The following is a 57,671-nucleotide window of genomic DNA, read 5'->3' on the forward strand; positions in this document are numbered from 1 at the left end:
ACCAGAGCCAACCATAGCCATGATGTAGCCGGTCTCAGACTCCGTATGATGTCTACCCCAACTAGTCGGATTCCACCAGCGTGAGTCGGATACAGGGTAGCGTACGGTCTTCATCTCCGGTAATCCGCTCAAGATCTCTTCTAGCTGCCCGACTACACGGTCTGTCGCTGCGAGAGATGTACCGGCAGGAGTCCGTGCCGTTATCTTTAGTTGTCCATCATCGTTCTGAGGAAAGAACTCGAAGCCGAAAGGCAAGTAGACTGTCATCGCTATAACGATCATCGAGACACCGAAGATTAGAGCTACGCCTTTGCTTCGTCTGTTAACAACCATGGCAGCGGCTGTGAGTACCAGAGTTACAAACGATATGAGAAGCCTTGCATTCAACGGCGGCATCCCCCCTGACCCCGGAGCGCCTCCTGGTGCGGTTCCTCCTCCCTTTGGTGTTGCCATTGCCACGACAACAAGTAGAGAGACGATACCGATCATAACAGTAAGAAATCGGTTTCCCAGCGCCCATTCCAGAACACCCTTGTACCGTCTTTCAAGACCACGCAGGAAAGCCTCCAGTACGCCAAACACTTTGCCGGCAATTATGTCCAGCTTGTCCTTGAATGTCAGAGTACCCAATTTGGCTCGTTGTTTGGTGCTCTCTTCGTCGTGTTCTTTATCTATTTCGCTCTTCATCCACCTGGAGGCGAGCATCGGGGTAAGAGTGAACGACATGAGAAGGGAGAATGCTGTGGCAACGGCTACCGTGATCCCAAATTGCCTGAAGAACTGACCGAGCATACCACCCATGAAGGCGATTGGCAGAAACACGACGATATCAACCATCGTAATAGCAATAGCGGCTAAACCGATCTCTGACCGACCATTAATCGCTGCTTCTTCAGGTTGTTCTTTAAGACGCAGGTGCCGCTCAATGTTCTCCAACACTACGATGGAGTCGTCCACGAGGATGCCCACCACGAGTGAAAGTGCAAGCAATACCATCGTGTTCTGCGTGAACCCAAGCGCACCAATTGGTATATATGTTGCCATCAAAGAAGTTGGGATAGCTAGAGCCACGATGAACGTAGCCCTCGCAGTGTGCAAGAAAAGGAATACTATCAGAACAACGAGGAGTATACCCTCAAGCAGACTGCTGTTAACGGCTTCTAGTGATCGTTCAACTGATATTGAGTCATCTGTTGCAATCACTGGATGAACACTGGCAGGAAGCAGTGGTTGTAGATCGGCCAGTTCCTTCTTGATCCCTTGGGCAATAGCCACGGTGTTCGCGCCTGACTGCTTTTGGATGGTGAATATTACACTGGGCTTCCCATTGAGCCGAACGATCTTGGTCGGCTCCTTTACCCCATCAACAATGCGAGCCACATCGCCGACACGGATAACATCCTTCGCCGCATCTACTGTGCCGGGAAGAGATATAGGGGCATTCGAGATTCCTGCGGTATCCGCGAACTCACCGACCGTCCTGATGGTGTATTCTCTGGCGTCTTCTTTGATAGATCCGGCCGGATTGTTTCTGTTAGCTGTTTGAAGTGCGTCAACCACGCTGCCGATACCTATCCCGTAGGCATCCAGACGGTGCTTATCAACTGAGACGGAAATCTCCCGTTCCTCGCCTCCGCTGACATTTACTGAGGCTACGCCGCCCACCTTGGCCAACTTGTCGGAGACTACGTTATCGGCAAGCAATCGCATAGCTTTGGGAGTCAGATCCCCTGCAAGGCCGATAGTCATCACAGGTATTGATGATGTGTCGAGTTTGACGACCTTCGGCTCGTAGGCATCTTTCGGGAGGCTTGCCTTGACGGCCGCGACCTTGTCTCTGACGTCTGCGGCTGCGGCTTCTATGTCGGTGCCGAATTGAAACTCCAGCGTTACCATCGAGTTGCCTTCCTGGGATGTCGAACTCACATCATTCAGGTTGCCAATCGACGTAACCGCTTTCTCGATAGGCTCCGTCACCAGTGTTTCAATCTCGCTGGGACCAGCCCCCGGATATGCTGTTATGACAGTTACAATGGGTACATCTGTGTTTGGGATGTTCTCCTTCGCCATCTTTGACCGAGATTGAAACCCCATCACTATGAGCGCTATAACGAACATTGCGATAAATATGGGCCGCCGTATGGATGTGCTAGTTAGCCACATTGCTTGCCCCCACTCCGCTCAGCTCGATCTTGGAGCCATCTTTGACATTCTTGCGCCCCTGGGTAACGACGGCATCACCGACGTTAATGGCTGCAGGTACGCCTATCTGCGCATAGTTGCGGTCTGTTCTGATGACTGAGACAATGCGACGCTTCACAGTCTTGTCGTTGTTGACCACAAACACTGACTGTGTGCCTTCCTGATCATCGACTGCGTCTTTGGGCACAAGCAGTGCATTACGCACTTTACCGGTGAGGATCTCTCCACTTGCAGACATGCCTGGTTTCACTTTTGTGCTTGCCCCAGCGATAGATATGCGTACAGAGAAGTTCCTGTTCGATGTCGAACCAGATGGATAGATCTCTGATACCGAGCCATGGAAGACGAGATCCGGAATGGCGTCGATCCGAACAGTAACAGTCTGTCCCCGGGTGATCTGGGACAAGCTTTTTTCTGATATCTCCGCCTTGAAGTATACGCTGCCAGGATCAACGATTGTTGCCAGCGTATACCCCGGAGAGACAACCTGTCCTGGATCTGCGGTACGGGAGGAGACTATCCCTGATATCGAAGACCTGATGTATGTATTCTCAAGTTGACGTCTTGCCGTATCGACAGCAGCCTGTGCCTGAAGGACGCCCGCTCTGGCTACCAGTATTTCTTTCTGTTTAACCGTATTCTGGGATGTGTTTGCATTGGCATCTAAGATTTGTCCTTTGGCGACGTCCACCTGTGCCTGTGCACTGGAGATATCCTCTTGTCTTCCTCCTTCCTCAATAAGGGATAGCTGTTCAACAGCAGTCTTGTAGTCGGACTGCACTACAAGGTATTGCGTCTTCACCACGTCGAATGAGGACTCACTGATAGCTCCCCGTTTCAGAAGCCGGTCGTTCCGCTTGTAGTCGGCTTCAGCCTTGTCGAGATTGGCTTTCGCTGAGTTTACTCTATTCTCAGCCACCATCCGTTCCTGAGAACGGGAAGGTTTCTTAGCCACCTCCAGCTTTGCCTGAGTCGACCTGAGCGTAGCCTGAGCCTGTTCTATTGCAGTGTGGGTCTGCGTCTTTGTCACCTCGGCATTAGCGATGGCTTGTGCAAGCCTTGCCTTTGCAGATTCCAGGCTGGCTTGTGCACTCTCAAGGCCACTCAGAGCATCGCCTTGATCGAGAACGGCAACCACCTGCCCCTTTGAAACACGATCACCTTCATGGATGCTTATCGACATAAGTCGCCCCGAAATCTTCGGCGACGCAACAGCGCTGTTCAGCGCACTTAAGTCTCCGGTTATCTGAACAAACTCGTACATATCGCCGCGAGTAACGACAGATGTTTCAACCGGCACACCGGACTCCTTCCAGATTTGCTGTGTTGTAGCTGCCGGTGGTTTTGGTTTCCTTACCGTTGATACAGCCATCAATGCACCGATGATGACTATGAACACGAGCGCCAGAATACCATTCCTCTTCATGATCGACCCTCCCCATTATTTTGCTTTGTGACACCCTGGTCTGCCAGAAGCTGCAACTGGTTGAGTTCCGGTTGGCTGGCAGTTGCTCTTTGGAGTTGGGCCAAGGCAACAGCATAGTCATATTTAGCGTTTACATAGTTGAATCGCGCTTGGGTCAGCTGCGATTGTGCGTTTGTAACCTCTACCTGTACAGCGATACCTGCATCAAAGCGATCCAAGGCGATGCCGAGTGCATCTTCCGCGAGTGATACCGCCTGGTCCGCTGTTCGGGTGCGAAGAGCTGCATCCTGCAGATCTAAAGCTGCTTGGCGTACTTCTGTTGCCACGACAATCTTCGTCTTCTCCAGAGATGCGGCGGAGTTTTGAACGCCTGCTCTAGCTTGGCGAACCCTGGATTTGGCAGTTCCGCCGTCCCATAGTGGTATTTTGATGACAGCGCTGGCCTGCCAGGAGTAGTTGGTCGGATTGAGTCCGTTTGGATTAAAATCGTAGGCAGGACCTCCAGTAAGATTAAGCAAGGGTAGCAGTCCTGACTTCTCCAAGTTCACATTTGACTTGGACAGGGTAACTGCAGTTTGGGCCGCCTTCAGTTCTGCTCTCCTGGCGTATGCCTCGTCTATACTCTTGGGTATGTCGACTGTGTCGATGGTGACAGGCACATCATCTGAAATGACCTGGGTGGGATTGTTTACATCTACTCCCAGAACTGCATTCAGCGAAGACTGAACGATGCGTACATGATTCTCCGCGGCTATCAGTTGCTGGTTGAGGTTTCCGAACTCGACTTCGGCGCTTGTTAGATCGAATTCTGGGACTGTTCCCTCCTCGCGCTTGGCTCGTATGTTCTCAAGCCTCGACTTCGCGCTATCGACGGCTGCCTGGGCGACGTCTTGCTGTCCGCAGGCACGAAGCAGATCATAGTAGGCACTCTTCACATCTACAATTAACTGTTGTGACACAGATACCATAGAAAGGTATTGTATCTGGAAGCTGTAGTGCGCAATATCCGATGAATATCTGATCTGGTGAGATATATCGAGAGGGAGTTGGACTGCAAGGCTGGCGGTGGTGCTGGAAGGCAAAACAGTCTCGATTGTACCTCCGCCGGTAGACTCAGTTGCAGTAGTCGGTCCCTGCCGCATATAAGATGTCTGTATGTTGAAGGTTGGGTTGAAGCGTGCTCGAGCTTCATCCACAGAGTCTCTAGATGCCTCGACCTGGCTAAGAGCTGCCTGGATACTTGGACTGTTCTGGAATGCTACTTGCAGCACTTGCTCCAAGGTAACGGGTTTCTTCATAACATCCGGCACAGACAAGGTTGTTATAGCAGGTACAAAAGTCCGTTCCTGCCGCTCCGGAGATGACGGACACGGCGTGATAACCGTATCATGGTTGCTCGGAACGGCGATACTCGGTTTATTCGCAGGAATGAGTATTGCTTCCGACTTCGATGGTAATCTCGTTGTCGAAGCATAGTATCCCGGCTGAGCCGGACAAACTCTTGGGAATATTGATTGTGAGCCGGATGGTGCGTCGGGCGTACCTGAGCTTCCCCAAGCAATGGATGTGGTGAAACAAATGACGGCGATTCCTATTGAAACGCCCCTGAATTTAGTCATTACTTCCTCCTGTATGGTATGTTCTTAACTGAACGGTCAGTCAACTTATTTGAGCAACAAAAATGCCTGATGCAATCTCTGCGCAGGCAACTACGATTATGCGACTAACAAATAAACTGGTCTATTTACAGGTAGCTATCCCCTTAGCCAGAATGCTCATCGCGAATTCGATGTCTTCATTTGGGCACTGGCTTGACACTCCTTGAATACACATCACATTCAGGGAGTGAATTATGCCCATAATGATATGAACGGTCTTCTCCGGCTCAATACTACGGAGTTCCCCTCGCTCGATTCCCTCTTCGATTATCCGTTGGAGCATGGAAGACATCTGCTGAAAACCTTCCGGAGCTTGGGTAGCGGATACCAGGCTGCCCTCAAACTCGGCTCGCATCCCAACTCGCATGATATTCGGTCGGTCGATGTGGAGTTGATGGAATTCAACAATAAAATTACGAAGCCTTTCCAATACTGTCCCTTTGAAGGCATACGCGCGCTCACTGATCATGAACATGCGTTCAGCTCCGTCCTGCAGCACGGCCTCGTATAGACTACGCTTATTCTTAAAGTAGTAGTATAGAAGACCGCGACCTACGCCTGAAGCTTCCGTAATATCGCTGATGGATGTCGCATCAAACCCCTTGTCAGCAAAGAGTTGTCCCGCTGCTTCCAGAATTCGCTGGGTTACATCAGTTTGATTATGTGACTGTGGTATAGACTTTTTCCGCATTTAATTAGTCCTTTTCAATTATTGACTGACCGTTCGTTCAAATTATCTCATCAAATCATCTTTCTGTCAAGAGATTTTTGAAAAATATTAGAAAGACTGCTGCATAATTCTTTCTGATCACACGGCTACTTCTCCAATGCCAGGACGATCCCTTTCCACATCCCGGACCACGCTTTGATTGGTACATCCCTGAGTACCGGTTTCTTTGCCTTCACCATGTTCGAGTCCCAGATCGTCACCTCGTTCATCGAGGCTTTCTCTACGATGACATAGTGACCTGGCGCGACGAGGGCGATCAGCGGGAACTGCTGCTTGATGAGTCCCTTCTGTGTGAGTTCTAGTCCCTTTGGCGTGAATCCGTGCTTCTTTGCGATGTCTGAAAGCGCCTTGAGGGTTGTGCCCATCTCATCGCTCTTCATCTCTTTTGCCAGGGTTAAAACATCAACATTTGTGCCTTTGCGTTTCAGAAGCTCAGCGAGGCATTCCGGACCGCAGCGGGAGGCTTCTTTCATCCGGGTCATCTGCCGGTCCTTGGAGACCTTCATCGCCTGGGCGAATGCTTTGTCCAGTTCCTTTGTGATTTTGCCGTCATGAAGCATACGTATACGCTGAGAAGCGCCATACACCAATGGACTCTCAGGATAGTCGCTCATGAACTTGAAGTATTCCGCCTCTGCCGCTTTCTTGTCTCCCAGAGCTGATGTGCATACGGCGTGTTGATATGCGGCATCTTCTGTGAGGGTTGGCTCCATCTTACCGATCTCTGCTACCTGCTTGCCCTTGTCCGGGAGTTTGGATGCTTCTGTTTTCATCACCGCGAATCGATCTCGTGCGAGTTTCAGGTCTTTCCTGCGGGCTGCGGAGAATGCGAGAACCTTGCGCGCTCTGACAGATGTGTTTCTCTGTGCAGGGTCTTTTGATTGAGACATGGTGTCTACGATTTGCTGAGCGTATATCTCCGCTTTCTTATAGTTGCCGGAGTTGTATGCATCGAATGCCGGTTGCAGAGGGTCTTTCTGCTTGGCGGAATCGGTGTTCTTGCTATTGGATGACGTGTATCCGCCATACCCTTGTTTGTTGAAGGTTGGCTTGTTTGATGCTGTCCTCCAGATTGTGTAGCTGATAATCAATATAATCAGTGCTACGATAAGTATGATTCTGTATTTGTGGTTTGACAATGGTTGACTCCTGTCTGCAAATATATTAGCAGCCACCCCTAAGTGTTTCAGATGGCTGCTAACGCTTTCCATTTTGTAATCGATAGCGGGATATCTCCAATTACATTTCAAACGAGATATCACATTCGCTGTCCTATAAGATGATCTAGCCTACTACTAGATCTTTTCTGATGATACTCTATAGTCTGAATTCCAATTCTCTAATACCCCATTTATATCTACTCACTATATTCATACATCCACAATTCATATCTAGCATTTATTAGAGCACCTAGATACCCAACTTTAGATGCTATATCATAGCCTTGCTCCATTGTTTCATATGCTGATTTTAATTCCAAGAGCGCTTCAACCAAGAATGAAGCTTGCGGCCCCCCCCATTTCAGCTATCATAGAGAGTGCTCCATCTCTTGCTTCGCCTCTTAATGCATCAATCATAGTTGTTATTGCTTCATCCCAAGCCCAATCGCCAATTCCCGAGATCTCGCCTGCCAATAATTCGTCGTAAGCTAACATAAGATCGTCGGCGGTCTTCCCATTTATATCTACCAGATTAATCGGATTGCTGTTGCAGTAATTATACCAATTTAATCCATTGTATGCTGGGTCTTCACTCATGAACTTCCCAAGCACCGGATCCATATACCGAGTACGCATGTAGATCAAACCTGTCTCATCTTCTGATAAATGCCCAAGCTTACCAACAAACTTGTGCTTCGATATTCCAGCCTGCCCCGAACGCACAAGACCATAGACATCATACTTACGCCCGGCAGTCACGTTTCCTGATGGATCAACCTCTGCGAGAACGGAGCCTAGTCCATCATAAATGTACCATCTCAGTGTACCATTCGTATCATCACGCTTATACATTCCGTTGAAGTAGGTGGCGATTGATTCGAGAATACCATCACTGTTGATATCGCGCATCTCGCGGACAACGTTTTGACCATCAAGTATAAAGTCGGTCCGTATGTTATTGGTTTCAGATGCACGTCTAGACCCATCTGATCCATATGTGTATAGATTCGTATTGCCATTATATGTACAACTACGTAATCTGTTCTGTGAATCCCATATGTTGGCTCTGCCGCCACCGGACAAAGTGTTTCCATTGGTATCATATGTGTAAGGTTGCCCATTACGCATTGTCATCATATTCGCCGCATTAGAGACATAGGTTTCATTCTGGTTGTCGTTTTTCGTAAGCCGGTTCCCCACCGCATCGAATGTGTATGACTGATTCTGACCATCGCCGTAGTTTACGCTTGTCAGACGGTAAAGCGCATCGTAACCGTAAGCTTCGATTCTACCAGTATCCCAGCTAGTGGTGACTTCATTTGTCATCCGGTTGCCTACATTATCGAATGTGTAAATGTTACTTGATATAAGCCGACTCTGCATGGTACCATTTTCCAGCCAGTGCCAAGTGTTCTTTATTCTATTCATCAAATGTCTAGAAGTCCCCGTTGCTGGCCCGTAAACGCCGTTAGAGTCTACTGGTATGCCGTCTAATATATATTCAGTCATACAATAGCTTACTAATACATCATTCTGATCGAATGTCTGGTTGAATTTTACTGTTCTCAAATATCCGGTAGCATCTAGATCAAACTCAACAAGCCTGCCATCATCGTCTGTGATTGAAACAAGCTTTTCTGTTATGCTGTTAGGATCATCTTTTGACATGCAAGAAGTGTTTGTTGAATATGTATAATCCCATCTATCTCCGCCAGGAAGTATTTTAAATGCCACTGACCCCATCAGTGTATAAGAATATAAAATAGTTCCAGTCACTGGATCTTCTACGCTTGCTACACGGTCACATCCTGATACATATCCAATAGTCGTAGTACCTCTGTTGTCTGTCACCGTTAGAAGACGTCCATTGGTATCATAACCGTAAGTTATTGTTTCTGCAGGTGTATTGTTAGTCGCCGGGAAGTATGCTTCTGTTGGTTGACCAAGCACATTGTAACTTACCGTACTAACGCGTCCATTAGGATCTGTCTTCTCAATAACGCGTCCAGACTCATCATATACCATTTCTGTGGTACGGTTCAAATGCCCGGTTCCGGGATCCTGCACCACTTTTGTGAGATTACCCCAAGCATCGCCATATGTATACTCTGTAACTACATTATTAGGATTAGTCTCACTTGTTTTTTGACCATATTGATTATATGTGTATGTATATTGCCCATTTAAAGAATTACATGCCGACAGCATATTCCCTCTGTTCCCAAGGTTGGTATCTGTCTCAGTTCCATAATTGAATGTAGACGTGCGACCTTCCATATCTGTAACACTTAATTTCTGGAAATATTTGTTTTCGTCGGAATACACATAACTGTCTGAATGACCAGAAATCCCTGCGGTTGTATGCGAAAGCACATGTCCATGTGGTCCATATGTATAATTATCCTGACGATTTACCGCTGCTACACCGACTGATAGACCACCTTGATACATTGAATAATGTTTTGTATATCTGGTATGCACATTATTTGCCGGATCATAATATGTAATAGTAGTATTATTATAGTCGTTATAATATGTACTCCCGCTTACAGGACTGCAATCCTGAAGGAAATATGTAAGTTGCCTTCGATATAAATCAGAGATGGCAAAGATGTCGACAATCGGAGTTTGAGTTGGACCTTGGATTCTACAAACGATAACATCTGTTGAATACATGATAAAGGTTCCAGATTCTCCAATAAACGGAGTAAGGGTCCATGTGCAACCATTACCTCCTGTTGGTTCCTGTATCTGGGTTACCCATATATAGCCAATCCTCGTATCTTGAGGAATCGTATATGCATATCTGACAGAAGCATTTGTTACTGGATCTTTTATACTATATAAGAGACCATTCTCCGTTCCATTAAGACCTGTACAGCTTGTATAATCATACTCTGTGATTCGATTTAAACCTGTTGGATCAAGTTGTACACTAGACAGATTATATTCTTTATTAACATTTCCTGTACCAATATAATAGTTATATGTAACGCCGTATGATGGACCTTCAACATGTATAATGCGCCATGCATATGTTGAAGGCCCAGGATCTATATCATTCCACGTAAATGTCAAGGTGCGACCGCTTGGATCTGTTACCTCTGTAAGTAAATTCTTAGTTGTACCATCTGACATGGTTGCCGTTAAGCCATATTCAAGCGTTGTCCTGTTGCCATGCCGATCTTCAATATAGTCGCATACTCTATCTGCGCCGTCTTTGATGTAATGCTTAACTGTACCATCGAGTCCAACTAACTTATCAGATGTAGCAATTGGACCATAATCATCAAGAGTCGCGGAATATTCACTGCTCATTACAGAATGTGAATATAATGGCGGCGTATACAGTCCATCGGCATCTCGTGTATATTTATGCTTAGCGCCAAAGAAGTCAGTATTATTAACGATATTGTTTCCAACATCTTCCATGCGTGTATCGTAAGCATGAGTCCAGCCAACGCCAAACGGACCGACTCGATCATCATTACTGTTGTATGTGCGTTGAAGCACAAGTCCGGCTCCTCTTGCCGGCGCCACCTGGATATCTGTGAATGACTTGAATAAGTTTCCATTACTTGTGTTTACATCATGGAAGCTGCGCTGCCACGGCATAACGCCATTGAAATAGGCATTTCGATACTGGCCGCTTCCTCTGATGCCTTTCATCTCTGATGTGCTAAGGGTGCGAACATCAGCTTTAGGCTTTTCATTCAAGGGGTTGGCTTGAACTTGTTTTAACTGCTTCTTGGTAAGCTTCTGTGTAAGTCCGGGTTTGCACTGCGGGTCCTGCACCTTGACAGGTTTCATCGCGAATACATCAACCGGCGTAAATGTGACAAGTGATGAAAGAACCAACACCCACGCGGTGTATCGCGCGAATCTATGTTTCAATGTTTTATACATTGTTAATCTCCTTAAGAATTATATTGATCTCCGTCTACATTTGCCTAATATACATATCTTTATCTTTGAAATACATCGGCATCGTTGAAGAACGAGCATTCTCACCTGCGCGTATCGTGGCAGTAACAGAAAAAGTATTTGGATAAGTAGTGTTGATTGTAAATGTGGCACTTGTACTCCCCGTTGGAATTGTTACACTTGAAGGAAAAGAAAGTGGTGCAGGATAGGAGCTGCATGCCTGTAGTTTTAGTTCAACAATAAATCCAGTTCCAGTGGCTGGCCAGTTTATCGTAACCGTACCAGTCGCAGTATTTCCATTCCCACCAACGACTGATCCTGGAGTTATAGTAAGATCAGTCACCATGAGCGGTTCTTTGGTGGCATATAGAAGAACAGCTCGCTTTGGTTCGCTGTATTCCCATTTAGCGAAATATGCCCATCCCGGCGAGTTTTCATTTGTACTGGCTAATGCTACTGCGAATTTATTCGGAACAACTGACCGTAAGGCGTTTGTGATCTCATGATCCATTGGCCACCGAATCCACCCGGGTTGAGTATTCGATGGAATCGATACCCCATTGGTTGCCTGACTTGGATTCACCGAGGGTGCAGTACTCCAAACTATTGTTTGCTGAGTCCATACATCTGAAACAGGTATACAAGCAACTGTGGTAGTATTAGATGTGGCACAACCTGTATACCATATATTGAATGAACCTGCCCACAAATGCTCATTACTTGGTAATGAGATAGGCATTTGATGCTTTATGAAGCTGCGGCCAACACGAGAACCATCAGCTGCATAACCAACGAAAAGTCCGCCTTTGTATATACGGCTCCCGAATTGGAAATCCAGGAAGTGGTTGTCAGCCCGCCTCAGATCATACCTGCTGTCAACTGATTGGTTGTGATTTGGATAGATCTTTATGGGAGTTACATCTATTGTTGCTGTTGTTTCAGCCCACCAGTAGTGCATTATGCTTTCATGCGACGTCGCGTCACAGTTTTGAATACCACAATATTCGTCATTATGTGGTGGTGGAGCGCCTCCAGCTATAACTTTTACCTGGTATTGATATGGCGTATTACTCGTAAATCCATTTGAATCTACGGCGGTAAAGTGGTAAGCGCCTTGCTGGTAAGTAGCTTGTGAGGAATTAATATCTCCTGATGAATACCCTCCACCCACACGATTGAGCTGACATACTATATCATAGTCTTGCCCGCTTAATGATTTAACAGAGGCGTTCCATTCAAACTTCATTACATTAGGCGCATACATTTCGGATAGTTGAAACCAGTTAATATTCGGATATATTTCCTGATACTTATTCAAATAATGTATCCATGCGTGAGCTCTGATCGGCATGAAGCCCAAGACGATCATCCACATTAAAACTAAAAACAACGAGGATCTGCAAAACACATTTCTTGAGTTAGGTTTACTCGGCATATCAATTTCCCTTTCAAAGTAGATTTGTAATACATAAAACTCGAACAATCGCGATGAAATATATGTTGGTACTATCTGGAACGGAAATTAATCAAGCAACATCCCCCTTTAACAAGTGATACAATCTGATACGAAAAAGATCTCATCAAATACTTTGGTGCCATTAAAGAATACTTGTTTCTGCATAACTAGATTGCGTATATTGCATATGAAAGCGTCTAGTTGAACTGTTTTCTAATTGCTCCCATTAATATAGACAAGGAGAATGTATATTTCTTTACGCGACACATAAATTATTTTCGATTAATTTTTTAAATTAGTCTGAGGTTTGTTTTAGATACTAGTTACGCTGTTCGAGTCTTAAGTTACAATTAGCGGGTCAGTAGCGTAGGCAATTAGTGTATAGGGTAATTGGAGTATTTCTGATAATATCAAATCTCTGAATTTCACATATGACCAGTTCAATGTCATTATCGATTGTCTAGCCATTCATACAATTGAAAACGTCTTTCTGCATTTTGACCTTGTCCGCCGCGGTGGATGGGGTTTTTACGTTTCTACGAATGGGAATTGATGTAAATTTCGATGTGTAATTTATTATCGCCGCCAGATGTTAATGATCAGATTTGTGTTTCAATATCAATATTTCGATTAGATTTAAAGTTGCCAGGGGAAAATGCAAGAAGGAATATCATCGATTTTATAGAAGTATTTTACAACAGGTGTAGAATGTATTTATGGCATTCCCTATTGAAAATTCAGCGTGGGAAGGTTAAGATATATCATTCGTTGCCTATCAATGTTACCATTAAAGGAGAATTTAATATGTCACATAACCTGATTGACGGATTTTACTGGAATGATATTGAAGAGCAAAAGGACGAGAAACTGAGCGATGAAGAAAAATATCAAAGAATTGTTAGCTGGGCAGGCAAAGCAAGAGGGCAAAATCCGAATGCTTTTGATGCGTTGACTGAATGGGTGCTGGATGATTCCCAATGGAGTGACGAAACACTCGCCGAAAATGAACGAATTTTGATGCTGGGTGTGTTTGCGCGGTTCAAAGAACAAAACACTCAACTTCGGACGTATTTATTAGAATTAGAGCCATCTGGTGTGGTGAATCCAGCTGTGTTTGGGGCACTAGATCGATTTGATGAAGAGCTATCGGGGCATTCTAATGACAAACACTTGCAGGATGTGGTTGCCCGGGTGTTTGCTGATTTTTCTGCCATGCGGGATCGAAGCGTACGAGAACAGATTGCAGGAAATAAAACAGGACCTACCGGTACGAATTGTGTAGATTTGTTCGGATATATCAATCACCTGAAGGACTGCGATGCGGCGGTACAGTGGGCGCTGTTTATGCCGGATATGGTTGTGAAACAACAAAGTGGCTTCAAAGTGGACAGCTTTGAATACAAAACTATGCCAGCCATGCGTTTTATCGGGTGGGAAGGTGACGAATTCGCCGATATTGAAACCCGCAAGGAGCTTTTCGCCATTCTGGACACCATAAGCGAGTATAAATCCGACCTTGATTATGATGTTTTGTTTATGCACCATTACGGGTTATGCGTCGATGTTGGTCCGTGGCATGGTGTATGGGGACGGTTTATGCGTGCAGATACTCCTGTGCCAGATGGATTTCTCTATTTCGATTTCGTGGCACAAAACGATGGCAATGCGGGTCCGCCTTACATTTCTCAGTTTGCGTATGCGACCTTCTCCGGCGACATGGACGCCATGCACAAACGTGAAGGTTATGACGGTGACGCCATGTACGATATCACCAGAAACACTATGCTTGGTGAGGGTGCAGGTATTCCTTACCCGGATAAATATTGGACTGCGGAAGTATTTCTTGATGGATGCGACAAATACAGTACTGCATACATGTTTAGCGCAGAGCAGTAAGAAATGAAGGTCAAGACAGTTTTGCTATTTAGTTTACTCTAAAGACGTAGGAGATAGAGACATACGATCCGCAATAGACTATATGCCTCTCCCTTGCATCTGATCTCTGAAAGAAAAGGATATACAATGCGTGTCGTAAGTATCGATGATCTCACCCTCGACGAAAAGATCGGGCAGATGATCGTCGTGTCGAACTGGGAGTCGGTCGAATACTGTATCACCGAACTCAAATGCGGGGGTGTCTGGCCTGCAGGAACTCCGAAGGACAATGCGGAAGTGTTTCGCGCCGATATCGCCAGAATGCAGGCGCTCGCTGACATCCCGTTGTTCATAAGTACCGATTTTGAAAATGGAGCCGGTCAATGTATCACAGATGGGTCCTGCACTGAGTTTCCGTCGATGATGGCTTACGGCGCCATTTCGGATATAGATGAAGCTGTCAGGCTTGCATATGAATCAGGCAGAATCACGGCAATGGAAGCCGATTACATAGGTGTCAATATCACGCCCAGTCCGGTATTCGATGTCAATACAGTCCCTGAGAATCCGATTTCAAACACCCGAAGCATAAGTGATGATCCCGAAAAGGTGTGGCGAATAGCCGGAGCTTATTCCCGCGGGATGATGACCGGACGATTACTGCCTCAGGCGAAACACTTCCCCGGTGAAGGCATGCACAGGTTTGATCCGCATCTCAGGCTTGAGCGGATGCAGGTGACAGAGCAGGAAATGGAAGATATCCATCTGCTGCCGTTCCGAAAAGCCGTTGAAATGGGGATCCCTATGATGATGACAAATCATGCAATATATACCTGCTTCGATGAAGTTTACCCGTGTACCCTATCAAAGAAGTTGATTACCGGCATCTTAAGGAACAAAATGGACTTTGAAGGGTTGCTTATAACCGATGCAATGGAGATGCATGGAATCACATCCGGGTTCGGCGCTGAGGAAGCTCTTATCCTTGCAGTAGATGCCGGCAATGATCTCATTCTTGAACCATCAAACAAGAAATTCGCAATTGAATGGGTCCATAAAGCCATAGAATCTGGACGAATCCAGATGGAAGTTATCGATAGAGCTGTGACTCGGATTCTCAAATACAAAGAGCAGCTTGGTCTCTACAAGTCACCGAATCCGTCTGATACCAAACCCCAGATGCTGTTAGATGAGCGTCATAAAGTAGCTCTGGAAGTTGCCGGAAAGTCTATTACGCTGATTCGAGACACTCAGTCGCTGATTCCGATAACACCGTGCGATGATATGCGCGTATTGCTTCTGGAACCGGCTAATCCGAATCATCCCGGGTTTGACTGGGGACTTAAATATAACATGACAAGCATTTGTGACTCACTGAAGGAAGTGTTCGTAAATGCTGAGATTAAACACTTTTCGAGTTCTAGTAACAGTTTGGAAACCGATGAAATACTCAGCCTCGCGAAGAACGCTGATATTGTGTTCATAAGCACATCATTCAAGAGTCTGGCTGGTCAGGTTGGATTGCTGAATGCTGATCAGGTATCACTCATTCAGGCAGTTGTTGCGGCAAATGAACGGACGGTATTTGTGGTCAGCAATCCATATGTTACCGCTGAACTGCCTTTTGCAAAGACGATTATCGCGAATTATGGTCCATTCAAGGTGAGCGTAGAGGCCACAAGAGATGTCATACTTGGCCGAATGCAGCCGATCGGTGTATTACCCGTTTGTCTGCCGGATTCGATAGACCCGAACAATGTAGAGACAATAGCTCACGATTGATCAATTACCTTAAAGCGTTCGGTTTTGATGTGTGTGATAATTTCGATTGGTTATTCCCCCCTGTCATGAGAGGATTTAGTATATGCGTTTATTATACATGCTGTTGATCTGCGGATTGATGATGGTCTTTCTGGTTGAAGGATGTTCATCGCCAGGCGATAAGCAAGCGCATGCAAATGCTAGAATATTTTCAGAAGAGATGAATGATATTATTGGTATAGACATCATTGCTGACTCCGGGCAAGATGAAATCAGAACTCAGCTGGAACTACCTGTAGAAGCAAAGAAAGCGATTGTCATAGATTCGCTGGATCTCGGTAAAGATGAACCAGATTTCTCAGAAGCAGTTTCAGAATTGCGCAGTATGATTAGGAAATCCTCGAATAAATACCTGTGCCTTATACCCAAGATATGGTTGCGTATTCGATTTCAAGGTGATAATTATGCTCGCTATTGCATGTATGTCCCAAATGATGATTATTTGCGTTTTGAGTTTATTGGACCGGTAGATATGAAATCCGAGAAACGTGATGAATGGAAACAAGAGGGATTCAGCATTAAGCCAAACAAAAAGTTTAGTGAAATCATTAATCGATACATACCTGAGGATAGGAAGTAACTTCATATGTAGTCGTTTTGGGTAGTAATTTCATATAGCAGATCCGGTATTTCAAAAGGTCTTCTATGATTCGTTTCATAAATGACCTTTTTTTATGTGTAATCGTCTACATTAAAAAGATTATTTTTTCTTGCAGTAACATTTCAGGTGAATTGTGTGTCATATATAGTAGAGGTAATACTTTTAGCTTATTATGTTCATTAGAAATGGATTGCATAAGTTGAATTTGCAATAGTTTTTCCTTCCTCAGCAGAAGACTATCGAAACAATATAAAACAGAGGCGGAATGGCACGGCGACCGTTCCCTACATATAAAGGACACCGCCTTGGCATGAAACGTAGGGAATGCCCGCCGTGGCATTCCGCGCATGAGCACAAGACTTCGGCTGCAGGCAACCGAAGCAACACACAATCTATGCTGTAAATTGTTTCTATTTTCCAAGGAGGAGATTTTATGAAATAAGTATCAATATTATTTATTGTTATGAGAACACAATGTGAAAAAATCTTCACATTGATGTGTAACTGGATTGATGAGATTAAATTACACTGAATTGACTATTATCTAAATTAGTGATATATTGTTTAACAATCGATATGATATTAATAAAAGTGGAGTAGTTATGAAAAAGAAACAAGTTTTTGTAAGTTTTGATTTTGAGAATGACGGCATTCATCGCAATCTGTTGACTGCATTTAATAATAATAGAAACTTTGATGTTATGTACCATGAACACTCAATCAATGAAATGCAAAACTGTGATGTTGAGCGTATAAAGGCCGTTGTTGCAAGAAAGATACAGGAGGCTACTCATGTGCTTGTGATTGTAGGAGAACACGCAAACAAATGCCATCCTGAACAAGATGCCATCGGTGAGACAAACTGGCAGTGCTGGGAGATATATAAAGCCATTAATGAAGGCAAGAAAATCATAGCGATTAAGATAAAATCAACAAACCCGGCGCCGATTCCTTTGCAGAACATTAACACCAGATGGATAATGAGCTTCGATATGAAAACGATTACTGATACGATAAACAGTTTCTAATGTGTGAGTCTTGGATATAAAATGAATACTTGAAATTCAACTGTGTTTCTTTTGGAGAATCTTTTTGAGTAAATAGATATCCTATTATCTGAAAAAAAAGTGCTGCAAATCTGGTATTTCGCAAGAAAGAGGTACGCCTATGATTATCTAGATAATAGAGTATAATATAACTACTTGCAGTATACATTAATGGAGGAATTAACGTTTATGATTCGAAAATGTTTAGTTAAATCTGCGATTATACTAGCAGTAATGGTTATTGTGTGTACCCATGCATTCGCCACAAGTACTGTAAACATCCATCGGTTACCGAATGTAAATCTCAGAATAGAAAAAGCTGCACTAGCTAATGACAAGAAGATCGCTTTAAATAAACCTAATGCATCTAAAATATTGAAGGAATTAAATGCCTGCAAAAGAATAGAGATTTTGAATTTCTCTGATAGGTACCGTGTGATTCTTATCAATAAAAACGACAAGAATGCTTCTACCATCATTAATACTGTCAGCAACTTAATCAAGAATCGAAATGCAGTCACAGAAGATGGGGTAGCTGCAATTGTTACAAAGTATTATTTCCGGTTTTATGTATCACCTGATACAGCCTATGTTGCGAAATTGGATGTCAAGGCGAAGTATTTTGAGATGGTAGAGAAGATACGGATACGTAAGCAGAAAGGTAAGGAAGTAACAGAAAAGATTCAACTGCTATCTATCCCGTTTGGTAAAGCGCCATCTGACTTCTTCCGCAAGATGGAAGTAGCTCTACACAATGTGGAACGTGACTACCCTCGGGTGAAGCCGTGGACATTCTGATGACTAGCTGATGGTAAGAAATGTTATGTTTATAATTTTAGACTAGTTCGAATTTGTTAATGAGTTCTATAATAGCATGATATGAAAGTGCTTAATATAGAAACTAATCGATATTATATATAGAATATGGGGTAATGAATCTGATTCATTGCCCCACTTTTTTAATCAGTATTTGAGAGTAATAGTATCGCACATAAGAAATAATAAGGGCACTAACTTAAACATCGATACGTAAAACAAATACAAATAGTAGATCCTGTCTGAGATCGGTCTAGCTTGCACAGATCTTAAGCATTCTCTATATCAAAGGAACGGGTATATGTCTAAAAAATACATTTCAGTCATAATCATATCTATAATACTTCTCATCACCGCAGCATATTTATTTCATATCCATAGATCTGCGGGAAACGAAACCTCAGAGTTGAAGCCGGTTTGGAAGCATGGCATTCGAGGCGGGATATCTGGGATATGTGTATCTGTCGATGGAAAGGTTATTACCAGCAGCAGCGGAATGATTCCCGGAGAGAGATACAGTTTTGATGAAGGTGAAGTAAAAGTCTGGAATAAGAACACAGGCGCTTTGATTCAGACCGTATACGAAGGTAAAGATCCGGCATGGGCGATCGCATTATCGAAAGATGGAAAAACGTTAGCTTGCAGTATTGGGAGCAAGATTGGACAGTGGAGGTTGCAGGATGGCGTTTTCAAGAAGGAACGGCAGTTTTCAATATCTGCCAGTGCGCTTGCATACTCTCCGGACGGCAGTTTGCTGGCATGTAAATCAGGAAACGATGTTTTGGTGTGGAATGCAAAAACCGGAAAACTCAACTGGCATAAAAAGAAACGGAATATTGGCGCGTATGTCAGCAGTGGTAAAACACGTAGACCACAACATATCGTTTATAACATTGATCGATGCCGCTGGTTGTATTTCTCACCTGATGGCAAATATCTGGCAGCACCGGTAGTCTACTGGATCGGTGAAAACTATTACTCGAAGTTGACATTATTAAATTCGAAGACCGGTAAAGTGCAATGCGCTGTTGATCCAAACGTTGGGATGGACGCGGTATGTTTTTCGAACGATAGCTCTCTTCTTGCGATAGGAGGATTTGGTAGAATATCTCTATTGCGGGTGAAAGATTTACAACTGGTGAAGAATATCACCTGGGGTCGTATGGTCCTCAGCGAAAAAGAAAAACATGAAATTGGAGATTATGGGTTGGCGCCTTTTCCTATTCCGGAGAGTCTTGTATTTTCTCCTGATGACAGGATGCTTGCAATTGGTGCCAGTTGGTTTGTAAATGGATTAATCCAATTCCGAAATGTATCTTCAGGAGCGCCGATAAGAGATGTTATTGTAAATAACCGCAAGAGGAATTTTTACACAAATGGTATGACTGCAGTGGTGTTTTCAACTAGTAAGAATGAATTCGCTGTGGCAGCTAAAGGATATGTTGCATTGTATCGTTTCCCTGATAGTCCATAGAATGGGAATTGAGGATGATTTCTCATAGGCAGTCCGAAATTGTGTGTCGGTCATCATTAACATTCCTGATCAAAGTAGATTACTGATGAAACACATCACTCTTTTTATGAATTGATTCAACGCCAATGTCATTCCGGGCGGCGACCCGGAATCTATACAAGGTAACTCTTGATATAATTATGTAAATAGAAGACTTTTCTTCTAATATTTCAGATGCTAAATTTGATTACTCGTGTATCATTTCATTTCTCATACTTCTTTTTTATGGATTCCGGGTCGCGCCCGGAATGACATTATGTGTGAGATTGCAATTATAGGTTGAAAGATAAGTGTTGTTAGATGATTTTGCAATATCTACACCAAGCTGGAATTAATAAAATCAATATGGGTATTTTGAAAATAATATTGCATCGAATAACATAAAGCCAATATAAGCTGTTTTTTGGAATCAATGGGATGCTAGTGCCATGCATCAGGAATGCTGCCAGACTTCCTGTTCCAGCCAGCCATTCTCGATGACGTATGACAACTCCTCACTAAATGGGAAATCAGGATGGTCTGCCAGGAATGCCGCCGCTCTTGATCTCTTTGATGAAGTGAGAGGCAAGAGTTGCTGTCTATGGCTCTGAATATCTCGCAGACTACAGCGCCACAATTGAAGCGGATGGATTCGATGAAGCATATCGGCGATACGCAGGCCATCAAGATCAGTGTCACCCCAATGTTTGAATGCCGTCATTAAATCCGGCAGCAGTCTGTAAACCTTCTTTACAGCCGAATTAGGGTACCCAGCAGTGTAAACAATGACTCCTTCAACGCCTTCGCGAATCAGACTTGTAAAAGGTGTTTCATTTTCGCAGGTTATCACTTCCATATTGGCTGGCAGCTCGAAAGATTCGATGCCATGCAGGTTATCCCATGAAAGAGTGGCGGTTTCGCCAAGTTCATGTAATCGCGCAATCCAATCGAACCGCTCTCCATTCTTCCAATAGACAATTGGGCCAAACAGCGTTACTTTTATCGCTGTGGCGTTCTCAACTACCCCATAATCCACCCAGACCTTACGCCGTGATTCATCGGTAATCTCATCATCCCGCAGGATCAGCAGCCACTCTTCCAGCCGACGGACAAGTGATGGATTACGTTTGAGCGCCTTGCTGTTCTCAAAGAATCGAGCGCCTAACTCTGCGAATCCCAGTGGGTCGTGATCGAGGGTAAGGAATTGGACTGCATCTGCCAGTCGAAGTAGTTCAGTCTGATCCTGCGCAGAGTTGGTTTGGATTGAATCCCATATCGGCATCATTTCAGGATACAGTAACCGGCAACGATCCAGTTTCAATGCCGCATCCCGGTTCGCCTGTGCAGATGCCTCATGCTGGTTAATGCGTTCTACATTCATAACGCTGCAGAATGTGTCGATCCAGATCTCGGATTCCTCCGGGCAGATTCCTATCCGGTCTAGATGCAGATATACGCTTCCATCCGGATTTTGAACGAGAGCTGTGTTGGGAAAGAGAGCGCTGAATGCTTCCAGAACATCAGGAGAAAGACGATCGCCGAGTTTGAAACGGCCGATGAGGGTTCCTCTCTTTGCTAAACGTTCAGCCAGCCGAAGTAGAAATGGTTCTGCCGTGGGATGCCGATCGATTACATGATGTAATGCTCGTTGAAGAGAATTGGAATCAAACATCGACAGTACCCAGTTCTGTGTTAAACTCAGCCGCCGCAAGATCAGGAACACCTTCCAGTAATGTCAGTTGGGTTGGGTTGGTGAAATCGCAGGCAAAGAGATGAATATTGCACTCTTCATCTTTTACCACCAGCAATGTTGTAGAACTGGGTATTTCCTGCTTTACTCCATCCAGGTCAGGAGAAGCGATAAAGAGCTGCAACCCGAGATCGGAAGCGAAACCAAGCAGTTGATCGCGCCGATTGGCATCAATTCCATAGAACGCCTCATCGAAAAGCATCGCTCTGATACGCAATGAGTCATTTCGGTCATAATGGAAATATGCCACTGTTAAAATCAGCAGGTAGTTCGGGACCGCTTGTTCGCCGCCTGAACCTAAACTCTTGGTTCGGCGGTTTATTATCACCTCGCTGCCTTCGACATCCATCGCCAGTTCATAATGGAACCAGTTCCGATAATCAAGTGGTTCCGGGATTTCATTGACTTCGGTTGCCATGATCTCCGACTTACAGGATTCCAGGAAATGCTGGAGTTCTTCCTGTGCAGCCGGATCAAGCGGGTTCAGACGCTCTATGACACTGAGCAGTTCACGATAGCGCTTCTCTTCTTCCAGCCGGAAATGATACCGGTTGCTGCCAAACACTCGGCCTTTCAGCAGATAGTTGATCTTCTTCACCATGTCTCTTAGAGTGCGTACGCCTCTTTTCATCTCCATGAAGAGATCGCCCATGATGATGTTGCGAATCAATTCTGTCGTCCGCTCGTTGATGACTTCACGCTGTTCGTCGATCAACTGGCGCCCGGCTTCTACCACATCGGCGATGAGGCTCATATGCCGGTCGACAAGCCGGTTTACCCGCTCTTCATATGTGAAAGAGTAGACGGCTCCATAAGTGGGATGATTCAAGCGTTCTTTCAAGGATCCGATTTGCCCGTATTCTTCGCGTTGTACCTTCTCTAACTCAGCATGGACGTTCTCGATATTATCGAATTGCTGACCCCGCCAGGTGCGGAGGACGTAATATGTAACGCTCTCTACGCCGCCTGCGAATGGCTGCAATTGGGCATCGAATATACCTAATTGTTCTTCTTCTAGGCGAATCTGCATACCGATAAATTCAATTTGATGGCTGGAATCGAGCAGACGCTGGCAAAGTGCACCCTCTTTCTGACGCAGTGATGTTATCTGCTGATTCGACCGTTCGATCTCCCTTGAAACTCTATGCTGTTTCTCTTCGAGCTTATCTAGCCCCTCATTATTGATCCGCTGCTCAAGAACATTTATTACTTCTCTGCAATTACCCTCAACACGAATTGTCTCATCAAGCGCTGACCTTTGTTCATTAACCCGGATCTCGGCATTCGATTTCTGAGCTTGTGCTTCCGAAACTTTGTACCGTGCATCTTTTATGTTCAACTGGGCATTTCTTAGTTCCTGTGAGAGTGAATAGAGTGCATCCTGCTTGATCTTGAGGGCATTCTGTGTTTTGTCTAGATCTCGAAGCCGGCTTTCCAGCTCTTTTTGCTGTTCTGATAATCGCTTGACCTCACGACGCAGAGCTTCCTGCCGACGCTGAGCGCCGATCAGGATCGCAGGATCACCTTGCAGTTTGTATTCATGAGAGCGAAACCGCATCACTAATGCGTCATTCAAAGATCGAGTTGCCGGATGTGTATCTGCCGCCGCATACATCTCCGCTGCCAGTATTCGTATTGCAGCAGGATCGGATTCGGCGATATCGAATGACTCCCGAATCCATGCAGGTGCATCTTCCCGCGCGTCTTCTCTTCGTGCAAGCCGTATTCCAGGGTAACTGGCGAAGATATGTTCTGCGGCTGTATCATAATCGGCGGATGAAATCAGAATCGTGCTGAGAATCTCCGAGCCAATAACTTCTTCAATCATTGATCGCATATTGGCTGATATACCCGGTTTCCATTCCAGTTGCCGATATAATGGTGAAAACTCTATCATGTTTCGTTCGATGGTTCGACATGCTTCTGTGAATCCTGGAATGCGAGGCATGACTTCGCCGGAATCTTTCAGACGGATGATCTCAGATTCAATTGCTTTGATCTCATCCTGCAAATTTGTTCTTTGGTTCTGAATGCCGGATTGTTCGATTGCCAGATCGGTCAAATGCTGCTGGGTATTCAGAGTCAACGATTCTATAATCCCATCACACAGTTCCCTCGCACTTGTTTCACGCTGCATCGAATCAATTTCTGCAAGGAGTTCACTAATCGCGAATGGCAGATTCTGTCTCAATTTGTGCAAAGCGTTGTAGAATTGGGTGATTAGGGTCTGCCATCTTTGAAACTCATGCTGATATCGGGTTTCCATCTCTGATTGATGTTTCTCGTTCATTTTCAAATTATCTTTTTGGCGTGATAATTCGATGGAAAGACGCGATAATTCGGCTGACCGTTCTTTATGAAGAGTGAGCAATCCGCTCGCGTCTGCCTTTTGGAGCGCATCTAGTTGGCGTCTGTAATCATCACAGATGTTGATTTCACGTTCGATCTGCACTCGGAGATCTTTTAGCTCCGATTCATGACGAGTTTTCTCTTCTTCACAAGCGGCGATCTGTTGTGACTGGTTCTGAATGGTCAGATAATGAATCAACCAGGTATATCGAAGCGCAGACTCCCGTAAGTGATCTATTTGCGTTACCGTATCAGCAAGCGCCTTAAGGTAGTTTTGTTTGTCTTCCAACCCGGCGAGATCATTTTTGCTTTGGTCGAGTTCTCGTAATGTACGGATTACTCGCTCGAACAGATCCTGCTGCGGATCCGGAAGCAGTTTCTTGAACAACTCATGATAATCGCTTGTTCCGGCAGCTATCTCTCGATAAGCTTTTCCCATTCGAAGCAGACGGCAGGTCTCTTTAAACAGGTTCTCATCTCCATATAAACGACGGATCAACTCATTGCGGTAACTCTTCAAATCGGGACAAAAACCGTTTCCTGAAAGCTGTTCCTTTAATTCGCGGCGTGTTGCCGGAGCGGTTCCACCGGGGATTTCGACAAGGAGCGGCAGATCCTCCAGCTTACATGTGCGCACTACACCCCAATAGCGGATCTGTTCATCGGTTGTATGTGTTTCCATGCCTAGAACCAAACATATCGGCTTCCCCTGCCAACCTTCAATTTCCAGAGCGGCATATGTAATTCCACATGAATCGAATGCGGCGTCCATGTTATGCCGAAGGATTATACCCTGCAATCTCCGGCCTTCGCGCAGATTTCCCACGACTCGCGCCGCAGCATTGAATTCCACATCTTCGTTTGCCGTGAGAACCAGATGTATGGCATCAAGGAGGGTGGTCTTACCGGAACCGTTATCGCCCAGCAGGAATAGATGTCCGCCATGATTTATCTCAATTGTCTCATTAATGAAGTTATGGAAGTTGATTAAACGAATCCGTCGAATTTTACTCAGTTGATCATTCGGCATCTGTTTCCTCCTCTTCCACTTCAGTGTTGCTGAATACAGGATAACTGAGCCGTGTGGCGTTATAATGATATATGGCAGGAAGCGCTTCGAATATTACTTGATCGTCTGTAACCCGTTCGCCGGCATCAGCCTTGATCTTTAGAAGCAGACGGTATTGTTCTAGCTCGGGTATCACATCTTTCAAAATCTTCCTGACTGCATCCATGGTATATGTATCTGTCATTCCCGGATACAGCTCCTGCAAGCGGCGGTGAGTATAGGAAAGCAAATCTCCGAAGTAAAACCGCATATTCTCGGCATCTTCTACTGACATGTTTTGTTCCTCTAACTGCTGTTCAAAGAATTCGAGCAGCAGCATGAAAGCCAGGCACTCATCTCGACGGGTGAACTTGAACCATCGGCGTTTCCCTTCGGTTACAGAAGGATTGTACCACTTGCGTTTGAAGACTCGGGCGCACTTGTTATCATATACCAAATCCCAGTCATAAAACTCTTTGTAGAACTGTGTGAGTTCCTTTTTATACCTCAATAAAAATGCGAATAATTCTTCATCATCAGTGCGGTAGAAATACGCAGATTCAACCAATATGTTCAAAACTGACTGAACCCGACTGCTCTGTCTTAGCAATAGATCCTGCAACTTATTCTCTGCCATTCGAGCTCCTTCGTGAGATAGAGACAGTTGGGATAGAAAGTAGGAATCCATCTGCCTTCAATTCAATTCGATCACCCAACTCATTCAATAGATAATCTATCGACTCTAGCTTGCGTCCTCGTCCCAGCTTTCCCGCTTTCACCAGTTCAATTACTCGATCCAGATCCTCAAAACTATCGAAGCATTGGTCGGTAACGATGGCATCGGCTTGTGCAGGAGTGATGATCTTGTTATCCAGCCATTCACGCAGCATGGCGAGATGTTTCTGTTCCAGAGTGCGCACAGGTCCCTGATGACGATCTTTTGCCGGAATCGGGATTCTGGCAGGTTCTGCTTGACGCAATGATTCTCTCCGCGGTTGCGGTGGATCAGCCATTTCGTATTCATCCCAGTATTGGGCATCGGTAGATATCTGCGCCGGAGCGATCAGCTCGAACATAAACAGATCGGGAACCTCATCAGGTGAAAACTCAGCGATCTCCGATATCCGTGAACGAAGATCTTCCAGACGATGGTTCTTTCGTTCAAGCTCACGCAGGTGCAGATGCAGTTTTCGCCAGACGTTTGTGGTAGTTGCGCTGATTCGACGGCACAACAGATCAAGGGAGCCGTCTTCGCTGTAAAATTCGTGAAGGTTGGATGGAATACGCAGAATTGATGCCGGATCCTGTATCCTTCGCAGAAGATGAGGGACTTCACGACGTTCTTCTTCCATCTCCTCTATGCATTTACGGATCTTTGTAAGCAGCGCATCTCCCTGGGTTGATCCCAGTTTGTCGGTGATCTCGCCGCGCAGACTATGAATTTGCATCAGGAATAACTTGGAGAAGCTATCGAGCTCTTGCAGAATCTGCCGCGCCTCTGAAAGGGTATATTGACGCATTACAAAGCTATACATCCGCGCATTCAGTGAGATTAACTCTTCATTTATAGCTTGAGTGAGCTGCTCCAGTCGTCCAAGGTGGAACAGGACGCGTCGAGAGTCTCCTTCATGAGCATTCTTCGTGTGAACCCGATAAAGTACCCTGTTGAGTTCCTGGAGCAATCCGCAAACTGTTTCAAGAAGATCTCGAGTATCTGCGCCGCGTTCTTCTAGATCGTCCTGCAGCCGATCTTCAAGCCATTCAAGAAAATTGATCGATTCATCGTTCAGTGAATAACGGAATTTGCGCCGTCGAGAGTCACGATATCCGCGCAGACGTTGGAGTTCAATTCGTTCTTCCAGCAGATTCCATTCTTTAAGAGATGCAATATCTTCGCGGAACCGATCCTGGGTGTATTCTTCGCCATCGACTAGAGCTTCTTGTGCAGGCTGGACGGCAGCATATAAGTCGTCATGCAGCGGTTCAAGCTCGTGTGCCCGTCGAAAACGCAGCATCCCATATAATATCTGTACATAATAGATGCCGCGCTCTGCATTAAGCAGGTTCCCGAGTTGGCTGTTTCGCCGACGCACAAGTTCGGCAGACGCTCCTTGATCATAAGCGTTCTTGCCGTCCTCTGTAAACAATTGGCGAATATCGATATGCACCGGGTACTCCTGATTGGTTTCCTGTTCAATGATATAATTCTGACAAGTTTTTGAATCACTATCATGCTGATATTTCATAATGATGATTCAAAGCTAGTATATCATATCACCAAATCATTGAACAATCTGTGCAGCTATCTGTTTATTGGTTATCTATAGCCTAAGGACGGTTCGTCAATTGTTAAATACATTTGTCGATGATCTGCTCATTTGTAAAAATGCACCTCACAACAAACCATATATTGACAAATATTGTATTTTGGCTATACTAAGACATGTGATTAAAATATCTATTCTAAATTTACATTATTAGCGGCAAAGGTAATGATTCATGAGCATCTCTCACAATGAAGCGCCAGATTACGATCGGCTGGAATCGGTTGCAACTACTTCTAGAAGATCGATGGTACTCGGATCGATAGTACTGGTGATTGTCATAGGATATATGTCGTATAGAATCATGATAGACATGGTTCTACCGCATATAGATAACCCTTTCAATTTTGTTGGTGCTCTAGGCGTTATTGTAATTGCGGCTCCTGCATTGCTGGGAGTGATTTTTATGATAGGAATGTTTAGAACAGATAATTGGAGAACCACGAAGGATTATATTGTCAAATTCAAACTATTCTCTGAAGAACGCATCTTCTGGGAGGCAATCACTAACGTTGAGACGCACATAATCGACAGCAAGACAGGCAAGATCCTACCTGATGTTGATGTGGATGATGACAAATATGGCAGGGATTTCGTCATCACCCTATGGGATGGCGACAGGTCTCTGAAAGTCGAAGGCAGGAATCCACATCTGATCGCATCAATACTCATGCACCTTAATCGATATGGGATGGGTAGATCAATTGCAATTCCAAGAGCAGCTTTGGAGTTGCTTCAACCTCCATCTACCAGGGAAATTCCTGAGATCAACTGGCATCTGAAAAACATCCCATTGTGGCGGCGTTATGGGGTGATAATCTTGTTACTCGGTATTCTTGCTCTTCTTGCCTTTACTATTTTCGCCGACACTGGAACCAGACATCTGGTTTGGCGGATACTTGTTCCCTTGTATTTCGGAGTATATCTGATCTACCACATATACCAAGAAATATTTACTGCATTTAGACTCAAGATTGAGCTAGACAGATTCACTGCTCGAACAATATTTGGTGAGAAGGCAGTGGCATGGAATAAAGTGACTGATGCTAAATGGGATAGTCTGGCATATAAAAACGAGGGTCCATCCTGCCGATATGTTGATGCTCCATCAAAGCTGGTTCTCAGATTATGCATGGGATGGATGGAATCCATATACATCCCCTGGGATCCAAAAGATGAGGAATCTACACAACTTATCCGCGCCATTATGGATCGACTTCAGCAACTTCCGAAACCGATCGTGCTGCTGTCTCCGCATTCTAAACTGGACAATGTGATTATAGATAACCGTTGATTTTACTGTTGCATTTTCATCCTATCCAGTAGTCTTCAAATACTTATTTTATAACTTCTTAATACCTCAAAACCTGGTCTAACTCAAACTGTGGAATGGTTGTATATCCATTATTCTGGGTATATAAAAGGTGTTCCAGGTATACCACAGGTTTTATTTCTACTGCTTCGTCATAAAATCTTCATTTGAGATTATCAAACATTTCAAACTTCGAACGATATGTTATGGGAAACCAGGAACAAAAAGCAATTCAGAGGTAGGAAAACACTCTGTCTTGCCGGTCGGGAGATATGAAATGAATGCAAAAAGTAAATTTTTAACATGGGGTTTCAACCGCGGAGTATTTCTGCTTGCATGTTTCGGTGTATTTGTTACGCTGGTGCTGGGGATCGCAGATTTTGCAGGCGCGAAATTGCCCTGTGGATTAGATAATGCACCAATAAGCGGGTGCGACAAAGTGCAAATGGATCCCTGGAGTACAGTATTCGGCATCCCAATTGCATTATTCGGATTGGGGTTGTATCTGTTAGTAGCTTTAGTCACTTTCTTGCGTGACTGGATAGGGACTAAAGAGACGATATGGGTTGGTTACGGATTGTGGATGGTATTAGCGGCAGGTACGATAACAAGCGCCATGTTGTTGAGTCATGCGCACTTTCAGATTCAAGCTACATGCATGTGGTGTATGGCAAACGGTATTGTTATGATGCTTGCTTTTTGTATGCAGACAGCGACAATTTTGCAGAATACTACAGGCGGACCAAGACGCTGGCAATTGAAGTTTTTTGCTATCCCACTTATAGTAACATTCCTGGCCGGAGGTGTTTACGGAATACTTCTGATTCGTGCTGCAGAAGCGGAGACTGCCGGCAGGCAGGTATCTTTGCCGATGAATACTGTGCTTGTTCGACCCGGGAATGCTTCGATTGGCGCCGCAAATGCTCCTGTTGTGATAGCAGCCTTCACCGATCTGCATTGTCCGCCATGCCGCTTGAACCATCTGGCTCTGGAGAAGAAGATGCAGGGACCGCTGGACGGCAAGGTTCGTCTGGTTTTCAGACACTTCCCGCTGACGCGCAGACATCCCAATACCATGGATGCCGCTGTTTTCGCTGAGTGGGCGAAGAGTAAAGGCAAGTTCTGGGAGTTCGTTAATGCCCAGTTTATGAATCAGGAAAAGACAAGGCCCGATGATATGCTGGCTATGTTGGCTGGGATTGGGTTGGATCAATCGGAGGCAAAACGCCTCTTGACTGACAAAACGATGCGTGCAGGATTCCTTGTGCAGATCAACCAGGACATCGCAGATGCCAAAAAGCTTGGAGTGAATTCGACGCCGACATGGTTTGTCAGTTATCCTGACGGCACAGTCTCAATGGCGAAAGCAGACGGCATATTCCCCTTGCTTACGGATAAGGCTATTCAATGTCATAGCACACCGGCTAAAACCGCCAAATAAAAATGGCGATAGTATGTGAATGCGCCGATGGGTTTTACTGTATATAAAAGATATATTCGATTTCATCTAGTGAATATATCTTTTATATACAATGCCGCACTTCCTTCAATAGATGTTTCGGGAAACCCTTTTCCCGAAACCAGGATGATTCTATACAGTCCTCAAACCCCATTCTCTCCTCTCCAATTCCAGATAAAAGGAGAAATCAGGATATCATATCTCATTGCGTCATATCTGATGCAGGATGTATAATATCAATCACTATCGAGTTCCCATTTATCTGAAGGAGAACTGCATGACCAGGCAATCTGTTGATCAGTCGCTGAACTACATTGATATATCTCAATCTCCGGATTTTGTAACCTTTACAGGGAATAGAATTGAATGCAGATTAGAAAAGCTTGATGAATTCGTCTTTGTGGGTCATGGTGCTGAGATACACATGCAGTCAACATCGAATGGGAAGACGGTAGAACTGCATGCTCTCGGGATGGCTGCGGAGCGGATTCACCTGCGATGGTCTGGGAAGTTCGACCCATGCATGATGATGCTTGGCGATCATTGGGAGCGCGGTTACGGCGACCTTCAGTGGATGCAGATCGCAGCAGAGCGTATTATGCCGTGGTATTTCCTGGCTTATGATGGACAGTTTACTCATGGTTACGGAGTGAAGACAGGCGTCTCGGGACTCTGCTTCTGGCAAGCTGATCCATCCGGCATCAGCCTGACAATCGATGTGCGGGCAGGCGGCGATGGAGTTTTACTCGGCGATCGAATATTGAAGGCGGCAGAGATTGTTTTCAGACAAGGAATCGCTGATGAGACGCCGTTCGCAGCGGGACATGAATTCTGCAAGATGATGTGTGATAATCCAAGACTGCCTGATCATCCGGTATATGGCGGCAACAATTGGTACCACTCCTATGGCAACAGTTCTCATGAAGATATCCTTAATGATACACAACTGCTGGTTTCACATTGTTCAAATACCGGTAATCCGCCATATATGGTGGTTGATTGCGGTTGGACGGTCAATTCATTGGTATCAGCAGGTTATTCTCCTGTTGCCGGAGGACCGTGGGACAAGGGGAACATCAAGTTTCCTGATATGCCCGGTCTGGCTGCATCGATACGATCTATGGGCGCGCACCCGGGCATCTGGATTCGACCGCTCGCAGTGGGCGCCGACTTCGATTCATCACTTTTACTCCCGAATTGCCGGTATCAGAACATTGATGCGGCTGAGCCGATCATGGATCCGACTATCCCTGAAAACCTCGCGAAAGTAGCCGATGACATCAGGCGGTTAAGGGAGTGGGGGTATACTCTCATAAAACACGATTTTTCTACTTATGATATTTCAGGCAATTGGGGATTTGGTATGGGATCTCAGATCACAAAACCGGGATGGTCGTTTGCTGATCGATCTCATACTACTGCAGAAGTGATTTTGAATCTCTATAGAACGATACGCAGCGCCGCCGGAGATGCTGTTATTATCGGGTGTAACACAATCGGGCATCTGGGAGCAGGTCTTTTTGAGATCCAGCGCACCGGCGACGATACCAGCGGAACAGAATGGGACCGCACCCGGAAGATGGGTGTCAACACTCTTGCATTTCGGATGCCGCAGCATGAGGCGTTCTTCCTTGCAGATGCAGATTGTGTCGGTCTCAGAAAAGATATCCCCTGGGAGTTGAATGCCCAGTGGCTTGATTTACTTGCGAGAAGTGGAACTCCGCTCTTTGTCTCCGCGTCGCCTGATGCGGTTGGACCAGAACAATCTGCCGCTCTTCGACGCGCATTTGAGCAGGCATCTTCCCATCAGCCAGCTGGAGAACCGATCGACTGGCTCACTAATCTGACTCCATGCAAGTGGAAGTTCGGCGACACAACTGTAAACTATGATTGGCAAGAACATAATAAGGAGAAAGTATGACTGTTAGACGTTCAGATAAACTGGCAAAAACTGTCGCAGCCGCGGCATCATCAGGGATAGTGATTCCGGCATTCAATGCACCTTACCTCCCAATGGTAGAGGCGATCACAACTGCACTGGCGAAATACGATGCATTCGGAATGGTCGAAGTCGCCAGACTTGAATTCACAAAGTTCGAAGCCGGGAGTATACCTGAGATCTACGCGCTGTTTGAGAAATACGCCGATAAACGCGTAACCACACTCCACCTGGACCATACCCCTGTGATAGATGAAGACGGACTGATAGTTGATTGGAAGCAGCATATTTCGGATGCCATCGCTGCCGGGTACGACTCAGTGATGATTGATGGGTCGAGGCTTTCACTTGATGAGAACATCGCAGTGGCGAAGCAGGTAGTTGAACTTGCTCATCCAAGCGGTGTTCTGGTAGAAGCTGAATTGGGATCAGTGATGGGTCATGAAGATGGTCCTTTACCTCCTTATGATGAGTTATTTGCAAGTAAAGCCGGATTCACAAAACCGGAAGAAGCCCGTAGATTCGTCCAGGAAACCGGCGTTGACTGGCTCTCAGTGTCGATAGGTTCGATTCATGGCGCAATAGCTCCGTCAGTTAAAGACAAGGTGAAAATGACTGCAAAACTTGACATCGAACGGCTGAAAGAGCTGAGAGATGCAACAGGCATCCCACTTGTTCTGCATGGCGGAAGCGGGGTCGCACAGTCATATATTGATGAAGCGATCAAAAATGGCATGTTCAAGATTAACATCGGAACAGACATCCGACAGCCGTATGAGCGAGCGCTCGCGGCAGGCGGAAGCATAGAAGATGCACAGTCCGCCGTAGTTGAGAAAATGGGCGAGTTAATCTGCGACGTATTTCACATTAAAGGTTCAGCAACAACACTTGGCAACTTGATCTGAAAAATGATTCGACAGGCGCTGATATCCAGTTTTCGCAGCGCCTGTGTGAATTCATGTTATCATAGTATGATTTCAGTAGGTGAGAGATAGAATATCGTATCTCCTACCCTTTGCAATATCCTTTCTTCATTCACAATCTCCGCAGGTTTGACATTGGTATAATATACTATCATCTGATTCTGCTGACTGGAGACACAACATGGTCAAACGACTGATTATTACAACAGTACTCATTGGATTATTATCTATCTCCTGCATTTCAAAAACTCAGACTGCCGCGAAAACAATCATCGTGAAACCGACAGTTCACATGCAAACCACCATATCGACACTCCGTCCGCTGAAGGTAGGCGCGTTCTACTTCACCGGTTGGGATTCTCCGGAACGATGGTCGTTGATAAAGCAGTTTGGAGACCGTGATCCTGTACTTGGATATTATCGGGATGATTCACCAAAGGTGCAGGACTGGCATATCCGGCAGGCGACGCAGCACGGCATCTCGTTCTGGGTTTTCGATCTGTATTATGATCATCGGACTGGCAATATGATGAACAGTATGCGCGCGCTTGATGCAGGATTCCTTAGAGCAACATTGTGCAATAAAATGGACTTCGCGCTTATGTGGTGTAATGAAGAGAATCGGAAGCCTGACTATACAAAGGAACAGCTTCTCCAACTTGCGCGCACTGTCGGGACACGGTATCTCTCCAGGAAGAACTATCTGCGGACATCTGATGGTCGCAATGTGTTCGGCTTCACAAGACCCGATCGCCTTATCTCGGAGTTCGGTGTAGATGGCACAAGAGATATACTCGAAGCTATGAATAATGAAGCAAAACAGTGGGGCGGTTTATTTTTCATATGCATTAAGAATCCAACGGCTGGCGAACTCACAGAGTTGAAAAATGCTGGATTTAACGCATCTACACTTTACAGTTATGATGCATATGGTTTGCCTGCAGGTCAGAAGGAAGCGCCTTACGATAGCATACTTCCGACCATTGAGCCCATGTATCGAAAAGCCGCCGGAGAACGAGTGCTTCCGGTGATACCTATGGTTTCGCCGGGTTGGGACTCGCGACCCTGGTACAGCAAAGAATCTGCAATTGTACCGAACAGCGTAGATCATGCAATATATCGGACTGGGTCAACACCGAAGAAATTTGAGCAAATGTGCAAGTCTCTCAAAGCTTATGTTGATCCCGGGTTAAACATGATGATGGTCGGCACCTGGAATGAGTTCGGTGAGGGATCATATATCGAGCCGACAAAACAGCGCGGATGTACTTATCTGGATGCAATGGAGAGGGTCTTTTTCCCGGGGAAGTTCATCCCACACACGGTGGCTGTACCAACCGCCAAAGAACTCACACAGCTTGATTTCGCCAATATCCCGACGCCTGATGAACTTACTGCACCGAAGAGCGGCAATCTGATTGTCAATCCGGGTTTCGAACGCGATTTCGGCTGGACATACTTTGATTCATCGCCAATCCTCTACTCTACTAATATCGTCCACAGTGGAAAGCGTGCAATCTCGTTGGCAAAGGCACTGGGTGGACTTAAAGTCATGAGTCTGATCGAACCTGAGGCAGGTAAGACATATAATGTATCTGCCTGGGTATACGGGAAGGTCAGCATGGTTTCTGCTCTATTCGGAAAAGATGGATATAGCTACCAACCAATCGTTGATGGCGGACAGGAAGGATCATGGCAGAAGCTGGAAGGTAAACTGACCATCAATGATCCCAAAGTATCATCATTTGATCTTGAATTTGTACCGGTTAGCGTGAATGTGATCATTGATGATGTGAGTGTTTCACTCAATGATGGCTCTGGATAAAGTAGATCTGCTGATGGATTCCATCTATCTAATAAATTTGGTTAAGGTATAATACCTTGAAAATATAACTTTTTATTCAGATTTTATGAATTTCTACTAACGCAATCTACCTGCCCTGTGGTAATATACCTTATAAAGAAAACAATCGCTTTGATCTTACATAAATCTGTTAGAAAGGCAGCATATGAAAAAATCAACATTCGCATTATATTTTGGAAACAGGGGATTCTTCCCTGCATCTTTGATGGCATCTGCCAGAGATGAAGTATCGAAAGTCCTGCATGATCTTGGACATAAAACGCTCATGATGGATGCTGAAGCAACCAGACATGGGGCAGTCGAGACATCAGCAGAAGGCGCAGTTTATGCGAAGTTCCTGAAAGCGCATGAGGGAGAGTTTGACGGCATCATCCTATGTCTTCCGAACTTTGGAGATGAGAATGGAGCCGCCGCCGCATTCAAGAACGCGAATGTGCCAATTCTGCTTCACGCATATCCCGATGAACTGGATAAAATGGCGCCTGAACTGAGGCGTGATGCCTTCTGCGGCAAAATATCGATCTCTGATGTTTTCAAGCAATACGGAATCAAATTCACATCATTAAAGCCTCATACATCATCGCCGGGAAGTGATGCATTCGCACGGCAGATCGACTACTTCGATAGAATGTGCCGCGTTGTTGGCGCGATGAAAAGCATGACAATCGGTAATATAGGAGCGCGTGTAACAGCGTTCAAAACTGTGCGAATCGATGAGATCACGCTTCAGAGACATGGCATCAACGTAGAGACATACGACCTGTCGGACATCTTTGCTCAAATGAAAGATCTCAAAGCAGGCGGTGACGCTTACAAATCGAAAGCAAATCTGCTTAAAAACTATACCGGATTCTCATGTGTGCCTGAAGCCGCATTCGACAATCTGACCCGGTTGGCAGTCGTACTCGACAACATGGTTGAAGAGAATGCGCTGGATGCGATCTCCATAAGATGCTGGATGGAGCTGCAGAAACAGATGGGGATATCGCCATGCGTCCTTCTCAGCGAGATGAACAACCGCCTGATACCTGCCGCGTGTGAGAACGACATCGGTAATGCCGCTGCGATGTATGCTCTGAGTAAAGCATCCGGTGAAGCATCTGCATGTTTGGATTGGAACAACAACTACGGCGATGATGAAGACAAGTGCATCCTGTTCCATTGCGGACCGATACCTCAGTCGTTGATGACGGCCAAAGGAATGGTTGTAGATCATTCAATCCTGATGAACTCTCTTGGCGAGGGATGCAGTTATGGGTGCAATGTGGGTCGCATCAAGCCGATGAACTTCACATTTGGAAGCCTTCTGACTGATGAAGGAAAGATCAGAGCGCTTCTTGGAGAAGGTGAGTTTAAGGATGACCCAATTGCTCAGGACTTCTTTGGATGTCCCGGTACAGCATATATCCCGAACCTGCAGGATGTCCTTCAGAAAGTGGTGTATGGCGGATATCGTCATCATGTGAGTGTTACGCCTGGGCATATCATCAAACCGCTGCGTGAAGCGCTTGAGTATTACCTGGGATATGTAATCGATTAAACGATAAGGTTGATAGTGATCAAGCTGAGACTGAGGGAGCAATACGTGATTAGATACTACACCATTTGCCTCATCAGTCTCCTAAGAAACAAGTCGAAGATAGACAGGGGAGGGTGAAGCTCCCGCTGAGCCTAGGTGCCATTTGTTACCCTAGGTTCGGCAGGAGCCTCACCCTCCCTGTCTAAAACGAGGCTCTGTTTCTTGCCGAAATAACCGTGGCTGTATGCGGTTGGCTGCTCAGAATAGTATATCAGCATATCGATGAAATGAAGTTCACCTGTGAAAACTGCACTGAGAGCATTCTGTTGTTTCATTTTCTTCGTCACTAATGTTTTTGCAGGAACACCTCCGGCGCCATTACCGCTTCCTGTCGGTGCGCCGATGTATTTCGCTTCCGGAAACGATGTCGCTTTTCAGGCAGTTGTGCCACCCGGTGAAAAGCAGTTCACCCGTCAGGAAGCTGCATCGGCGATATCGCACCGTGCCGTGGTTGCTCATCAGGCCGGTATCACCTCTCTGGAAGCTTATGCAAAGTGGTGGCTCTGTGAACCTGAACCCGGCAAGTGGGAGTTCTCATATTGCGATCTGTTCGACCAAGCTGTGAAAGATACAGGGATTCGATGGCTCCCTCTGATCATCGCCGGTCCATCATATGGAACACCGCCATGGTTCAAGGCATCGAAGGAATCCGTGCTCTCCCGCTGCCTGGAGCATAATCTGGATACATCAGCTCAATCGATTTGGAGCCCGTATATCCGTCCGCATGTGTCAGAATACCTTCGCCGGTTTGCTGAGCATTTCGACGCCGGTCGAATCGAAAGCATACAGATGGGTGTCTCCGGCGACTTCGGTGAAACACTTTATACAGAGGCAGGGAATATCTGGACGTTTCTTGGTCCTGCGTATCATGGACATCCAGGTTATTGGTGTGCGGAATCTTATGTCCGCGATGACTTCCGGCGTGCGATGACTATGAAGTATAAGAGCATCGATAAGTTGAATGCAGCCTGGGGAACAGCATTCAAAACATTCAAGGATGTTCAGCCGTTTGTGCCGGAGAAAGCATCGAACCGGCGTGCAAGGCTCGATCTCCAACGCTGGTATTGCGCTGCCATGACTGACTACCTGGAGTTCTGGCTTCGTGAGACGCGCCGATATTTCCCGAAGTCGCGTATTCAGATTGCGGCGGGCGGCGACGGGTGGTCGACCGGCGGTGCCGACTTCTCTGCACAGGCAGAGGTTGCAGCTAAATATCATGCCGGGATGAGGGTCACAAACGAAGGCAGCGATTATGGACTGAACTTCATGTGGACGCGTCAGGTTGCCACTGCCTGCCGATTCTACAACAATTACTTTGGCATTGAACCTGCAGGCGGTGTGACTACCGAAGCGATCCCAATTCGGGTGTATAACGCGACCGCATCCGGCGCCGATGAACTTTTCACATATGATCCTGAGCCGGAAGGTGCACGGGCACAAGCCTATGCCGATCTGCGGAAATTCCTGATCAAACGTGAGCCGGTTGTTGATGTAGGATTCTTCCTCAACCGCACATCCTGGGACCTTGATCTACTCCATCAATACTGGCAGTCAGGGATAAATCTTCGCACCGTAACAGATTTTGATATCATCGATGAACGGCTCATCGCGGCGGGAGCACTCAAAAATAAGCGAGTGTTGTTCTGGCTAGATGGATCGGTTGTGGAGGAGTCTACAGCTCGGTTATTGGAGAAATGGGTTCGTGACGGCGGCATTCTCGTGGTGCAGAGCAGAGAGAAAATCGAAACAGTTGAGGGTTCCCCTGTGACTTGGCTCCCCGGTGTCATGAGCGGAAGTCAGAAGACGCCTGATCGTTACAAGGTCGATGTGGGCAATACTGATTATGAAACAAACCTGATTGGTCCCTGGCAGGGACAGGAAAAAGGCAATGGATTTGCACCATCTGACGATACTTATCGCTGGAGCACAGACGGATCGCAAATCGATCTACCAGTTCCTGGAAACAAAGGCATCACAGTCGCTGTCAGAATCTGTGCCAACGGACCCCGTGTTAAGGATCAGCTCTTGCTTGTTGATGACAGGGTAGTCGCACACCCAGACGTAATCGGTGTGCAGACTCTCTCGTTTGAATTGACGCCGGTACAGATTGCAGGACGTTCAACGATCCGTCTTACATTCGGCGGAACCACATGGCGGGGTTCCGAATCAGATACCAGACAGCTTGGCGTGGCGGTTTCATCAGTGGCAGTCGGCAGTGGACAACTTGATCTTGTTGAGCTGGCTGACGTTCCGACACTTGGTTTTGTAAGCGGATTGAGTATGGCGAAACTGGTTCGTCCTCCGTATACAGTAAAACTTGGCCGTGGTGCAGTCGTTCATCTTCCCATGAGTAATCTCAGGATGCAAGATGCAGCACGCGAGGTGGTGTATCACACAGATCGTTTTCTGCCGGGACATAAGGCGCCTTATCCAATGGTGGAAAGCGACCTTACGGTATACATCACGCGATTCCGGGATGGCAGCGTGCTTTTCCTGAACAGCGGTGATAAAGAATCGCACATCCGGTATGATGACCGCGAGACGGTGATGCCCTCGCACTCGATCAAGAATATGCTTAAGTAGGTATAGGGTTTATTTTCACATGGTTCAAATTTATAATTGACAGAGCATGGAATATCCGATATCATATCTCATGGTCGAACTCATAGGATGATTGGATGATGCAACAATCAGATTAAGGTGTATGTTAATAATCTATGGAAGACAAAAATCTCGAAAATATACTGGGTGGACAACAGGTTAAGTCATCACTAAAGCATTGCCAGCTTCGTGATATAATCGCTGACTCGTTGAAGCGTGGTGACTTCAAACCTGGTGATATGCTGCCGGCACAGACTAAGTTGGCTGAGCATTATGGAGTCAGCCACAATACAGTCCGCGAGGCAGTTACTCTGCTTGTCCAGGAGGGGCTTCTTCATCGAATGCAGGGAAAAGGCACCTTCGTTGTCGATCGAAAACCTGATCCTGTAACGATAGGCCTGGTGGTTCCCCGCTTATTCTACGAAGGAATGGATGAACATAATCCCGGAATCGATGTTACGCCAAGACTCGTGCGGTCTATTGAAAAGGAGATCAAGAAACATGGCGCACATCTGCTGCTGTGTCTTGATAATGATGATATCGAGATGGAACGGCAGAATCTCCTCAGTCTGCTGGAGTATAAAGTAGATGCTGCCATCATCTACTACTGGGGCGCTGAACGAAATCTCGACTGTATTAGAAAACTGCGTGATGCCGGCGTTCATATAGTGTTGATCGACACCTATATTGATGATATGAACCTCGATTATGTGGTTACTGATAATGTCTGCGGCGCATATCAGGCAGTGAAAAAACTTCTGGATGCAGGTGTGAAGAAGATCTACCACGTTACTACAACGTGGAATATTTCTACCGCAACAGAGAGAAAACAGGGATACATCAATGCAATGCAAGAACAGGATCTTGAGCCGATAGTTTTACATTGCATGGATTTCTTAATGGACAAGACTGATGCAGAAATGCTTACATTGACCTTCCAGCGAATCCTGAACGAGAATGTTGGCGAACCAATAGGTGTATTTACCACAAATGCGGCAACTGCTGCGATGGTATGGGATTGTATTTCAGATTATATCGTAGACCCGCAGAATTTCTATTTGGCGTGTTTCGATGAACCGTATATTGCATTTCCAAACGGGATGCATGTTGTGAAAGTGTTGCAGCAATTAAATGAGATTGGTGCAAAAAGCGTCGAGATCGTAATGAGCAAGTTGGACGGCAACACTGATGTCCAGCAAGTCAGATTTAAACCATTAATCGATTAATGAGTCTATGAAGAATCTTTTACTAAAGAAGGGATAATTTAATGAACAAACAACTGAAACGGCAGCCAGATTACGAGCAATTTTTGAAGGTGCTATGGCGTAAAGGGAAACCGAGCCACCTCCCATTTTATGAGCATCTTGCAAGTCCCGGTTTCATCGCTGAACGGACCGGTACTGATTACGACAAGATGACGCCTGATAACGATGAATACTGGCGCATCTACGTTGATTTCTGGATCGGTATGGGTTATGACTGTATCCCTATGGAAATAGGATTAAACTGTCCGCTTCCCGTGGGACATGGGGCTCTTTCAGAGGGTAGTGAAGCTCATGTTATCTTTCGGACAATGGAAGATTATGAGAAATACCCCTGGCCAAGCCTTGAGAACCCGATTGAATTCCGTCATTTTGAGACTGTAGCCAAATTGCTTCCTGAAGGAGCGAAAATCGTTGGCGGAGTTGCTGCCGGTCCTTACGAGTGGCTGTCGATGATGATGGGAACCATCGGTCTCTCCTATGCGATGCTGGATGAGCCGGAGTTGGTTGAACTTGTCGCAGGTCGGATTGGTGCCCTTCATCACAGTGCAGACAGACAGTTGGCAACCATGGATAGTATCTGCGCACTACGCCAGGGTGATGATCTGGGATTCAAAACATCAACCTTCTTAAGCCCGGACGATCTTCGGCATTTTATCTTCCCAACATACAAGGCAATGGCTGAAGAGGCTCATAAGGCTTCAAAACCTTTCATCTTGCATTCATGCGGCAACCTTCGAGAAGTGTATGATGATCTGATTGATTACTGCAAAATTGACGCCAAACACTCCTTTGAAGATATTATTCTTCCGGTTGCGGATTTCAAAAAAATGTATGGAACCAGGGTAACTCCTCTTGGCGGTCTTGATGTTGATGTTATATGCAGGAGTTCAGAAGAAGACGTCCGCAAGTATGCCCGAACAAAAATCGAAGAATGTTTCTACGATGGATATTGGGCGCTTGGCACAGGCAACTCACTGACGAACTACATGCCGGTCAGCAACTACATCGCGGTGCTAGAAGAAGGAATCAAGATAACAGGATAGGTTTCGTTAAGCACGGAACCAATACATTAATGAAACAAGCTGATCTAGATCACTTGATTGAGAGTAACAATGAAATTGAGATATATCGTATTCGCGCTTCTCCTGATGGCAGGGATGGCATATGGAGCAGTTAATCCCAAACCTGCGCCGGTAAATGAGTATTTGATTCATGAAGATGGCGGGCTTGTGTATGATCCGCTCAGCAGGGAAGCCGCATCTACCGGTCAGCTTGCCCGTTACGCAAAAGTCCCGATGCAGAAGAAGCAGATCAAGCTGGGCGACTATACATTGAATGTATCAATGCCAAAGAAAGCAACTGCCTACGATGTAATCCCGATTCCATATACTCTCACCTGGACCCAGGATAAAGGAAAATTCCCGGTTGCAGTTGAAGCAACAGCATTTGAAGATGCCAAACGCAGAGGAGGTCGTAACTTATACGACCTCGCTCTGCCGGGAAAAATCGATCTCAAGGTTGAGTTTCTGGGATCGATTACTGCAAACTGGAAACCAGACGCCAGAAACAACATGAAACCGGATATGAGTGATAAACCGGGCGAATATCCCGGATTCACTCGTAAACAGTTTGTTCGGTCGGGCGTAGTAGAATCCGGCGATTTGATTTGGTTCAAGTTCAAATATACCAACACCGGCAATACTATCCTAAAGTCAGAAGGTTTCGGCGGTTTCCAGTTTGCTCCTGAGATCGACAGTAAGAACAAAGACGGCAAATGGGAAATGTACGGCAAACCGTACAATCTGTTCTACCGCGATTTAGAGTGCCTCTACCCCGGTGAATCCCATGAAGTGTGGATCAACTTTGCCAAGTGGCCCTGGGGTGATGGTCAGCGCTTTGGATTAACCCCCGGCGAGTATCTCATAAAGTTCACAGCCGATTACAGATCCTATAAGTTCAACAATGATATATACAATAACATGTATGATGGTCCTGCTGCATTCACTTGCGAAATCCCGATTACTGTCGAGGGCAAACCTCGGCAAGCTCCGGTAGCAGATGGAAAAGTTACTCTGACTGATGGAAACGATCCGGATAAGATCACTCGCTGGATTCATACATTCCAAGAGTTCATGACCGCATTCGACTGTCACATCAAAGAACCCGATAATTCCCAAAAATCTCGCACTATAAAAGGCACGCTGTATCTACAGACGGCGCCATGGACAAAGCATGTGGTGGTCAAGCTGATTAGTACCGGTCCTGTTTCAATATCTTCGCTTGCGATACCGATTGATGTAGAATCTAAATCATTGAAGATCAAGTTCAATCCGAAAAATCAGGCTGTCACAGTCAAGAATGGTATGCGTCAGCCTTTGATATATTCAATGTGTATGGTCGATATGCGCAACAACATCCAGATTGGTCCGTTCCCTGAGGTGCATATTCGCGATGTCATGCGGGAGATGATGGACTGCGGCATCAATATTACAGGATTCACATGTATGCCCTGGCTCTATGACGATATGAACAATCCCATTGCAAACACTCAGGGTGATGCGTGGAAGTTCTGGCTGGATTGTGCCCGCAAGAAAGGTATGTTAGCCGAAGGTTGGGGAACATATCCGTATGACCGATCAAATGTCCAGAATATGTCTAACTGGATTACCGGCGGCAACCTCAAGATGGATATCATGGACAACGGTCAGTATCAGGCTGTCAGCCACACTGATCCGAACCTGCCGGCAGCAAATGCCTCTGTGTGGTTGTATGATTTTCATCGATGGGGCGACCTTTACTACCAGATGGAGCGGGGCGATGTGCCCATAGACGTAGAAGACACCCGCGGCTGGATGCGTTCAGATGCCAACATCCGATATGAAGAGGGCATGCATACAATCTCTGCTTTCCAGAATTGGTGCCGCGAAAAATATACAACTATCGGCGCTGCTAATGCGGCATGGGGATCGGATTACAAGTCGTTTGACGATGTAAATCCGGAAGCCAATCAAACGCTCAGCGCCTCTGGCTCAAAGTGGGAGTATACAAACCAGAAGCAGATATTCCACGACTGGAGTCCGGCAATGGCAGACTGGGATGTGTTCCGTACCGAACTCAGAGTAAAAAACTACAAAGAAACCCTTGATATCGTGCGTAAAGAGATTCCCGGCGCCAGGATAAGTCTGCATACAGAAGGTGGAAATGTTCTTGTGAGCGGAATCGATCCTGAAGATCCAAACCCGCATATGCGCCATATCTACTACAGCCAGCGTCGTCTTGCGGCTATTGCGGAAATTCTACAGAAGTCGGGATTATTAGCGTTCCATGTCGATTATACGACCATGCCATACACTCCGACTGAGCTTCGTAAACTGACCAGAATGTCGGTTAAGCAAGGCATCATTCCGGCTTATATGCCTCAGTTACAGGATATGCGTGATGTAGTCATCAATGATAAATACGGCATTGATTATCAGCTTCATTACAACTTGTCTGAACCTAAGAAAGGAATCATGATGCACTGTCTGACAGCAGTATACCCATGGTTCAAGGCTGTATATGAGGAAGGTGGAGCACCTGGAATCCTTTGGGATGACTATTTGTGTGATGCCTTTATCACTGAAACTCAGAAGCGCGAAATGAAGTTTTTCAAAGGGAATCTGGAACAGGCTTTGTCTACTCCTGCTGCGGTAAAAGCTAGAACAACCAATGTTAAACAACCCTCGCAGGATTGGCGTAAGAATGTGAAGAAAAAGTGGAGCTTTGAGTCTATACGAGACAGTAAATAGAAATCCTATATATTATTCTATTAATTTAGGAATAGAAGGTCACAAATGAAATTAAAATATGTATTATTAGCTTTACTCTTAATAGCAGGTGCAGCATTCGGAGTAGCTAATCCCAAACCTGCGCCGGTCAATCAATACTCGATCCATGAAGATGGCGGACTTGTGTATGATCCGCTCCGCAGGGAAGCCGCATCTACCGGTCAGCTTGCACGATACGCTAATGTCCCGACGCAGAAGAAGCAGATCAAGCTGGGTGATTATATATTGAATGTATCTGTGCCAAAGAAGGTAACTGCCTACGATGTAGTCCCAATTCCATATACACTCACCTGGACTCAGGATAACGGCAGATTTCCCGTGGCAGTCGAGGCGACGGGGTTCGAGGATGCCAAGCGTAGAGGCGGTCGTGACTTGTACGACCTCGCTCTGCCGGGGAAAATCGACCTCAAATTCGAATACCTTGGTTCAATAACAGCTAACTGGATACCCGGCGCCAGACACAACATGAAACCTGATATGAGCGATAAACCCGGTGAATATCCAGGATTTGCACGTAAGCAGTTCACTCGGTCAGGCGCGGTTGAATCCGGCGATCTCATCTGGTTCAAGTTCAGGTATAAGAACACCGGGAACACCATTCTCGATCCGGAAGGAATCGGGGGATGCCAGTTTTATCCTGAAATCGACCGTAAAAACAAAGATGGCCAGTGGGAGATGTATGGTTACCCGTACAATCTCTATATCCGCGATCTCAAGTATCTGTATCCCGGCGAATCCCATGAAATGTGGGTCAACTTCGCTAAGTGGCCTTACGGAGATGGTCAGAATTTTGGACTTCCTAAAGGCGAATATCTCATAAAACTTAGATTGATCTACAGGTCATACAAGGACTTCAATGCATTCCAGAACATCTGGGAGGGTCTTCCTGCGTATGTCTATGAAATGCCGATAACCGTTGAATATACCCCTCAGATGGCACCTGTTGATGCCGGGAAGATCACCTTCACTGACGGTAACGATCCTGACAAACTCACGCGTTGGATTCACACCCACGAAGAGTTCATGACTGCGTTTGACTGCTATTTGAAGAAACCGGAAAGCGCCGCTAAAACTCGTTCAGTGAAGGGAACATTGAACCTCCAGGTTGCACCGTGGACAAAGAATGTAGTAGTGAAATTGATCGCAGATGGACCAGTATCCATATCGTCGTTTGCGATACCGATTGATGTAGATTCTAAATCGCTTAAGGTGAAATATAATGCCAAGAATCAAGTAACTTTAACTAAAAACGGCATCCGACAACCTGTTGTATGGTCACAGAGCATGGCGGACATGCGCAGCAACATCCAGATTGGGCCATTTCCTGAAGTTCATATTCGCGAGAGAATGCATGAAATGATGAATTGCGGCATCAATATTGTGGCGTCTACCAGCATGCCGTGGCTCTATGATGACATGTACACCCCCAAAGCCAATACGCAGGGTGATGCATGGAAGTATTTCCTGGACTGCGCGCGCAGAGATGGAATGACCATCGAAGGCTGGGGCGCTTATCCGTATGACAGATCAACCATACAGGGAATCTCAAACTGGATAACGGGCAAGAATGTCCAGATGGACACCTTCATGTCGGGATACCCGGCTATCAGTCACACCGATCCCAACCTCCCCGCTGCTGATGCTGCTGCATGGCTGTATCAGTTCCATCGCTGGGGTGACCTTTACTACCAGATGGAACGCGGTGATGTGCCGATCGGCATAGAAGACACTCGTGGATGGATGCGTCAGGATGTTAACATCCGCTACCAGGAAGGTGACCGCACGATGGCTGCTTTCCGGGATTGGTGCAAGGCGAAATACGGTACAATCAGTGCTGCAAACACCGCCTGGAGATCAAGTTTCAACTCATTTGATGAGGTTAATCCTGAAGCTAACCAGGTGCTGAATGTCTTTGGCCAGAGATGGGAGTTCACAGATCCCAAGAATGTATTCCACGACTGGAGTCCTGCCATCGCTGATTTCGATGAATTCCGCACAGATGTGAGGGTTAAGAATTACAAAGACACTCTTGATATAATCCGCAAAGAGATACCCACGGTTAAATTCCTGTTACGGACTGAAGGCGGTAATGTCATTGTTAGCGGCATCAATCCCGAGGATCCGAACACTCACATGCGGCATATCTTCTACAGCCAGCGAAGGGTTGGCGCGATAGCGGAGATCATGCAGAAATCGGGTCTCTTATCGTTCCACTCAGACTATACGACGATGCCGTATACTCCGTCTGAAATCAGAATGCTGACAAGGATGGAAGTCAAACAGGGGATTATCCCGGCATATCTTCCATGTTTCGACAACATGCGTGATATCGCTGTGAATGACAAATATGGTACGGATTTCCAGGTACACTACAACATCAACGAACCTAAAAAGGGACAGATGATGCACTCCCTTTTGGCTGTGTATCCGTGGTTTAAGGCAGTATACGAGGAAGGCGGAGTTCCCGGGATTACGTGGGACGACTATCAGTGTGATGCCTTCGCCACTGAGACCCAGAAGAAAGAGATGCTGTTCTTCAAGCAGAAGCTGACGGAAGCGATGTCTACCCCTGCCGCAAAGAAAGCCAGAACAGCAGATATCAAACACCCATCGCAAGACTGGCGCAAGTATACGAAGAAAAAGTGGAGTTACAAATCACTCGCTGAAGAGCATTAATAATCGGCATTCAGTGATTTGCACCCGAAAACATAGTAAAATCAGAAATATGCTAAAGAGTCTCCCAATCCAATATAGATAGGGAGACTCTTTGAGTTTGTCAGGCAGATGATTCGATCATATTAATCATCATGTTTCTCATTTGGAGCGCATGTCTCCCACAGATAACTCATTAGAATCATCAACCACCTGGAGAAACCAAGCCAAGAACCTCCCCTTTCCAAGGGAGGCAGGTGGGGTGCTTTAAGGTTCCAAATATCGCCATGATTTTTATGTGAATTGCTCAAGTTATCAACTGCAAACATACATCTTTTTGCTCAGAAAGCCCTCATCATCTTGCTTCTTCCCCCAATTCTGGTGGAAGAAGAAGTCTCAAGGGAGTTATGGCAATGAATTCAAGATGTTTTATTTCATGAATATCTTTTTCAGAATTGGAAGAAATAAGTTGTTCTAAGAATCTGTGATACTTTTGTACTTTTGCAGCCAATTCTCAAGGTATGATTTCCTAGATATAATAGCTTTAAAAATATCACTTGACATACTTCAATTTTAGATATATTCTGCATGTATAGAATTATGAACATTTATTGTATAACATGTAATATTGATTAATTTAGCTGTTATAACCGAAAAAATGAAGGTTGCACAACATGTTTAATACAATTGTCTTATATATTTCAACACTTTCTGCTTGCATACAGACGGCCTGTAATTCGTGAACATATTCAGAATGAGAATAACAAAGACTTCTATATCTTTGGCTGGTAAAGAAAAGTGATGCGTAGATTGAAAAACATGAAACCGGTTAGACTTATTGTTCTGCTCGTTATCACCATTATCATTGCGGTGCCGGTGGTGTTTTGGGGCGTCTCCTCTGACAATGATTATAAGACGAAAGCTTTGCTTAGGAAAGCCGAAGTCTACAGTAAAGCGGGGAAAATCGATGAGATCATAAACCTTCTTGAACCATATGCTGATACATTAGGTGATAGGGTGGTTAGTCCAACTAAAGGTACTATCCCTACATGTATCGCCCAGGAATTAGGTTCTGCTTATCTAAAGAAACAAGATTATGAACATGCTCTTCCATATCTTGAAACCTCAGCATTGATCTTAAATGATTCATCATATCATTACAATCAGAAAGTGATAAATTATGAAAGAGATTCACTTTCAGGCGCTTACCAATGTCGGATCAAATTAATTGAAGCTGGTAAAAAACTAAAAATTCTATGTGTTGTAAATAGGAAGATGCGAATAGCTTGTGTGGATTTAGATGGCAAACGATATTTATCATTAAGGGAATTGGCTAAAGCAGTCGATGCAGATGTCAGCGTATTTGATGGCGGTAACCAGTATCTAATATCATACGGCAGCAAAAAAATGATTGTATCTTGTTCTAAAGGGCATTTGCCAAGCGGATCTATCAGAGGTCATATGGAAGGTAATACTCCTTTTGTCTCAGCAAATGAGGTGATTAAGTCATTGGGAGGTCATTCTAGTTGGAGCAAGCATGCACAGATATTAAATATTTACATATAGATGAAATGTGAATGTTAAGAATTGTAAAAGAAGATACATAGGCGCCAATGAGTGATTTATCTATAGTATAAGGGAATTCAGGCTTTGAAAAACATGAAACCGATTAGACTTATTGTTCTGCTCCTTATCACTGTTATCATTGCGGTGCCGGTGGTGTTTTGGGGCGTCTCCTCTGATAAAGATTACAAGACAAAAGCTTTGCTCAGAAAGGCTTCTGCTTATAATAAGGAAGAAAAAATTGATGAGATCATACACCTCCTTGAACCATATGCTGATACATTAGGTGATAGGGTGGTTAGTCCGACTAAAGGAACTATTCCTGTATGTATAACTGAAAGATTGGGCTTTGCATATCTTAAGAAGAAAGATGATGAACACGCCTTGCCCTACCTTGAGCGTGCGATGTTGGTACTTACCGGATCAGAAATTCGATATGATGGAAAGGTTCTCTATTATGAAAGTGGTCTATCTTTCATCGTAAGTGCATGCCGCATCAGATTGATCACTGCTGGGAAGAAATTGGATAACCTCTGCATTCTGAATCATAACAAACGTATAAAATGCATAACTATTGATAATAAACAGTATATATCGCTAAGGGAGATTGCTGCCTTGATTGCCCATGTCAATCTATCTGGAGATAGGCCATACATATTGACTCGTAGCGGTGAAAAACTGATCATATCTTGCGCTGATGGGCCCCTTCCAAAAGGAACTATCAGAGGTTATATGCAAGGTACTACTCTTTATGTTCCTGCATCTGTGATTACGATGTTGCCGGGTGGGCGTGTTGAGTCGAACGAGAAGGCCCAGATGCTTTGGCTGTATATCGATTAGTGGAAATCCAGTAGATGACTGATACAAAAACAGTCTAAGGAGCGAATTGCCATGGTCCGATTTATAAGATGGCTTTTGTTAATCATATGTCTATCAATACTGTCGAATTATACAAATGCTGAATTGATGCCATATGATCCGGCTAAGATGTCATTCCCGGTAAGGGTCTATCGGGCAGTGGAGACGGCACGCACCTAGATAAGCGACCCGAATGTAGAAATGTATTCATCAGGAATATATATATACCAAAGATCTATCACAGAAAGGCACACACATTGAAAACCTCAAGAATCATATTCATTCTGGCAATTCTGATTATAGTAGGATATCTATTCACTCGTGAAGGGAAACGGCCAGGTGGATCGGAAGTAGATATGCAGATCAATCAGCGTACTGATGAACCGACTTTCACCCGCTTCGCTGATACTCCAAGAAGCCAGATTGCACAAGATATTAATGACCATTGTATCAAGATCAAGATCCGGTTTTCTGGAATTTACAAAGGCAAGAGTGCGAAGAGATATTGGAGCTTTGATCGCAAAGATAAAGCATTTGGTGGAATTATTGCGCCAGTGAAGCTTCTTCTTCGGAGTGAGACTCCAGTTTCCTCGATGATTCCTGATTTTGGTGCGGGTGGGTATTGGATCGACTTCTACATCTCACCTGACATGGCATATCGTACTCAGTTTGAGGGTGATCGTTTTATGATTCATGAAAAAAGCACTGACAATACTCAATATGTAGGAGGAAAAGAAGATGCCGCAACACATCGAGAACCGATAGGTTTACTCATAGAACAGTGTCCCAAATGGTTTACTGATAAGGAATATAAGGAACTCGGTGCTCTTTGGAAAGAACCTGTGAAAGATGAGAGTTCCCACTAGTTTATCCAGTATTGTATCAATATGATTATTGGCGACAGGAGATCAAGATTTTGAAAAGCTTCAATTCAATCAGATTCATAGTTTTTATCATCATCATCGCCGGGATATACGGCGCATATCGAGTTTCCTCGAAACCGCAGGAACACGGCATGTCGCTGACCCACAACCAGACCGCGGGACCGGCATACCTGAAGAAGAACGCCGATGAGTTGAAGGGCACCATCGTCACACCGCACATGGAGCAGAAGATCGTCCCCGGCAAGAATGTGCTCTGGTGTTCGACTTTCCAACTCGCATGGAACGAACTCTGCGACCTGGGAGGCGGTTCCGTCAAGTTGAAACTCGACTCCTCTATGGCGGATATCCTCAGCAAACGGGGCGCCTCGAAAGCCGACATCGACGACGCGTCCTACGTCGCGGTTGCTGGGTTCGCGGAAGACGGCAGCGTTGAGAAGATACGGCAGGAACTCAAGACTAAGTTCAACGGTCAGGAGTCTCCCGATCTGCTGAACCGGCTCGCACCAAAAAGTGGATTCATCGCATACGGGTACCTTTTCAAGTCGCTACCCTTCGAGTGGGCATTCGACCGTTTCAGTGACAAACTCACCTTCCAGGATAAGAAGGTAGAGTGCTTCGGGGTTGAGCAGTATTTACCTGAAGATGAACCCAGAGAAGCGAGATCCGGTAAGCAGATATCGATCCTTGATTATAAAGATCAGGATGACTTCATCATCGAGTTGAAGACCTTGCAGAAGAAGGACCATCTGATTCTCGCCAAGATAAAGCCTCTGGAGACACTGGATCAGACTGTGCGCAGTGTGATGAATCGGATGAAAAACGGCAGACCTGTGGATTTTACCGATTCAGCAGATATGTATATCCCGGTGCTGGATTTCGACCTGCTGAAGGATTACTCTGAGTTGAAACGTATAATTCAATCCTCAAACAAGCGGTTGAATGGCCAACCGATAGAGGTTGCCTTGCAGTCGATACGGTTCCGCTTGGATGAGACAGGTGCTGTTCTGAAGTCGGAAGCTATCATGGTGGCTTGCCTCAGTCGGACCAACCTTGTGTTTGACAAGCCGTTCCTCGTCCTCCTTCAGCGGGATAGCGCAAAGAATCCGTATTTCGCGCTCTGGGTTGGCAACACCGAACTCCTGCTCCCGGGGGGTGCGGGGAAGACGCCTAAGCAGAGATCTTTCTCAGAAACATATAAATAGTATCCATCGTATACTAAGCAAGGAGCTAAATGATGTCCAAAATAATGCGAATACTGATATGTTTATCTTTCTTAATGATTTCCGCATCTTCGGGATATGCGATGATGATAGCCATACCGCGGTTGCCCGATTATATCGCCAAGGTCCCAGTGATCGTTGAGGGACATATCAGGATGTCGGATGGCAAATCAATCCTCATCGTTGATCGATTCCTGAAGGGAAGTGCTTCCAATGCCATCATTATAGAACGCGACACAGAATGGGCTCCGGCGATAAAGATTGTTGATGGGGAAAGAGTCATTCTCTTCTTTGCTTATGTGAATCCTGATGGTACAAAAGCATTGTTGTATAACGGCAATATAAGCAAATGGCCGAGACAAAACGATGGATTTTTTGTACCAACGACATACCTCACAGATGATATGACCAGATTCGGTGCGGTTATCAACGCATTGATCTATGCAATGGACGGGAAGGATTTTGAAGAACGGGCACGCCGGATCATATCGATGACCAAGTCACCTGACGAGATGCTTCAGCTTGCTGGCCTGCAACTCATGACATCGAGTGTATTTTCGAAAACGCTTGCAGATGGTAACAACTGGCAAAAACTAACTCAGATCGCAGCATTCATGCTCCCTCTGCTTAAAAGCGAAAATCCCGAGATCAGGATCGAAGCTGCTGCTGCTACCCGACACGCTCCAGTGTCGGTTGCCGCCCCCGCCCTGATTCCGCTCCTAACAGATCCAGCTCGAAATGTCTCACAAAGTGCTGCTTCAGTACTTGGCATGGTTTTTGGTGAGCTCAAACTGCCTCGTCCGGTGGTTGTGCCATCAAAACTGCAATTCGGAGAAAAACTGGCATCGGTGGACGTTGTGCAGTTCAGGCAGAACGCGAGGAACTGGAGCGAGGCAGTCTGGTCTGAAAAGGCTGATACTCAAATTGCAAAAGATCTGGTACGTCTCCACAAGTCGCTTGAGTCAGGTTCCGCACTGGAACGCGAGAGTGCACAGATATACATCAATATCCTGGAAGGTACCTCGGTAGTGGAGAAATAGTGGAGCGATAAGAGGTGAGGTATGAAGGTAGGTAGATATGTAGTCGCGGCAGGGATCATCATTCTGGCGATATCGGTAATGGCCGTGCTTTCCCGTTTGGGTCCACCCGGAAGGAGAGTATTGGCGAAAGGTGTGTTTGCCTTCGACCGATCTCCTGATGGAATGCATGTCGCAGTGATTAATGGAAGAAACCTGACCGTTATCACATTGCCCACTGGGAGGATTCAGTCGCGAATACCCATGCCGAATTCCGGATATAGCAACGAACTGGGTGGTTGGTTTGTGAGCTGGTCACCCACTTCAGATGAGATCGTGGTTGTTCGCAATGTCAGTCGGAGCCGGTCCCAACTTATGCTGATCAACGCCGATGATGCGAAGTGCATCATTCTTAGGGAATCGGATGCCATCGGCCGTCCCGCCTGGTCTCCCAATGGCAAACGGCTGGCGTGGTTCGAGGAAACTGCGAAACGAGTACCCATGCAGATGTCTTCGCTGCCGAAAGCCGGTCCTGTTCAGATGCCGGTCAGCGAACTCAGGGTCGCAACTATGCCTGACATGACGCAGAGCAGAACAATCTGCAACGGGATGCTGTCTAATGTGCAGTGGACATCCAACGGGCATATCGCATCCGGACAGCGCTGGAATAGGATCGTATTCATCAAGCCAGACACAAAGCAGACCTGGTACATTGAGCATGAGTGGAATGGTCCATCTCATGGAGTCTATTCAATCAGCAGTTGGGAAGTATCTCCAGATGCGAAGGATCTGGTATATGGATTCGGCGGGAAGGTATGGATGAGCCGGTTATCGACAGGTGCGCAACAGGTGAGCATCGCGGATTTTCTGCCGTTGGAAATGAAGTGGACTCCCGGTGGAGAGAGTCTGCTGTTAGTCACCACCGATCCGAAGTCGCAGCAGGATGCCCCGCCAGGCGCTTTCCCGATGGATCCGCCGCATATACTGCATAAAATCGCCAAAGATGGAACAGAGCATCAGGTATTATTCCCAGAGCGCGATGGAATCAGCGACTTGAAGTGCATCTCTAACAAACAGATTCTTTATCTCAGCAGTGGAAATCTCTGTATGCGGGATTTGTAATGGTGAACGATTGTATATAAATGAATTCCGGGTATTGTGTAGAATACTTAATCTCTATAGTGAAAGGATTCAAAAATGAAAAGAAACCAGATTTCAATCATTATTGTATCTATGTTCTTCATCATAACTTCATGCATATTCGTTGCCGATCTGTCACCTGGATCTGTCGTCATACCAAAAAGCGGACATCTTGTTTCGGTAAAGGCTACCGGCAGTCTAATGATGAACCGAATGCAGATCAGATTCATCGCACCTGACGGTACACCTGTCGCTAATACACGTATATGGTGTAGGGGAAGAGGTGCGGGAAACCAGCCGTATCGTCCCATCACAACAGATGCACACGGCATTATAATGTGGAGATTAGTGAATGATGCACCAATTCGGCTCTCTTTTGCAGCTCTTGATATAGGTTATGCGAAACTAGATATCACTGATGATGAGACGTCACACAGCGATAAGTATATCATCGTGCGGTTTACCTCAGACACAAGAAGCACAGCATCACGATATTTATCAGGTCGTGTCATCTCTAGTTCTGGAAAACCGCTGGGTGGAGTCGTGTTTTATCCAACAAGGATCTACAAAGAAAATGATCCGTGGAATATGTGGAACAATCAATTCAGTGACTTTCCATCAGCCGGAGCTAATTACACGATAAGGGATGCAATGGCTACCTCGCGCGACAGCGATGGCGCTTTCAGAATCGGACCTCTGCCTTCCGGTGATTATGACCTCAAATACGGTACTCCCGAGTTAGGTGATCAACCAAGGGACAGCAATATCGTGCGGGATAATATCCTTATAACGGTTCCGAAAGATCGTGATATCAAGGGGTTGAAGATTGTCTACCCTGTAGATAAAACGGCATACAGTCTGAGTGGACGAGTCTTTAATGGAACTACATTTAAACCACTGACTTCAGCAGAAATTACTATCAGTGTCATGACGGCATATCTACCCGATCAGGAGTTGGAACACTGGTATGTCTGGGAGCCGGTAGTTCGTCCAGTCATTACCGATGGCCGAGGTAACTTCAAGCTCTTTCCAATTCGTCCAGGAAAATATAGGATTGATGCAAAATGGCATGGGAAATCGATTACCAGGAAGGTAAATATTCATTCTAATGTTAAAGGATTCAAGATTGTTTTGCGGTAGATATTTCAACAAGAGGCAAATGTTTAGCGAAAGGCTCACCAATGAAAAGAACACATATCTTAGCCATTATCACACTCATCATCGCCATCATGATTTCATCTACACTCACCGCGAGTGCAGGTACGAAGACGAAACCGTTATTAGATCGTTTTGACGCTATTGATGTTGCAGAAATGGACCAACTCAGTAAAAATGCGGCAACCAGGCTCGGAAAGGGTTGGCATGTAGACACCGTGTTCGTGAAAACACTTGCAGGTTGGAAAGATTATCTGAGCGGTGCTGCTTCCACTTTCACAAACGACTCAATGAGGATTCACGGTGTTCCGGTATCATTTCGGATCACAAGAGCCAATTGGACAATTCCGACACTGCGTGATCATAGTGGTGCTGATTCCGATATCGTATTCAGCGCATCAAGTCATGGTTATTGGTATTATAATCCCGGTACATATGGCGCGGCACATCCAAAAGAATGGAATAATATCCTGAAGAAGCTTTACACATTCTATGGCTTACCGGTCGCCAACCAAGGTCTGGTCTGTTTACTGGAAACAGATGTAGATATCTTCCCTGTCGGCACTCCTATTCACATAAATACGAATTTCCATATACTCCCGGGATTCAAAAGCGTTCCAGTTGAGAAATATAACAATCATGCTCCATTCCTTATTGTTACTGACTCATCAGGGAAACGACTTCCATTATATAGATTACCGGTAACCTCATCATACAATCGAGATGATAATCCCGGTTTCGACAATATGGTCCCAAATCTGGAAAAGGATTTCAACATCATCAAACCAGGCATCTATAAGATTAAGATGCGGTATCCCTTCGACAAAGACAGCAATCAGATCGTTGAATCTCAGGAGATCAGTATTCGAGTTGTGCCTGCGGATTTCTTCTCACTGCAGCTCACCAGATTGGCGAAGTCAGATATTATAGCAACTAATGGAACCATGCCGGTTGAATTGGTGTTTGGAGCGAAAGATGCTAAACTTAAGCAGTTCTCTAAGATTAAGGTGTCATATACTGCCTCTGCAAAACCTATGAGGATGTTTGGGTATCTGTATGGGTCACCTGGTCGACGGATGTCAGAGGACATCAAGGGAAGTCTCAAACAAGACGGTGAGGGTTCGTATCGTGTGCAATTCGACCTGGCATCGGGAAGATGGAATGAATCTAGCTCATCCGTGGGACCTGTTTCACCGATCACATACTTCATGAAGCCTGGTGAGACATGGTGGTTGAAAATGATCATCTCAGGGGTACTCGACGGCAGACGGTTTCAGATTTCATCGAATGAGATCTCTCTTGAATTACCAAAATAAACAACTGCAATAACTAATACTTTATTTTTTGAAGCGAATCGGTTGTATTTTTATTACTCATTTAATTGAGGTGAATGCACTCTACTGTCTTGTGCAAGGAACCTCTGTGTGATAATATCAGTAACAGTAAATACAGCTTTCAAACAATGTCGTTGAGAGCAGCAGATTATATTGAAAATTGTATGTGAGGACGCTAATGCCAATCAGTTTCAGCGCAGATGATATATTAGAAATTGCTCAGCAGATTGAGCAGAATGGCTTGAATTTCTACAGAGCGGCATCGAATGCGGCGGTAGGTATTGAAGCCAATAAGATGTTATCGAATCTGGCAGAATGGGAGGTTGCTCACGAAAAACTTATCCGCGATATGCGTGCAGTTTTGACTAGTGACCAAAAGCAGCCAACAGTATTCGATCCAGATGATGAAATGGCTCTCTACTTGAAAGCGATGGCCAGTAAAGTAGTCTTCACTTCGAAGATGGATCCGGTTGAAATGCTCGGATCAAATCCATCCTTGTTGGAGATTCTCAACATTGCACTGGATCGGGAAAGAGATGCCGTTTCCTTTTACAAAAGCATCAAAGAGATAGTTCCGGTATCTATGGGTAAAGACAAGATTGAGGCAATTCTTCTAGAAGAAGTATCGCATGTTGATATAATCACAAAACTTCTTGCTGAGATATAATAACCTCAAATACAGATGCTACATTTACTCAAAAGTACGGGTCTGCACTTGTGGAATTCGGGATATAAAAGCCATCAGGATCTACAGAAGTTCAATTGCGAACTCTTGCAAACCCTGATGGCTTAGCAGTGTCTCATAGTTTTATCATATTACGCTACAGGAGTGATATGCCTGTCTTACTCTACGACTATGATCTTACCCAAGTCTGTGCTGGGTGATGTGATTACAACGGCGCTAAGCGTTTTTACAACGTTTGTGCCTACAAGTATCTGTATGTCATATGTGCCTTGAGCAATCACAGGGATCTCAAAGGTACCATCAAGTTGGACCACTGCGCCGCCGCTAAGAGCATCAGGATTTCCTGCGCTCCCCTGTGGATACACATTTACCACTACATCTGCTGGCAGCGGTTGTACAACGCCGGTTCCGTTTTGAAATTCTACTGATCCTGTTACTTTTGCCGCAATGTTTACCGGCGACATGCTCATCACAGGATGAAGCATATAAGTGCCGCTTCCCGTGTTAACAAAAGATCGTTGCGCGTTGAAATCTAAAGTTACAGCACATAATTGGTTGCTCTCGACTGTGAATTGGCCGTTACACTTAACACCGGTCTGTGCTACATTCTTGAGATCAACATCAAACGTCTGTCCATTCACAACTACTTCGGCTTTACTAAGCATCAGCCTGATCATGGTATAATGTCCGGCTGCTAAGGGTGAATCGACAAGCATA

Annotated in this window: 39 protein-coding genes (2 of these 39 only partly in view); 26 read left to right on the forward strand and 13 right to left on the reverse strand. The window is 45.5% G+C overall.

Going from position 1 to position 57,671, the window contains the following annotated elements:
• From ACHZCX_RS05690 to ACHZCX_RS05720, 7 genes are all read right to left on the reverse strand, one after another.
• On the reverse strand, positions 1 to 2,163 hold the 5' portion of the coding sequence (locus tag ACHZCX_RS05690) for an efflux RND transporter permease subunit (RefSeq protein ID WP_319586270.1). Its footprint begins 1,341 nt before the window's first position; only the first 2,163 of its 3,504 coding nucleotides appear in the window; its start codon is at positions 2,161 to 2,163; the stop codon falls past the left edge of the window.
• Positions 2,150 to 3,628 (reverse strand): efflux RND transporter periplasmic adaptor subunit, encoded by a 1,479-nt coding sequence (locus ACHZCX_RS05695; protein WP_319586271.1) that lies wholly within the window; start codon positions 3,626 to 3,628, stop codon positions 2,150 to 2,152. Before ACHZCX_RS05695 ends, ACHZCX_RS05690 begins: the two co-directional genes overlap by 14 nt.
• Complete coding sequence (locus ACHZCX_RS05700; RefSeq protein ID WP_319586272.1) at positions 3,625 to 5,247, reverse strand: TolC family protein; 1,623 nt, start codon at positions 5,245 to 5,247, stop codon at positions 3,625 to 3,627. The genes ACHZCX_RS05695 and ACHZCX_RS05700 overlap by 4 nt, the downstream gene beginning before the upstream one ends.
• A gap of 121 nt (positions 5,248 to 5,368) precedes the next feature.
• On the reverse strand, positions 5,369 to 5,977 hold the full coding sequence (locus ACHZCX_RS05705; RefSeq protein ID WP_319586273.1) for a TetR/AcrR family transcriptional regulator: 609 nt from the start codon (positions 5,975 to 5,977) through the stop codon (positions 5,369 to 5,371).
• Positions 5,978 to 6,102: 125 nt separating this feature from the next.
• Positions 6,103 to 7,155, reverse strand: coding sequence for a cysteine peptidase family C39 domain-containing protein (locus tag ACHZCX_RS05710; RefSeq protein ID WP_319586274.1), 1,053 nt, complete (start codon positions 7,153 to 7,155; stop codon positions 6,103 to 6,105).
• A gap of 348 nt (positions 7,156 to 7,503) precedes the next feature.
• The gene (locus tag ACHZCX_RS05715; protein WP_319586275.1) at positions 7,504 to 11,082 is read right to left on the reverse strand and encodes an RHS repeat-associated core domain-containing protein; all 3,579 of its coding nucleotides are present in this window, start codon (positions 11,080 to 11,082) and stop codon (positions 7,504 to 7,506) included.
• A 34-nt stretch (positions 11,083 to 11,116) separates the two neighbouring features.
• Positions 11,117 to 12,418 (reverse strand): DNRLRE domain-containing protein, encoded by a 1,302-nt coding sequence (locus ACHZCX_RS05720; protein ID WP_319586276.1) that lies wholly within the window; start codon positions 12,416 to 12,418, stop codon positions 11,117 to 11,119.
• A 942-nt stretch (positions 12,419 to 13,360) separates the two neighbouring features.
• Here ACHZCX_RS05720 and ACHZCX_RS05725 point away from each other — a divergent pair.
• The 6 genes from ACHZCX_RS05725 to ACHZCX_RS05750 all read left to right on the forward strand — a co-directional run bounded on the left by ACHZCX_RS05725 (position 13,361) and on the right by ACHZCX_RS05750 (position 20,189).
• The gene (locus tag ACHZCX_RS05725; RefSeq protein ID WP_319586277.1) at positions 13,361 to 14,452 is read left to right on the forward strand and encodes a hypothetical protein; all 1,092 of its coding nucleotides are present in this window, start codon (positions 13,361 to 13,363) and stop codon (positions 14,450 to 14,452) included.
• Between the two features lie 126 nt (positions 14,453 to 14,578).
• A complete protein-coding gene (locus ACHZCX_RS05730; RefSeq protein ID WP_319586278.1) occupies positions 14,579 to 16,213 on the forward strand; it encodes a glycoside hydrolase family 3 N-terminal domain-containing protein in 1,635 nt (544 codons plus the stop codon).
• Positions 16,214 to 16,295: 82 nt separating this feature from the next.
• Positions 16,296 to 16,832 carry a hypothetical protein gene (locus tag ACHZCX_RS05735; protein WP_319586279.1) on the forward strand — a complete coding sequence of 179 codons (537 nt, stop codon included), beginning with the start codon at positions 16,296 to 16,298 and terminating at the stop codon, positions 16,830 to 16,832.
• Positions 16,833 to 17,455: 623 nt separating this feature from the next.
• Complete coding sequence (locus ACHZCX_RS05740) at positions 17,456 to 17,881, forward strand: TIR domain-containing protein (RefSeq protein ID WP_319586280.1); 426 nt, start codon at positions 17,456 to 17,458, stop codon at positions 17,879 to 17,881.
• A gap of 189 nt (positions 17,882 to 18,070) precedes the next feature.
• Positions 18,071 to 18,697, forward strand: a complete 627-nt coding sequence (locus ACHZCX_RS05745; protein WP_319586281.1) for a hypothetical protein — start codon at positions 18,071 to 18,073, stop codon at positions 18,695 to 18,697.
• Between the two features lie 319 nt (positions 18,698 to 19,016).
• The gene (locus ACHZCX_RS05750) at positions 19,017 to 20,189 is read left to right on the forward strand and encodes a hypothetical protein (RefSeq protein ID WP_319586282.1); all 1,173 of its coding nucleotides are present in this window, start codon (positions 19,017 to 19,019) and stop codon (positions 20,187 to 20,189) included.
• Positions 20,190 to 20,661: 472 nt separating this feature from the next.
• Here the strand turns inward: ACHZCX_RS05750 and ACHZCX_RS05755 are convergent, their stop codons facing one another.
• Genes ACHZCX_RS05755 through ACHZCX_RS05770 form a run of 4 tightly spaced genes read right to left on the reverse strand, consistent with a single transcriptional unit; the run spans position 20,662 to position 27,600 of the window.
• Complete coding sequence (locus tag ACHZCX_RS05755; protein WP_319586283.1) at positions 20,662 to 21,879, reverse strand: Wadjet anti-phage system protein JetD domain-containing protein; 1,218 nt, start codon at positions 21,877 to 21,879, stop codon at positions 20,662 to 20,664.
• Entirely contained in the window at positions 21,872 to 25,336 is a 3,465-nt protein-coding gene (locus tag ACHZCX_RS05760; protein ID WP_319586284.1) for an ATP-binding protein, read from the reverse strand. Before ACHZCX_RS05760 ends, ACHZCX_RS05755 begins: the two co-directional genes overlap by 8 nt.
• Entirely contained in the window at positions 25,326 to 25,991 is a 666-nt protein-coding gene (locus ACHZCX_RS05765; RefSeq protein WP_319586285.1) for a DUF2398 family protein, read from the reverse strand. Before ACHZCX_RS05765 ends, ACHZCX_RS05760 begins: the two co-directional genes overlap by 11 nt.
• A complete protein-coding gene (locus tag ACHZCX_RS05770) occupies positions 25,978 to 27,600 on the reverse strand; it encodes a DUF2397 family protein (RefSeq protein ID WP_319586286.1) in 1,623 nt (540 codons plus the stop codon). The genes ACHZCX_RS05765 and ACHZCX_RS05770 overlap by 14 nt, the downstream gene beginning before the upstream one ends.
• A gap of 253 nt (positions 27,601 to 27,853) precedes the next feature.
• On the opposite strand from ACHZCX_RS05770, the gene ACHZCX_RS05775 reads away from it, so the two are divergent.
• The 11 genes from ACHZCX_RS05775 to ACHZCX_RS05825 all read left to right on the forward strand — a co-directional run bounded on the left by ACHZCX_RS05775 (position 27,854) and on the right by ACHZCX_RS05825 (position 47,123).
• Entirely contained in the window at positions 27,854 to 28,972 is a 1,119-nt protein-coding gene (locus tag ACHZCX_RS05775) for a hypothetical protein (protein WP_319586287.1), read from the forward strand.
• 295 nt (positions 28,973 to 29,267) lie between these two features.
• On the forward strand, positions 29,268 to 30,431 hold the full coding sequence (locus ACHZCX_RS05780) for a vitamin K epoxide reductase family protein (protein WP_319586288.1): 1,164 nt from the start codon (positions 29,268 to 29,270) through the stop codon (positions 30,429 to 30,431).
• Positions 30,432 to 30,726: 295 nt separating this feature from the next.
• The gene (locus tag ACHZCX_RS05785) at positions 30,727 to 32,370 is read left to right on the forward strand and encodes a hypothetical protein (RefSeq protein ID WP_319586289.1); all 1,644 of its coding nucleotides are present in this window, start codon (positions 30,727 to 30,729) and stop codon (positions 32,368 to 32,370) included.
• Positions 32,367 to 33,293, forward strand: coding sequence for a class II fructose-bisphosphate aldolase (locus tag ACHZCX_RS05790; RefSeq protein WP_319586290.1), 927 nt, complete (start codon positions 32,367 to 32,369; stop codon positions 33,291 to 33,293). The genes ACHZCX_RS05785 and ACHZCX_RS05790 overlap by 4 nt, the downstream gene beginning before the upstream one ends.
• 199 nt (positions 33,294 to 33,492) lie before the next feature.
• On the forward strand, positions 33,493 to 35,136 hold the full coding sequence (locus ACHZCX_RS05795; RefSeq protein WP_319586291.1) for a glycoside hydrolase family 99-like domain-containing protein: 1,644 nt from the start codon (positions 33,493 to 33,495) through the stop codon (positions 35,134 to 35,136).
• A gap of 184 nt (positions 35,137 to 35,320) precedes the next feature.
• The gene (locus ACHZCX_RS05800; RefSeq protein WP_319586292.1) at positions 35,321 to 36,715 is read left to right on the forward strand and encodes a hypothetical protein; all 1,395 of its coding nucleotides are present in this window, start codon (positions 35,321 to 35,323) and stop codon (positions 36,713 to 36,715) included.
• 279 nt (positions 36,716 to 36,994) lie between these two features.
• Positions 36,995 to 39,337, forward strand: coding sequence for a family 14 glycosylhydrolase (locus ACHZCX_RS05805; RefSeq protein WP_319586293.1), 2,343 nt, complete (start codon positions 36,995 to 36,997; stop codon positions 39,335 to 39,337).
• 134 nt (positions 39,338 to 39,471) lie between these two features.
• On the forward strand, positions 39,472 to 40,581 hold the full coding sequence (locus tag ACHZCX_RS05810; RefSeq protein ID WP_319586294.1) for a GntR family transcriptional regulator: 1,110 nt from the start codon (positions 39,472 to 39,474) through the stop codon (positions 40,579 to 40,581).
• A gap of 41 nt (positions 40,582 to 40,622) precedes the next feature.
• Positions 40,623 to 41,663, forward strand: a complete 1,041-nt coding sequence (locus ACHZCX_RS05815; protein WP_319586295.1) for a uroporphyrinogen decarboxylase family protein — start codon at positions 40,623 to 40,625, stop codon at positions 41,661 to 41,663.
• A gap of 69 nt (positions 41,664 to 41,732) precedes the next feature.
• Complete coding sequence (locus tag ACHZCX_RS05820) at positions 41,733 to 44,408, forward strand: hypothetical protein (protein WP_319586296.1); 2,676 nt, start codon at positions 41,733 to 41,735, stop codon at positions 44,406 to 44,408.
• Between the two features lie 45 nt (positions 44,409 to 44,453).
• Entirely contained in the window at positions 44,454 to 47,123 is a 2,670-nt protein-coding gene (locus ACHZCX_RS05825; protein ID WP_319586297.1) for a beta-galactosidase, read from the forward strand.
• 331 nt (positions 47,124 to 47,454) lie between these two features.
• On the opposite strand, the gene ACHZCX_RS05830 is transcribed toward ACHZCX_RS05825, so the two are convergent.
• The gene (locus ACHZCX_RS05830) at positions 47,455 to 47,610 is read right to left on the reverse strand and encodes a hypothetical protein (RefSeq protein ID WP_394708767.1); all 156 of its coding nucleotides are present in this window, start codon (positions 47,608 to 47,610) and stop codon (positions 47,455 to 47,457) included.
• 290 nt (positions 47,611 to 47,900) lie between these two features.
• Between ACHZCX_RS05830 and ACHZCX_RS05835 the strand changes: the two genes are divergently transcribed.
• The 9 genes from ACHZCX_RS05835 (at position 47,901) to ACHZCX_RS05875 (ending at position 56,936) form a co-directional block, all read left to right on the forward strand.
• A complete protein-coding gene (locus ACHZCX_RS05835) occupies positions 47,901 to 48,665 on the forward strand; it encodes a hypothetical protein (RefSeq protein WP_319586298.1) in 765 nt (254 codons plus the stop codon).
• Positions 48,666 to 48,749: 84 nt separating this feature from the next.
• Positions 48,750 to 49,502 carry a hypothetical protein gene (locus ACHZCX_RS05840; RefSeq protein ID WP_319586299.1) on the forward strand — a complete coding sequence of 251 codons (753 nt, stop codon included), beginning with the start codon at positions 48,750 to 48,752 and terminating at the stop codon, positions 49,500 to 49,502.
• A gap of 374 nt (positions 49,503 to 49,876) precedes the next feature.
• Positions 49,877 to 50,386: a hypothetical protein gene (locus tag ACHZCX_RS05845; protein ID WP_319586300.1), complete on the forward strand. Its 510-nt coding sequence runs from the start codon at positions 49,877 to 49,879 to the stop codon at positions 50,384 to 50,386.
• A gap of 50 nt (positions 50,387 to 50,436) precedes the next feature.
• Entirely contained in the window at positions 50,437 to 51,606 is a 1,170-nt protein-coding gene (locus ACHZCX_RS05850; RefSeq protein ID WP_319586301.1) for a hypothetical protein, read from the forward strand.
• Positions 51,607 to 51,635: 29 nt separating this feature from the next.
• On the forward strand, positions 51,636 to 52,664 hold the full coding sequence (locus ACHZCX_RS05855) for a HEAT repeat domain-containing protein (RefSeq protein ID WP_319586302.1): 1,029 nt from the start codon (positions 51,636 to 51,638) through the stop codon (positions 52,662 to 52,664).
• Between the two features lie 21 nt (positions 52,665 to 52,685).
• Entirely contained in the window at positions 52,686 to 53,762 is a 1,077-nt protein-coding gene (locus ACHZCX_RS05860; RefSeq protein WP_319586303.1) for a hypothetical protein, read from the forward strand.
• 75 nt (positions 53,763 to 53,837) lie between these two features.
• Positions 53,838 to 54,920, forward strand: coding sequence for a hypothetical protein (locus tag ACHZCX_RS05865; RefSeq protein WP_319586304.1), 1,083 nt, complete (start codon positions 53,838 to 53,840; stop codon positions 54,918 to 54,920).
• A 41-nt stretch (positions 54,921 to 54,961) separates the two neighbouring features.
• Positions 54,962 to 56,251 carry a hypothetical protein gene (locus tag ACHZCX_RS05870; RefSeq protein ID WP_319586305.1) on the forward strand — a complete coding sequence of 430 codons (1,290 nt, stop codon included), beginning with the start codon at positions 54,962 to 54,964 and terminating at the stop codon, positions 56,249 to 56,251.
• A 196-nt stretch (positions 56,252 to 56,447) separates the two neighbouring features.
• On the forward strand, positions 56,448 to 56,936 hold the full coding sequence (locus ACHZCX_RS05875; RefSeq protein WP_319586306.1) for a ferritin family protein: 489 nt from the start codon (positions 56,448 to 56,450) through the stop codon (positions 56,934 to 56,936).
• Positions 56,937 to 57,112: 176 nt separating this feature from the next.
• Here the strand turns inward: ACHZCX_RS05875 and ACHZCX_RS05880 are convergent, their stop codons facing one another.
• Positions 57,113 to 57,671: the 3' portion of a DUF4382 domain-containing protein gene (locus ACHZCX_RS05880; protein ID WP_319586307.1), read on the reverse strand. It continues 278 nt past the right edge of the window; the window shows 559 of its 837 coding nt (coding positions 279-837); its start codon lies off the right edge, out of view; it ends in the stop codon at positions 57,113 to 57,115.

Origin of the sequence: uncultured Desulfobulbus sp., assembly GCF_963662935.2 — a bacterium.
Taxonomy (GTDB): domain Bacteria; phylum Desulfobacterota; class Desulfobulbia; order Desulfobulbales; family Desulfobulbaceae; genus Desulfobulbus.

What these genes read in the sequence shown, in the direction of transcription:
- ACHZCX_RS05695 (WP_319586271.1), bottom strand. Translation starts at nt 3,628, where the DNA reads ATGAAGAGGAATGGTATTCTGGCGCTCGTGTTCATAGTCATCATCGGT.
- ACHZCX_RS05700 (WP_319586272.1), bottom strand. Translation starts at nt 5,247, where the DNA reads ATGACTAAATTCAGGGGCGTTTCAATAGGAATCGCCGTCATTTGTTTC.
- ACHZCX_RS05705 (WP_319586273.1), bottom strand. Translation starts at nt 5,977, where the DNA reads ATGCGGAAAAAGTCTATACCACAGTCACATAATCAAACTGATGTAACC.
- ACHZCX_RS05715 (WP_319586275.1), bottom strand. Translation starts at nt 11,082, where the DNA reads ATGTATAAAACATTGAAACATAGATTCGCGCGATACACCGCGTGGGTG.
- ACHZCX_RS05725 (WP_319586277.1), top strand. Translation starts at nt 13,361, where the DNA reads ATGTCACATAACCTGATTGACGGATTTTACTGGAATGATATTGAAGAG.
- ACHZCX_RS05730 (WP_319586278.1), top strand. Translation starts at nt 14,579, where the DNA reads ATGCGTGTCGTAAGTATCGATGATCTCACCCTCGACGAAAAGATCGGG.
- ACHZCX_RS05735 (WP_319586279.1), top strand. Translation starts at nt 16,296, where the DNA reads ATGCGTTTATTATACATGCTGTTGATCTGCGGATTGATGATGGTCTTT.
- ACHZCX_RS05740 (WP_319586280.1), top strand. Translation starts at nt 17,456, where the DNA reads ATGAAAAAGAAACAAGTTTTTGTAAGTTTTGATTTTGAGAATGACGGC.
- ACHZCX_RS05745 (WP_319586281.1), top strand. Translation starts at nt 18,071, where the DNA reads ATGGAGGAATTAACGTTTATGATTCGAAAATGTTTAGTTAAATCTGCG.
- ACHZCX_RS05750 (WP_319586282.1), top strand. Translation starts at nt 19,017, where the DNA reads ATGTCTAAAAAATACATTTCAGTCATAATCATATCTATAATACTTCTC.
- ACHZCX_RS05755 (WP_319586283.1), bottom strand. Translation starts at nt 21,879, where the DNA reads ATGTTTGATTCCAATTCTCTTCAACGAGCATTACATCATGTAATCGAT.
- ACHZCX_RS05760 (WP_319586284.1), bottom strand. Translation starts at nt 25,336, where the DNA reads ATGCCGAATGATCAACTGAGTAAAATTCGACGGATTCGTTTAATCAAC.
- ACHZCX_RS05765 (WP_319586285.1), bottom strand. Translation starts at nt 25,991, where the DNA reads ATGGCAGAGAATAAGTTGCAGGATCTATTGCTAAGACAGAGCAGTCGG.
- ACHZCX_RS05770 (WP_319586286.1), bottom strand. Translation starts at nt 27,600, where the DNA reads ATGAAATATCAGCATGATAGTGATTCAAAAACTTGTCAGAATTATATC.
- ACHZCX_RS05775 (WP_319586287.1), top strand. Translation starts at nt 27,854, where the DNA reads ATGAGCATCTCTCACAATGAAGCGCCAGATTACGATCGGCTGGAATCG.
- ACHZCX_RS05780 (WP_319586288.1), top strand. Translation starts at nt 29,268, where the DNA reads ATGAATGCAAAAAGTAAATTTTTAACATGGGGTTTCAACCGCGGAGTA.
- ACHZCX_RS05785 (WP_319586289.1), top strand. Translation starts at nt 30,727, where the DNA reads ATGACCAGGCAATCTGTTGATCAGTCGCTGAACTACATTGATATATCT.
- ACHZCX_RS05790 (WP_319586290.1), top strand. Translation starts at nt 32,367, where the DNA reads ATGACTGTTAGACGTTCAGATAAACTGGCAAAAACTGTCGCAGCCGCG.
- ACHZCX_RS05795 (WP_319586291.1), top strand. Translation starts at nt 33,493, where the DNA reads ATGGTCAAACGACTGATTATTACAACAGTACTCATTGGATTATTATCT.
- ACHZCX_RS05800 (WP_319586292.1), top strand. Translation starts at nt 35,321, where the DNA reads ATGAAAAAATCAACATTCGCATTATATTTTGGAAACAGGGGATTCTTC.
- ACHZCX_RS05810 (WP_319586294.1), top strand. Translation starts at nt 39,472, where the DNA reads ATGGAAGACAAAAATCTCGAAAATATACTGGGTGGACAACAGGTTAAG.
- ACHZCX_RS05815 (WP_319586295.1), top strand. Translation starts at nt 40,623, where the DNA reads ATGAACAAACAACTGAAACGGCAGCCAGATTACGAGCAATTTTTGAAG.
- ACHZCX_RS05820 (WP_319586296.1), top strand. Translation starts at nt 41,733, where the DNA reads ATGAAATTGAGATATATCGTATTCGCGCTTCTCCTGATGGCAGGGATG.
- ACHZCX_RS05825 (WP_319586297.1), top strand. Translation starts at nt 44,454, where the DNA reads ATGAAATTAAAATATGTATTATTAGCTTTACTCTTAATAGCAGGTGCA.
- ACHZCX_RS05835 (WP_319586298.1), top strand. Translation starts at nt 47,901, where the DNA reads ATGCGTAGATTGAAAAACATGAAACCGGTTAGACTTATTGTTCTGCTC.
- ACHZCX_RS05845 (WP_319586300.1), top strand. Translation starts at nt 49,877, where the DNA reads ATGCAGATCAATCAGCGTACTGATGAACCGACTTTCACCCGCTTCGCT.
- ACHZCX_RS05855 (WP_319586302.1), top strand. Translation starts at nt 51,636, where the DNA reads ATGATGTCCAAAATAATGCGAATACTGATATGTTTATCTTTCTTAATG.
- ACHZCX_RS05860 (WP_319586303.1), top strand. Translation starts at nt 52,686, where the DNA reads ATGAAGGTAGGTAGATATGTAGTCGCGGCAGGGATCATCATTCTGGCG.
- ACHZCX_RS05865 (WP_319586304.1), top strand. Translation starts at nt 53,838, where the DNA reads ATGAAAAGAAACCAGATTTCAATCATTATTGTATCTATGTTCTTCATC.
- ACHZCX_RS05870 (WP_319586305.1), top strand. Translation starts at nt 54,962, where the DNA reads ATGAAAAGAACACATATCTTAGCCATTATCACACTCATCATCGCCATC.
- ACHZCX_RS05875 (WP_319586306.1), top strand. Translation starts at nt 56,448, where the DNA reads ATGCCAATCAGTTTCAGCGCAGATGATATATTAGAAATTGCTCAGCAG.